At 58.7% G+C, this 57192-nt stretch carries 50 protein-coding genes and 1 pseudogene (1 of these 51 only partly in view); 19 read left to right on the top strand and 32 right to left on the bottom strand.

Annotated features, from left to right (window positions below):
* Nucleotides 1–161 precede the first annotated feature (161 nt).
* On the bottom strand, nucleotides 162–1154 hold the full coding sequence (locus tag H7698_RS14385; protein WP_162437045.1) for a D-cysteine desulfhydrase: 993 nt from the start codon (nucleotides 1152–1154) through the stop codon (nucleotides 162–164).
* 190 nt (nucleotides 1155–1344) lie between these two features.
* Between H7698_RS14385 and epsC the strand changes: the two genes are divergently transcribed.
* Together epsC and betT are read left to right on the top strand one after the other, a co-directional pair.
* Nucleotides 1345–2271: a serine O-acetyltransferase EpsC gene (gene epsC, locus H7698_RS14380; RefSeq protein ID WP_162437044.1), complete on the top strand. Its 927-nt coding sequence runs from the start codon at nucleotides 1345–1347 to the stop codon at nucleotides 2269–2271.
* A gap of 426 nt (nucleotides 2272–2697) precedes the next feature.
* Nucleotides 2698–4653, top strand: a complete 1956-nt coding sequence (gene betT, locus H7698_RS14375; protein WP_178114286.1) for a choline transporter BetT — start codon at nucleotides 2698–2700, stop codon at nucleotides 4651–4653.
* Between the two features lie 15 nt (nucleotides 4654–4668).
* On the opposite strand, the gene H7698_RS14370 is transcribed toward betT, so the two are convergent.
* The gene (locus H7698_RS14370; RefSeq protein WP_162437042.1) at nucleotides 4669–4926 is read right to left on the bottom strand and encodes a hypothetical protein; all 258 of its coding nucleotides are present in this window, start codon (nucleotides 4924–4926) and stop codon (nucleotides 4669–4671) included.
* 157 nt (nucleotides 4927–5083) lie between these two features.
* Between H7698_RS14370 and mgrA the strand changes: the two genes are divergently transcribed.
* Nucleotides 5084–6121 (top strand): L-glyceraldehyde 3-phosphate reductase, encoded by a 1038-nt coding sequence (mgrA, locus tag H7698_RS14365; protein ID WP_162437041.1) that lies wholly within the window; start codon nucleotides 5084–5086, stop codon nucleotides 6119–6121.
* 163 nt (nucleotides 6122–6284) lie between these two features.
* Here mgrA and tauD read toward each other — a convergent pair whose 3' ends face one another.
* From tauD to H7698_RS14330, 7 genes are all read right to left on the bottom strand, one after another.
* A complete protein-coding gene (tauD, locus tag H7698_RS14360; protein ID WP_194691799.1) occupies nucleotides 6285–7127 on the bottom strand; it encodes a taurine dioxygenase in 843 nt (280 codons plus the stop codon).
* 45 nt (nucleotides 7128–7172) lie between these two features.
* Nucleotides 7173–8006: a taurine ABC transporter permease TauC gene (tauC, locus tag H7698_RS14355; RefSeq protein WP_194691798.1), complete on the bottom strand. Its 834-nt coding sequence runs from the start codon at nucleotides 8004–8006 to the stop codon at nucleotides 7173–7175.
* The gene (tauB, locus tag H7698_RS14350) at nucleotides 8003–8797 is read right to left on the bottom strand and encodes a taurine ABC transporter ATP-binding subunit (RefSeq protein WP_194691797.1); all 795 of its coding nucleotides are present in this window, start codon (nucleotides 8795–8797) and stop codon (nucleotides 8003–8005) included. Before tauB ends, tauC begins: the two co-directional genes overlap by 4 nt.
* Before the next feature lie 16 nt (nucleotides 8798–8813).
* The gene (tauA, locus tag H7698_RS14345) at nucleotides 8814–9791 is read right to left on the bottom strand and encodes a taurine ABC transporter substrate-binding protein (RefSeq protein WP_194691796.1); all 978 of its coding nucleotides are present in this window, start codon (nucleotides 9789–9791) and stop codon (nucleotides 8814–8816) included.
* Nucleotides 9792–10137: 346 nt separating this feature from the next.
* Nucleotides 10138–11721 (bottom strand): glutamate--cysteine ligase, encoded by a 1584-nt coding sequence (gene gshA, locus H7698_RS14340; RefSeq protein WP_194691795.1) that lies wholly within the window; start codon nucleotides 11719–11721, stop codon nucleotides 10138–10140.
* Nucleotides 11722–11991: 270 nt separating this feature from the next.
* A complete protein-coding gene (locus H7698_RS14335) occupies nucleotides 11992–12375 on the bottom strand; it encodes a PaaI family thioesterase (RefSeq protein ID WP_194691794.1) in 384 nt (127 codons plus the stop codon).
* On the bottom strand, nucleotides 12375–14699 hold the full coding sequence (locus H7698_RS14330; protein WP_162437034.1) for a Tex family protein: 2325 nt from the start codon (nucleotides 14697–14699) through the stop codon (nucleotides 12375–12377). The genes H7698_RS14335 and H7698_RS14330 overlap by 1 nt, the downstream gene beginning before the upstream one ends.
* A 361-nt stretch (nucleotides 14700–15060) precedes the next feature.
* Here H7698_RS14330 and ompR point away from each other — a divergent pair, with 361 nt between their 5' ends.
* Complete coding sequence (ompR, locus tag H7698_RS14325; RefSeq protein WP_027922237.1) at nucleotides 15061–15801, top strand: osmolarity response regulator transcription factor OmpR; 741 nt, start codon at nucleotides 15061–15063, stop codon at nucleotides 15799–15801.
* A 102-nt stretch (nucleotides 15802–15903) separates the two neighbouring features.
* A complete protein-coding gene (locus H7698_RS14320; RefSeq protein ID WP_162437033.1) occupies nucleotides 15904–17217 on the top strand; it encodes an ATP-binding protein in 1314 nt (437 codons plus the stop codon).
* A 93-nt stretch (nucleotides 17218–17310) separates the two neighbouring features.
* Here the strand turns inward: H7698_RS14320 and rimK are convergent, their stop codons facing one another.
* The 3 genes from rimK to rimA are packed head-to-tail and all read right to left on the bottom strand — an operon-like array spanning nucleotide 17311 to nucleotide 19489.
* Nucleotides 17311–18216 carry a 30S ribosomal protein S6--L-glutamate ligase gene (gene rimK / locus H7698_RS14315; protein ID WP_007972871.1) on the bottom strand — a complete coding sequence of 302 codons (906 nt, stop codon included), beginning with the start codon at nucleotides 18214–18216 and terminating at the stop codon, nucleotides 17311–17313.
* Nucleotides 18213–18692: a retropepsin-like aspartic endopeptidase RimB gene (gene rimB / locus H7698_RS14310; RefSeq protein ID WP_162437032.1), complete on the bottom strand. Its 480-nt coding sequence runs from the start codon at nucleotides 18690–18692 to the stop codon at nucleotides 18213–18215. Before rimB ends, rimK begins: the two co-directional genes overlap by 4 nt.
* Nucleotides 18693–18709: 17 nt before the next feature.
* Nucleotides 18710–19489, bottom strand: coding sequence for a S6 modification regulatory phosphodiesterase RimA (rimA, locus tag H7698_RS14305; RefSeq protein ID WP_162437031.1), 780 nt, complete (start codon nucleotides 19487–19489; stop codon nucleotides 18710–18712).
* Between the two features lie 116 nt (nucleotides 19490–19605).
* On the opposite strand from rimA, the gene H7698_RS14300 reads away from it, so the two are divergent.
* On the top strand, nucleotides 19606–20013 hold the full coding sequence (locus H7698_RS14300; RefSeq protein ID WP_162437030.1) for an RNA-binding S4 domain-containing protein: 408 nt from the start codon (nucleotides 19606–19608) through the stop codon (nucleotides 20011–20013).
* Nucleotides 20014–20171: 158 nt separating this feature from the next.
* On the opposite strand, the gene H7698_RS14295 is transcribed toward H7698_RS14300, so the two are convergent.
* Entirely contained in the window at nucleotides 20172–20975 is an 804-nt protein-coding gene (locus H7698_RS14295) for a phosphatase PAP2 family protein (protein WP_194691793.1), read from the bottom strand.
* Between the two features lie 103 nt (nucleotides 20976–21078).
* On the opposite strand from H7698_RS14295, the gene hslO reads away from it, so the two are divergent.
* Together hslO and H7698_RS14285 are read left to right on the top strand one after the other, a co-directional pair.
* Nucleotides 21079–21981, top strand: coding sequence for an Hsp33 family molecular chaperone HslO (gene hslO / locus H7698_RS14290; RefSeq protein ID WP_162437028.1), 903 nt, complete (start codon nucleotides 21079–21081; stop codon nucleotides 21979–21981).
* 182 nt (nucleotides 21982–22163) lie between these two features.
* Nucleotides 22164–23705 carry a phosphoenolpyruvate carboxykinase gene (locus tag H7698_RS14285; RefSeq protein WP_122840747.1) on the top strand — a complete coding sequence of 514 codons (1542 nt, stop codon included), beginning with the start codon at nucleotides 22164–22166 and terminating at the stop codon, nucleotides 23703–23705.
* A gap of 63 nt (nucleotides 23706–23768) precedes the next feature.
* Here H7698_RS14285 and H7698_RS14280 read toward each other — a convergent pair whose 3' ends face one another.
* From H7698_RS14280 to H7698_RS14260, 5 genes and pseudogenes are all read right to left on the bottom strand, one after another.
* A complete protein-coding gene (locus H7698_RS14280) occupies nucleotides 23769–24623 on the bottom strand; it encodes a DMT family transporter (RefSeq protein WP_194691792.1) in 855 nt (284 codons plus the stop codon).
* 42 nt (nucleotides 24624–24665) lie between these two features.
* Nucleotides 24666–25019 (bottom strand): DUF1493 family protein, encoded by a 354-nt coding sequence (locus H7698_RS14275; RefSeq protein WP_194691791.1) that lies wholly within the window; start codon nucleotides 25017–25019, stop codon nucleotides 24666–24668.
* Nucleotides 25020–25058: 39 nt separating this feature from the next.
* Nucleotides 25059–25666: pseudogene (locus H7698_RS14270) on the bottom strand (putative adenosine monophosphate-protein transferase Fic).
* Nucleotides 25656–25835 (bottom strand): YhfG family protein, encoded by a 180-nt coding sequence (locus H7698_RS14265; protein WP_194691790.1) that lies wholly within the window; start codon nucleotides 25833–25835, stop codon nucleotides 25656–25658. Before H7698_RS14265 ends, H7698_RS14270 begins: the two are co-directional and overlap by 11 nt.
* Nucleotides 25836–25989: 154 nt before the next feature.
* Complete coding sequence (locus H7698_RS14260; protein ID WP_194691789.1) at nucleotides 25990–26283, bottom strand: hypothetical protein; 294 nt, start codon at nucleotides 26281–26283, stop codon at nucleotides 25990–25992.
* Between the two features lie 346 nt (nucleotides 26284–26629).
* On the opposite strand from H7698_RS14260, the gene H7698_RS14255 reads away from it, so the two are divergent.
* The 3 genes from H7698_RS14255 to H7698_RS14245 all read left to right on the top strand — a co-directional run bounded on the left by H7698_RS14255 (nucleotide 26630) and on the right by H7698_RS14245 (nucleotide 30486).
* A complete protein-coding gene (locus H7698_RS14255) occupies nucleotides 26630–28558 on the top strand; it encodes a RecQ family ATP-dependent DNA helicase (RefSeq protein ID WP_194691788.1) in 1929 nt (642 codons plus the stop codon).
* Nucleotides 28559–28669: 111 nt separating this feature from the next.
* Nucleotides 28670–29896, top strand: a complete 1227-nt coding sequence (locus tag H7698_RS14250; protein WP_194691787.1) for a 3-hydroxyacyl-CoA dehydrogenase — start codon at nucleotides 28670–28672, stop codon at nucleotides 29894–29896.
* A 170-nt stretch (nucleotides 29897–30066) separates the two neighbouring features.
* Complete coding sequence (locus H7698_RS14245) at nucleotides 30067–30486, top strand: acyl-CoA thioesterase (protein WP_194691786.1); 420 nt, start codon at nucleotides 30067–30069, stop codon at nucleotides 30484–30486.
* Between the two features lie 89 nt (nucleotides 30487–30575).
* On the opposite strand, the gene H7698_RS14240 is transcribed toward H7698_RS14245, so the two are convergent.
* From H7698_RS14240 to H7698_RS14225, 4 genes are all read right to left on the bottom strand, one after another.
* Nucleotides 30576–31061 carry a glycine zipper domain-containing protein gene (locus H7698_RS14240; protein WP_162437021.1) on the bottom strand — a complete coding sequence of 162 codons (486 nt, stop codon included), beginning with the start codon at nucleotides 31059–31061 and terminating at the stop codon, nucleotides 30576–30578.
* 267 nt (nucleotides 31062–31328) lie between these two features.
* Nucleotides 31329–33677 (bottom strand): FdhF/YdeP family oxidoreductase, encoded by a 2349-nt coding sequence (locus H7698_RS14235; protein WP_194691785.1) that lies wholly within the window; start codon nucleotides 33675–33677, stop codon nucleotides 31329–31331.
* The gene (gene fdhD, locus H7698_RS14230) at nucleotides 33674–34513 is read right to left on the bottom strand and encodes a formate dehydrogenase accessory sulfurtransferase FdhD (protein WP_162437019.1); all 840 of its coding nucleotides are present in this window, start codon (nucleotides 34511–34513) and stop codon (nucleotides 33674–33676) included. Before fdhD ends, H7698_RS14235 begins: the two co-directional genes overlap by 4 nt.
* Nucleotides 34514–34604: 91 nt before the next feature.
* Nucleotides 34605–35492, bottom strand: a complete 888-nt coding sequence (locus H7698_RS14225; RefSeq protein WP_162437018.1) for a LysR family transcriptional regulator — start codon at nucleotides 35490–35492, stop codon at nucleotides 34605–34607.
* A gap of 137 nt (nucleotides 35493–35629) precedes the next feature.
* Here H7698_RS14225 and lysM point away from each other — a divergent pair, with 137 nt between their 5' ends.
* On the top strand, nucleotides 35630–36079 hold the full coding sequence (gene lysM / locus H7698_RS14220; RefSeq protein WP_162437017.1) for a peptidoglycan-binding protein LysM: 450 nt from the start codon (nucleotides 35630–35632) through the stop codon (nucleotides 36077–36079).
* Between the two features lie 96 nt (nucleotides 36080–36175).
* Here lysM and yrfG read toward each other — a convergent pair whose 3' ends face one another.
* Entirely contained in the window at nucleotides 36176–36838 is a 663-nt protein-coding gene (gene yrfG, locus H7698_RS14215; RefSeq protein WP_162437016.1) for a GMP/IMP nucleotidase, read from the bottom strand.
* A 90-nt stretch (nucleotides 36839–36928) separates the two neighbouring features.
* Between yrfG and nudE the strand changes: the two genes are divergently transcribed.
* Entirely contained in the window at nucleotides 36929–37495 is a 567-nt protein-coding gene (gene nudE / locus H7698_RS14210) for an ADP compounds hydrolase NudE (protein WP_194691784.1), read from the top strand.
* On the top strand, nucleotides 37492–38319 hold the full coding sequence (gene cysQ, locus H7698_RS14205; protein WP_194691783.1) for a 3'(2'),5'-bisphosphate nucleotidase CysQ: 828 nt from the start codon (nucleotides 37492–37494) through the stop codon (nucleotides 38317–38319). The genes nudE and cysQ overlap by 4 nt, the downstream gene beginning before the upstream one ends.
* Before the next feature lie 12 nt (nucleotides 38320–38331).
* On the opposite strand, the gene H7698_RS14200 is transcribed toward cysQ, so the two are convergent.
* From H7698_RS14200 to H7698_RS14185, 4 genes are all read right to left on the bottom strand, one after another.
* Nucleotides 38332–38787, bottom strand: coding sequence for a thioesterase domain-containing protein (locus H7698_RS14200; protein ID WP_194691782.1), 456 nt, complete (start codon nucleotides 38785–38787; stop codon nucleotides 38332–38334).
* Nucleotides 38788–38827: 40 nt separating this feature from the next.
* The gene (locus H7698_RS14195; protein WP_194691781.1) at nucleotides 38828–40222 is read right to left on the bottom strand and encodes a sigma-54-dependent transcriptional regulator; all 1395 of its coding nucleotides are present in this window, start codon (nucleotides 40220–40222) and stop codon (nucleotides 38828–38830) included.
* The gene (locus H7698_RS14190) at nucleotides 40219–42027 is read right to left on the bottom strand and encodes a sensor histidine kinase (protein ID WP_162437011.1); all 1809 of its coding nucleotides are present in this window, start codon (nucleotides 42025–42027) and stop codon (nucleotides 40219–40221) included. The genes H7698_RS14195 and H7698_RS14190 overlap by 4 nt, the downstream gene beginning before the upstream one ends.
* A gap of 156 nt (nucleotides 42028–42183) precedes the next feature.
* Nucleotides 42184–42708: a DUF3916 domain-containing protein gene (locus H7698_RS14185; RefSeq protein WP_194691780.1), complete on the bottom strand. Its 525-nt coding sequence runs from the start codon at nucleotides 42706–42708 to the stop codon at nucleotides 42184–42186.
* 216 nt (nucleotides 42709–42924) lie between these two features.
* Here H7698_RS14185 and H7698_RS14180 point away from each other — a divergent pair, with 216 nt between their 5' ends.
* The 4 genes from H7698_RS14180 to H7698_RS14165 all read left to right on the top strand — a co-directional run bounded on the left by H7698_RS14180 (nucleotide 42925) and on the right by H7698_RS14165 (nucleotide 48563).
* A complete protein-coding gene (locus H7698_RS14180; protein ID WP_194691779.1) occupies nucleotides 42925–45837 on the top strand; it encodes an aminotransferase in 2913 nt (970 codons plus the stop codon).
* 276 nt (nucleotides 45838–46113) lie between these two features.
* The gene (aguB, locus tag H7698_RS14175) at nucleotides 46114–46992 is read left to right on the top strand and encodes an N-carbamoylputrescine amidase (protein WP_194691778.1); all 879 of its coding nucleotides are present in this window, start codon (nucleotides 46114–46116) and stop codon (nucleotides 46990–46992) included.
* A gap of 5 nt (nucleotides 46993–46997) precedes the next feature.
* A complete protein-coding gene (gene aguA, locus H7698_RS14170; RefSeq protein WP_162437007.1) occupies nucleotides 46998–48104 on the top strand; it encodes an agmatine deiminase in 1107 nt (368 codons plus the stop codon).
* Between the two features lie 246 nt (nucleotides 48105–48350).
* Nucleotides 48351–48563, top strand: coding sequence for a hypothetical protein (locus tag H7698_RS14165; RefSeq protein WP_162437006.1), 213 nt, complete (start codon nucleotides 48351–48353; stop codon nucleotides 48561–48563).
* 216 nt (nucleotides 48564–48779) lie between these two features.
* Here the strand turns inward: H7698_RS14165 and H7698_RS14160 are convergent, their stop codons facing one another.
* Nucleotides 48780–50873, bottom strand: coding sequence for a TonB-dependent receptor (locus tag H7698_RS14160; RefSeq protein ID WP_194691777.1), 2094 nt, complete (start codon nucleotides 50871–50873; stop codon nucleotides 48780–48782).
* Between the two features lie 385 nt (nucleotides 50874–51258).
* Here H7698_RS14160 and H7698_RS14155 point away from each other — a divergent pair, with 385 nt between their 5' ends.
* Entirely contained in the window at nucleotides 51259–52545 is a 1287-nt protein-coding gene (locus H7698_RS14155; RefSeq protein WP_162437004.1) for an OprD family porin, read from the top strand.
* A gap of 204 nt (nucleotides 52546–52749) precedes the next feature.
* On the opposite strand, the gene H7698_RS14150 is transcribed toward H7698_RS14155, so the two are convergent.
* The 4 genes in view from H7698_RS14150 to H7698_RS14135 are tightly spaced (at most 53 nt apart) and all read right to left on the bottom strand, a layout consistent with a single transcriptional unit that may run on beyond the window.
* A complete protein-coding gene (locus tag H7698_RS14150; RefSeq protein WP_194691776.1) occupies nucleotides 52750–53655 on the bottom strand; it encodes a hypothetical protein in 906 nt (301 codons plus the stop codon).
* Nucleotides 53656–53708: 53 nt separating this feature from the next.
* Nucleotides 53709–54542 (bottom strand): hypothetical protein, encoded by an 834-nt coding sequence (locus H7698_RS14145; protein ID WP_235992842.1) that lies wholly within the window; start codon nucleotides 54540–54542, stop codon nucleotides 53709–53711.
* Nucleotides 54542–56350 (bottom strand): hypothetical protein, encoded by a 1809-nt coding sequence (locus H7698_RS14140; RefSeq protein WP_194691775.1) that lies wholly within the window; start codon nucleotides 56348–56350, stop codon nucleotides 54542–54544. The genes H7698_RS14145 and H7698_RS14140 overlap by 1 nt, the downstream gene beginning before the upstream one ends.
* A gap of 17 nt (nucleotides 56351–56367) precedes the next feature.
* Nucleotides 56368–57192, bottom strand: partial view of an OmpA family protein gene (locus H7698_RS14135; protein ID WP_194691774.1) — the 3' portion only. Its footprint extends 639 nt past the window's final position; 825 of the gene's 1464 nt are visible here — the last part of the coding sequence; its start codon lies beyond the right edge, outside the window; it ends in the stop codon at nucleotides 56368–56370.

The raw sequence follows: 57192 nt of genomic DNA, 5'->3' as shown, positions 1-57192 counted from the left end.
AGATTGGAAAATAATAAATATTAAGATTGTTATGCTTTAAATGAATATCAAACATAGGATCGTTTCCAGTGTCCTGCTTGGGTACGCAACCGGAACGCTCCGTGTCACTGGACGCAGAGCGTCCCTTGAGGCGTTCCCACGCTGAGCGTGGGAATGATCGCTCAGAGAAAATCTTTATAAGCAAACAACGCCGGTGCTCCACCGGTGTGCAGGAAAATAATCGGCCCCTCATTGAAGCGCTGACGCCCGATGCCATCCAGCAGACCCGCCATGGCCTTACCGGTGTACACCGGGTCGAGCAACAACCCTTCCTGACTGGCCACCAGCTTCACCGCTGAGAGCGTGCCGGCGTTCGGTTCGCCGTAACGCGGGCCGAAATATTCGTCCCACAATTCGACTTTGAAACTCGCTGGCAGAGTCACGCCCAGCAGCTCCGCTGTGCGCTCGGCCAGGCCCTGAACCTTGGGGCGTTGATCTTCATCACTGCGCGATACCGTGACGCCGATCACTGGCAATTCCGGCAGTGCTTCATTCAATGCCAGCGCCAGGCCGCTATGGGTTCCTGCACTGCCTGAGGCCAATACCACGGCAGCAAAAGTCAGACCGGTGTCCTTGATCTGTTCGGCCAGTTCCAGCCCGGCGCGCACATAACCGAGCGCGCCCAAAGCGTTGGAGCCGCCAATCGGCACGATGTAGGGTTTTTTGCCGTTGTTGCGCAGTCGGTCAGCCAGGGCCTGCAATTGTTCGTCGGCGTTGTCGAGGTTTTCCACCAGTTCGACCTTGGCATCGAACAGGTCGAGCAGCAGCCGATTGCCATTGGCGACGTAGTTGCTGTCGTCAGTGCCCAGCGGATTTTCCAGCAGGGCGATGCAACCCAGGCCCAGTTTGGCGGCCAGGGCAGCGGTCTGGCGAACGTGGTTGGACTGCAGCGCGCCTGCGGTGATGAACGTGTCGGCGCCTTGGGCCAGCGCATCTGCCGCCAGGTATTCGAGCTTGCGCAGCTTGTTGCCGCCCATCGCCAGTGGCGTCAGGTCATCGCGTTTGACGTATACATCGCGGCCCAGCCAGGTCGACAGGCGCTCGAGTTTTTCCAGCGGCGTCGGGTGGCTGAGCAATTCGAGGCGGTCAAAACGGGCGAGCTGTTGTTTGATCATGGTTACGCACTGGCAGGGAAAGATGTCCGGACTATAGGCACGCCAAAATCCAGGGGCAACCGCCAATCGCTTATAGCCAAAAGTATTGAGTTCAGCACTATTGGTTCTTAATTCGGCTTGAAGACCTTGCCGTAAAGTAATCGCCGTCAAGGTAGCCAGACCGTCCGGCTGCCGGTGAGGAGTTTCTACAGTGAGCGAGCGATCCAGCCATTGGCAATTGCAGACCATCGTCAGCCAACTGCGTACCGCGCGTGATCAATGGCGTGCCCAAAACGGTCGCGCCAGTGGCGAGCAGGGCGGTCGCGAGTTGCCTTCTCGAGCGGCGATGGCCGATATTCTTGAAGCGCTCTGTGGCGCGCTGTTTCCGATGCGTCTGGGGCCGGTCGACCTGCGTGAGGAGAGTGAAGATTTCTACGTCGGCCACACGCTGGACGTGGCGCTGAACGCATTGCTGGCTCAAGCGCGACTCGAACTGCGTTACGCCGCGCGCCATAGCGCCCAGGCCGACACCGAAGTCGAGGCCAGGACCATTCAGATCATCCAGGATTTCGCCCTCGCGTTGCCGGGGCTGCGCAGTTTGCTGGACACCGATGTGCTGGCGGCCTACCACGGTGATCCAGCGGCGCGCAGTGTTGATGAGGTGCTGCTGTGCTACCCCGGGATTCTGGCGGTGATTCACCATCGCCTGGCGCACCATCTCTATCGCGCCGGGTTGCCGCTGCTGGCGCGGATCAGCGCGGAAATCGCGCACTCGGCCACGGGCATCGATATTCACCCTGGGGCGCAGATCGGTCGCAGCTTCTTTATCGATCATGGGACGGGTGTGGTGATTGGCGAGACCGCCATCATCGGCGAGCGTGTGCGGATCTATCAGGCCGTGACCCTGGGTGCCAAGCGTTTTCCGGCGGATGAAGACGGGCAATTGCAGAAGGGCCATCCGCGGCATCCGATTGTCGAGGATGACGTGGTGATTTACGCCGGTGCGACGATTCTGGGGCGGATTACTATCGGCAAGGGCTCGACCATCGGCGGTAATGTCTGGCTGACCCGCAGCGTGCCGGCAGGGTGCAACCTGACCCAGGCGAATCTGCAGCATGATGATGGGACGCAGAAGTAAGGGCTGAAATCTTCAGTGATCTTGCTAACGCCTTCGCGGGCAAGCCCCGCTCCCACAGGATCGATGTCGTTCGCACAGTTACTGTACGACACGATACCTGTGGGAGCGTGGCTTGCCCGCGAATGATTTCAATCCGAACCGAGATAATGGCATTCAGCCAATTATCCAGTGAACCAAACCACCAAATCCCACCTCATACCCTTCCTTGAGCTAGCGTACACACAGTACCGCCGAGCCCTGCGATTAGTCCTTAGCGCCCTATCCATGTTTAACTTGAACGCTCATTCAAGTTAAAACGCCGGTTCGCTGCCCGCTCACAACAGGAGGCTTGCCTTTGCTGAGTCTGATTTTCACAGCCACATTGCCTACCTTAGAGGTGCATGTTTCATGAGTGCATCTTCTCTCCCACCAAGCGGCCAGGTCCGCATGAATCCGCCGGTGTTCTACTTCTCGGCGAGTTTCATTCTGTTGTTCGGCATCGTGGTTATCGCGATGCCCGAGCAAGCCGGGGCCTGGTTGCTGGCGGCACAAAACTGGGCGGCCAATACGGTCGGCTGGTACTACATGCTCGCGATGACCCTGTACCTGGTCTTCGTGGTGGTCACCGCCTTATCCGGCTACGGCAAGATCAAGCTCGGTGCCGACCACGACGAACCCGAGTTCAGTTACCTGTCCTGGGCCGGCATGCTGTTCGCCGCCGGGATCAGCATCACGCTGTTTTTCTTTTGTGTATCCGAGCCGCTGACCCACCTCGCGCAACCGCCCCAGGGCGATGCCGGCACGGCGGATGCGGCGCGACAGGCGATGCAGATTCTGTTCCTGCACTGGGGCCTGCATGGCTGGGGCGTGTTCGCCTTTGTCGGCATGGCGCTGGCCTACTTCGCCTACCGCCATAACCTGCCACTGGCGTTACGCTCGGCGCTTTACCCGCTGATCGGTAAGCGCATCAACGGTCCGATCGGTTATGCGGTGGACGGCTTCGGCATCATCGCCACGGTGTTTGGCCTCGGTGCCGACATGGGCTTTGGCGTGTTGCACCTCAACTCCGGCCTCGACTATCTGTTCGGTGTTGCACACACCCAGTGGGTTCAGGTGGGCCTGATCACGCTGATGATGGGCGCGGCAATCATCGTCGCGGTATCCGGCGTCGACAAAGGCGTGCGGGTGATGTCCGACATCAACATGCTGCTGGCGTGTGCGCTGCTGTTGTTCGTGTTGTTCGCCGGCCCTACGCAGCATCTGCTCAACACCCTGATCCAGAACATCGGCGACTATCTCGGCGCCTTGCCGATGAAGAGTTTTGACCTGTACGCCTATGACAAACCCAGCGACTGGTTGGGCGGCTGGACAGTGTTCTACTGGGCCTGGTGGATTGCATGGTCGCCGTTCGTTGGCCTGTTCATCGCACGGATTTCCCGTGGTCGGACCATCCGCGAATTCGTTTTTGGCGTATTGCTGATCCCGCTTGGTTTCACCCTGGCGTGGATGTCGATCTTCGGCAACAGCGCCATCGATCAAGTCCTCAACCACGGCATGAGCGCGCTGGGAATGTCGGCCATCGACAACCCCTCGATGACGCTTTACCTGTTGCTGGAAACCTACCCGTGGAGCAAAACCGTTATCGCGGTCACGGTGTTCATCAGCTTCGTGTTCTTCGTCACCTCGGCCGACTCCGGTACCGTGGTGCTGTCGACGCTGTCTGCCAAGGGCGGCAATCCGGATGAAGACGGGCCGAAATGGCTGCGGGTGTTCTGGGGCGCGATGACTGCATTGGTGACCAGTGCGCTGCTGTTCTCCGGCAGCATCGATGCGCTGAAGTCAGCCGTGGTGCTGACCTCGCTGCCGTTCTCGATGATTTTGCTGTTGATGATGTGGGGGCTGCACAAGGCGTTCTACCTGGAGTCGCAGAAGCAGATCGCGCAACTGCATTCCCTGGCACCGGTGTCCGGTTCGCGGCGTGGTGGCTGGCGTCAGCGGCTGAGTCAGGCCGTGCACTTCCCCTCGCGGGATGAGGTCTATCGCTTCCTCGACACGACGGTGCGCCCTGCGATTGAAGAGGTGACCGCCGTATTCGTCGAGAAGGGTTTGAACGTGGTCACTCAGCCTGACCCGGCCAATGACAGTGTCAGCCTGGAAATCGGTCATGGCGAACAGCATCCGTTCATCTATCAGGTGCAGATGCGTGGCTACTTCACACCGTCTTTCGCCCGTGGCGGCATGGGTTCCAAGGAGCTCAACAATCGCCGTTACTATCGGGCTGAAGTGCATTTGGCCGAGGGCAGTCAGGACTACGATCTGGTGGGCTACACCAAGGAGCAGATCATCAACGACATCCTCGACCAGTACGAGCGGCACATGCAGTTCCTGCATTTGGTGCGTTGATCAATGGGTGATGGCTCAGGCTTGAGTCATCACCATGAACAACACCAGTGCGGCCACCGGGACGCTGAACACCAGGCTGCCGACCACCATTTCCGAACTCACGGACTGGCCGGCAGTGACCACACCGATGGCACCGTTGATGACGGTCAGCGCCAGCCACAAGGCGACGAAGCTGTAGGTCAGGGTCTGGCGGCTGAAGCCGATTTTCTCACCGATGAACAGCATCAGCGCCAGGAGGATCAGGCCGAAGGTGATGATGATGGTGGTGTGCATGGTGAGTACATTCCTCGGGTGTGGGTTGGCTTGGAGGGCTTCATCGTCGGAACGCCGCCCGGACCAAGCTTTGCTCTCACAGGTAATGGTCTGATGCCATGTTTGGATATTAATGTACTCATCTCAATGAATGTTTACCCAGACAAGAGAGGATTCGATGACTTACACCGCTGCCGAAAACCGCTATGACGCCATCCCGTACCGCCGTGTAGGCCGCAGCGGGCTGGTGTTGCCGGCGCTGTCGTTGGGCCTGTGGCACAACTTTGGCGACAGCACGCCAATCGAAACCCAGCGCTCGTTGTTGCGCACGGCGTTCGATCTGGGGATCAACCACTTCGACCTCGCCAACAACTATGGCCCGCCGTATGGCAGCGCCGAGATCAATTTCGGCCGTTTGCTGCGTGAAGACTTCAAGCAGTACCGCGACGAACTGATCATCTCGAGCAAGGCGGGCTGGGACATGTGGCCCGGCCCTTACGGCCAGGGCGGAGGTTCGCGCAAATACGTGCTCGCCAGCCTCGACCAGAGCTTGCAGCGCCTGGGCCTGGACTACGTCGACATCTTCTATTCTCACCGCTTCGACCCGGACACGCCGCTGGAAGAAACCGCCAGCGCACTGGCCACCGCCGTGCAGCAGGGCAAGGCTTTGTACATTGGCATCTCGTCTTATTCCGGGGTGAAAACCCGTGAAATGGCCGCGCTGCTGAAGGAGTGGAAAGTGCCGCTGTTGATTCATCAGCCGGCCTACAACCTGCTCAATCGTTGGGTAGAAAAAGACCTGCTGGATGTCACCGATGAGCTCGGCACCGGGGTGATTGCATTTACACCACTGGCCCAGGGACTCCTGACTGACAAGTACCTCAACGGCGTGCCGGCGGATGCGCGGGTGAATCGTCCGGGGGGTGGCTCGTTGCAGGCTTCGCATTTGTCCGAGGCCAACATCGCTCACGTTCGCGCGCTGAACGAGATCGCCAAGCGTCGTGGTCAGAGCCTGGCGCAGTTGGCGCTGGCCTGGACGCTGCGAGATCCACGCGTGACCTCGGCGCTGATCGGTGCGAGTCGTCCGGAGCAGATAATCGAGAACGTCGGGGCGTTGAAGAATTTGAGCTTCAGTGCGCAAGAGCTGGCGGAGATTGATGGGTTTGCCCAGGAGGGTGGGATCAATCTTTGGGAGAAGCCATCCTCGGCTGAGTAAGCTTTCGGCGCTGGTTTTTCCGGCGCCTGCAATACCGCTATCGCGGGCAAGCCCGCTCCCCCAGGGTTATGTGTTGAACCAACATTCTGCGGCCAACTGATATACCTGTGGGAGCGGGCTTGCCCGCGATAGCGGTATTTGAGGCAATGACGAAAGTCAGGTCTCACCGAAAAAACGGTACATCCCCCAACACCGTCGCGCGCTGCATCACCCGCCGTGCAGGGCGGTAGTCGTCTACTGCGTAATGCTGCGTCACGCGGTTGTCCCAGAACGCCACGTCGTCTTTCTGCCAACGCCAGCGGATGGTGAACTCCGGGCGCGTCGCATGGGCGAACAGCAGCTTCAGAATGGCCTCGCTTTCCGTTTCCGACAGCTCGTTGATCTTCGATGTGAACCCTTCATTGACGAACAATGACCGGCGCCCACTCACGGGGTGTGTGCGGATCACAGGGTGCGACAACGGTGGGTTTTTGCGGCGGGCTTCTTCCCATTGAACCAGCGCTTCTGGCGTGTTGCCGTAGCGTTCCAATGGAAACGAGCGAGTGAAATCGTGGGTGGCGGTCAGGCCTTCGAGCAGGTTTTTCATCGGCGCAGACAGCGCTTCATACGCAGCAATGCCGCTGGCCCACAGCGTGTCGCCGCCAAACTCCGGCAACAGCTTGGCACTGAGCACGGCGCCCATCGCCGGTGTCGGCAGGAAGGTCACGTCGGTGTGCCAGATCGCGTTGTCGCGCACGTCGGTGACGGCGGTATCAAGGATCAGCACCTGCGGTTGTTCGGGGACGTTGGGGTAGATCGGGTGGATGTGCAGGTCGCCAAAATAGGAGGCGAACCGCGCCTGCTGCTGAGGCGTGATCGGCTGGTCGCGGAAGAACAACACTTGGTGCTTGAGCAACGCCTGCTCGATAGCATCGAGTTGTTCCAGGTTCAGCGGCTGGCTCACGTCGACGCCGCTGATCTGCGCGCCGAGGGCCGAGCTTAGGGGGACGATGGTCAGGTTACTCATGGTGGTTCTCTTCAATTCGGGGGGCGGCAACCGAGGCAGCCATATTCAGTGAGCCTGGCCGTGCCACGGCACCAGCTTGCGTTGCAGGGCACGCAGGCCCATTTCCATGGCGAAGGCAATCAGCGCGATGACCAGAATCCCCAGTACCACCACATCGGTGACCAGGAACTGCGCGGCCGATTGCACCATGAAGCCCAAACCGCTGGTGGCGGCGATCAATTCGGCGGCGACCAGGGTCGACCAACCCACACCGAGACCAATGCGCACGCCGGTCAAAATGTCCGGCAAGGCGCTTGGCAGAATGACATGGCGTATCAGCTGCGCCCGTGTTGCGCCCAGCGACTGTGCTGCACGCAGCTTGGCGGGGTCGACGGTGCGCACACCCGTGGCCGTGGCGATGGCGATGGGCGCAAAAATCGCGAGGTAGATCAGCAGAACTTTGGACAGCTCACCGATGCCGCACCAGATCACGATCAGCGGCAGGTAGGCCAACGGTGGAATAGGGCGGTAGAACTCGATCAGCGGATCGAGGATGCCGCGAGCAATGCGGTTGTGGCCGATGGCGATGCCGACCGGTACCGCCGTCAATACCGCGAAGCCCAGGCCCAGCCCGATGCGACTCAAACTGGCGCCCAAGTGCTGCCACAAGGTGGAGTCCATGTAGCCGGTGGTCACCAGCAACCAGCCCTTTTGCAGGACGGCGGACGGAGGCGGCAGGAACAGCGGTTCGATCATGCCGGTAGCCGTCACCGCCCACCACAGCGCCACCAACGCGACCAGTGTCAGGACACTGATCCAGCGTGTGCTCAAGCTGCGCCGTACAGGTATCACCGTCGAAGGGGTTTTTACCGTGACGGCCGGAATCTCATAGCTGCTCATGCGCGCTCCTGCCGCTGGGCGGCGCTGCGTTGGGAGAACACCTTGGCGAGGACGTGTTCGCGGGTTTCGATAAAGCGTGGGTCGGATTTGATCGCCCGTGCCGATTCGCCAGCGGCATAGCGCTGACCGAAATCAAGACTCAAGCGCTCGACGATTTGCCCAGGATCAGGCGCCAGAAGAATCAGGTCAGTAGCGAGAAATACGGCTTCTTCGATGTCGTGGGTAATCAGAAAAACCGGTTTGGCGGTGCGCTGCCAGACTTGCAGCAAGAGCTCTTGCATCTGTTCGCGGGTGAACGCGTCGAGGGCACCGAAAGGTTCGTCCATCAGCAATACACGAGGGTCGGCAGCCAGTGCGCGGGCCAGGCCGACGCGCTGTTTCTGTCCGCCCGAGAGTTGCCAGATCCGGCGGTTTTCGAAACCGGAAAGGTCCACCAGCGCGAGCATTTCTTTGGCGCGGCTTTCACGTATTTCACGAGATACGCCCGCCAGCTCCAGACCGAAGCCGACGTTGGCCAGCACATCCTGCCAAGGCAGCAGGGCATCGTCCTGGAACACCACACCACGTTCGGCGCTTGGCCCTTTGACCGGTACGCCGTCCAGCGTGATACGCCCGGCGCTGGGCTCGACGAAACCGGCAATCAGGTTCAACAGCGAGGTCTTGCCACTGCCGGACGGGCCGAGAGCCACCAGCAATTGCTGAGGCCCGAGGCTCAAGGAAATATCCGCCAGCACCGGTTCCGGGCTACCGGGGTACTGTGCGCTGATGCGCTCCAGCTGTAGCAAAGCCATCGCAATGAACTCCCGATCAGTGAGTGATGAACTTGGCGCTGACGTAAGGCGCGTAGTCCGGCAGTACAGCGTCGACCTTGCCCTGTTCCTTGAGGAAGGTGGCGGTGTCAGTGATCGCTTTGGTGGTCGGTGCGCCAAGGGTGATCACCTGATCAGCCGCCAGCGGGTAGACGTTGCCTTGCAGCAGCAACGGAATGTCGCTGGCCTTGGCGCCGGAGAGTTTCACCAGCTTGTCGACGTTGGATTGATTAGCGAGCCAGGCTTGAGGGTCTTTGCGATATTCGGCGTAGGCGTCGAGGGTGACTTTGGCGAACGCGGTGACGATTTCCGGGTGTTTTTCGGCGAAGTCTTTGCGCACGATCCAGGCATCGAACGTCGGTGCGCCGAACTTGGCCAATTCACCCGAGGTGATCAGTACTTTGCCGTTTTCCTTGGCGACGCCCAGGGCCGGGTCCCACACGTAAGTGGCGTCGATATCACCGCGTTTCCATGCAGCAATGATCGCGGGCGGGGCGAGGTTGAGGACGGTGACTTTCGACGGGTCGATGTTCCAGTGCTTCAACGCCGCCAGCAGGCTGTAGTGGCCGGTGGAGACAAAAGGTACGGCGATTTTTTTGCCGATCAAGTCTTGTGGGGTCTTGATGCCGGAACCATCGCGAGCTACCAGGGCTTCGGCGGCGCCGATCTGAGTGGCAATGAGGAAGGTTTCTACCGGGACTTTGCGGGTGATCGCGGCGGTCAGGGGGCTGGAACCCAGGTAGCCGATCTGGACATCGCCGGAGGCAATGGCGGCGATGATGTCGGCGCCGTTGTCGAATTTGCGCCAGTCAATCTTGGCGTTGGTGGCTTTTTCGTAGGCGCCGTCGGCCTGGGCGACTTTCGCCGGGTCAACGGTGGTCTGGTAGGCGACGGTCACGTCGGCTGCCTGAACAAAGAAACTCGCCGCAGCCAGCGAAACGCCCGCCAGGAGGCGAAGGGGGAGATGCAGTTTCATGGAGAAGCTCCTCAACAGGCGGCCGAGAGTTGGCGTGTGAGGAGACTAAATGATCTAAGAATCCGTAAATAAATAACTTTTTCGAATTAGCTTATGAGTGGAAAAGTTGGGAATGCATGAGGTGAGGGGCTTTGTGGCGAGAGGATTTGCTGTGGCGAGAAAATTTACTGTGGCGAGGGGATCTACTGTGGCGAGGGGATTTATCCCCGTTGGGCTGCGAAGCAGCCCCCATTAAAAGGATCTTGCGACTGCTTCGCAGTCGAACGGGGATAAATCCCCTCGCCACAGTGAGTTGCTATGTCTGATCCACAGGAGCTGCTTGCTTGCGATAAAGGGCCGTAGTGACTCAGTTACTGATCGCCAGAATACTCGCCTGATACGACCCGACGAACACGTCGAAATCACCGACCTCGTTCTGCTCCAGCTCCACCTGTTCGGCCAGCGAAGTGCGCGCACGGTTTTCAAACGTCGCCTGGGCTTCGGCTGACAGCGGCTCGCTACGGAAATACTCCGCATGTGCGCGGCTCTGGCGCAGGGAGAACTGGGCGAAGCTTTCCTTATGCTCGGCCATCGACGCCAAGACCATGGCTGACGGCGTCCGGGACGGGTCCTTGATCTTCTCCATCTGCACGTCCAGCGCCTTGCTGTGAGCATCGCCGCCATGGCTTTGATCAAGCAGTGCGGCCAGCGGTGCAATCTTCTCCAGCAGCTCGGCAGCCCATTCCTTCATGTCCACCGGTTGACCGTCGCGCTGCAGTTGCAAGCCTGGGCGGCGACCTTCCTTGACCACGCTGAGGAAGTTCGAGGTCGCATTGCCACAGCTGCTGTTGGTCAGCAGAGGGCTTTCGTTGAGCGCGCAGTACAGCAGGAAGGCGTCGAAGAAGCGCGACTCGGTAAGATCGATGCCCATCGGCAGGAACGGGTTGATGTCCAGGCAGCGCACTTCAACGTACTGAATGCCACGGGCCACCAGCGCCTGGATCGGTCGCTCGCCGGTGTAGGTCACGCGCTTGGGACGGATGTTGGAGTAGTACTCGTTTTCGATCTGCAGGATGTTGGTGTTGAGCTGAACCCACTCACCATCCTGATGCGTGCCGATTTCGACATACGGCGCATAAGGTGTCGCCACCGCTTTGCGCAAGCTGTCGGTGTAGCTCGCCAGGTCGTTGTAGCACGGCGTCAAGCCGGCCTGGGCGTTGCTCTGGTAACCCAGGTCGCTCATGCGCAGGCTGGTGGCGTAGGGCAGGTACAAGGTGTCCGGGTCCAACTGCTCGAGCTGGTGCGAACGCCCGCGCAGGAAACCGGCGTCGAGCGCTGGCGAGGCACCGAACAGGTACATCAGCAGCCAGCTGTAGCGACGGAAGTTACGGATCAGCGCGATGTAGGCCGACGACTGATAATCGCGGTCGGTGCCGACAAAACCTTCAGCCTCTTTGAGTAGGGGCCAGAGTTTTTCCGGCAGGGAAAAATTGTAGTGAATCCCGGCGATGCACTGCATGGTCTTGCCGTAACGCAGGGCCAGGCCCTTGCGGTACACATACTTGAGCTGCCCGATGTTGGACGTGCCGTAGTAGGCAATCGGGATATCTTCCTCGGCCGGCAAAGGGCACGGCATCGACGGACTCCACAGAAACTCGTTGCCGAGCTTGCTGTAGGCAAAGCGGTGAATGCTGTCCAGGCTCGCCAGCGTGTCGGCCGGGTCGGGCAGGGCTGGCGTGATGAACTCCAGCAGCGACTCGGAATAGTCAGTGGTGATTTGTTCGTTGGTCAGCGCGGAACCCAATTCTTCCGGGTGCGGCGTTTGCGCCAGGCGACCTTCGCTGGTCACGCGCAGGCATTCACGTTCGATGCCGTGAAGGCACTGTTCGAGCAGAGAGAGGTTAGCGCGCTCGCCGAGCAGAGCCAGGCGGCGGTTGAGAAGTTCGCTCAAGTTGGATTCCTTCACGCGTCAGTCGCCCCAATATGGGGGTGGGCAAGACGGTCTACAAGGGTGAAGTAGAAACTGGCGTTTTCGCCTGGTTTTTGCAACCGCGCAAGCCATGCCGGTTAGTAAAGAACTGCACAATCCCTGTAGGCGTGAGCCTGCTCGCGATAGCGATGTGTCAGACGACGCTTATGTTGCCTGACATACCGCTATCGCGAGCAGGCTCACTCCTACAGATTCGTTGCGCTGAAATTAACTCAAAATGATGGCATTCATCTACAGGACAGCGAACGTGCCTTGTGCTTTTGCGACTAATTTTTCGCCTTGCATCACGTCAGCTTCGACCACCAGCGTGCGACGGCCCGGGTGAATCACCCGTGCCGTGCACATCACTTCACCGTCGGACACGGCGCGAATGTAGTTGATCTTGCATTCGATGGTCGCGCTCTGCTGGTCAAAGCCGTGGGTGCTGGAACAGGCCAGCCCCATGGCGATGTCCACCAGACTGAACAATGCCCCGCCGTGCAGCTTGTTCGCCCGATTGCGCAGCTCTGGCTCGAGCAACAGGGCGACCTGCGCCACCCCGGTTTCCAGGCTATGCAAACGGCACCCCAGCAGCTTGAAAAATGCGCTTTCGGTGTACCCGGCAGGGACGTCCATCAGCGTTTCTTCAACTGCTTGGCGTTAGCGAACAGTGAAGCCATGGCGTTGTTGGCCGGCGCCGCTGCCGTGGTTTCCTTGCGTGGAGCGGTGTTCTGGGACTGGCGCGGAGCGGAACCCGGACGTGCACCACGGGCGCCGTCGATTTTCTCACCCGGTGTGTCGCTCATGCGCATCGACAGGCCAACGCGTTTACGCGGAATGTCGATTTCCATGACCTTCACTTTCACCACGTCACCGGCCTTCACCGCTTCGCGAGGATCCTTGATGAACTTCTCCGAAAGCGCAGAGATGTGCACCAAACCGTCCTGATGCACGCCGATGTCGACGAACGCGCCAAAGTTCGTCACGTTGGTGACGACACCTTCGAGGATCATGCCCAGTTGCAGGTCCTTGAGATCCTCGACGCCTTCCTGGAACTCGGCGGTCTTAAACTCGGGACGTGGGTCGCGACCAGGCTTTTCAAGCTCTTGCAGAATGTCGGTGACCGTCGGCAAACCGAAGGTTTCGTCGGTGTACTTCTTCGGATCAAGACGCTTGAGGAAGCTGGCATCGCCGATCAGCGAGCGGATATCGCGGTCAGTCTCGGCGGCGATACGCTGCACCAACGGATAGGCTTCCGGGTGAACCGCGGACGAATCCAGCGGGTTGTCGCCATTCATGACCCGCAGGAAGCCGGCAGCCTGTTCGAAGGTTTTTTCGCCCAGGCGTGCCACTTTCTTCAGTGCGGCGCGGGTTTTGAAGGCGCCGTGCTCGTCGCGATGGCTGACGATGTTCTGTGCCAGCGTCGCGTTGAGGCCGGAGATACGGGCCAGCAGCGCCACAGAGGCCGTGTTGACGTCGACGCCGACGGCGTTCACGCAGTCCTCGACCACAGCGTCCAGGCCGCGCGCCAGTTTCAGCTGCGACACATCGTGCTGGTACTGGCCGACACCGATGGATTTCGGATCGATCTTCACCAGTTCTGCCAGCGGATCCTGCAGACGACGGGCAATGGACACCGCGCCACGGATCGACACGTCGAGGTCCGGAAATTCCTTGGAAGCCAGTTCCGAAGCCGAGTAAACCGATGCACCGGCCTCGGAGACCATTACTTTGGTCATTTTCATGGCTGGATACTTTTTGATCAGTTCAGCGGCGAGCTTGTCGGTTTCCCGGCTGGCGGTGCCGTTGCCGATGGCGATCAGGTCCACCGAGTGCTTGGCGCACAGGGCGGCGAGCACGGCGAGGGTCTGGTCCCACTTGTTGTGCGGTACGTGCGGGTACACCGTGGCGTGGTCCAGCAGCTTGCCGGTGGAGTCGACTACGGCGACCTTGCAGCCGGTGCGCAGGCCAGGGTCGAGGCCCAGGGTGGCACGTGGGCCGGCGGGTGCCGACAGCAGCAAGTCGTGCAGGTTGTGTGCGAACACGTTGATCGCTTCGGTTTCAGCACCGTCGCGCAGTTCGCCGAGCAAGTCGGTTTCGAGGTGGGTGTAGAGCTTGACCTTCCAGGTCCAGCGCACCACTTCGCCCAGCCATTTGTCGGCGGCGCGGTTCTGGTTCTGGATGCCGAACTGCTGGCCGATCATGCCTTCGCACGGATGCATGGTGCCCGGGAGTTCGTCGCCGACCTTCAGCGCGGAGCTGAGAATGCCTTCGTTGCGACCACGGAAAATCGCCAGGGCACGGTGCGATGGCATGCTTTTCAGGGGTTCGTCGTGTTCGAAGTAGTCGCGGAACTTGGCGCCTTCCTCTTCCTTCCCGGCGATGACACGGGCACTCAGGGTGGCTTCCTGCTTCAGGTAGCTGCGCAGTTTGTCGAGCAGACCGGCGTCTTCGGCGAAACGCTCCATGAGGATGTACTTGGCGCCTTCGAGGGCGGCCTTCACGTCGGCCACGCCTTTTTCGGCGTCGATGAAGCGCGCAGCTTCGGCGTCCGGCGCCAGGGTAGGGTCGTTGAACAGGCCGTCAGCCAGCTCGCCGAGGCCGGCTTCCAGGGCGATCTGGCCCTTGGTGCGGCGTTTCTGCTTGTACGGCAGGTACAAATCTTCGAGACGGGTCTTGGTGTCGGCGAGCTTGATATCGCGTTCCAGCTGCGGGGTCAGCTTTCCCTGTTCCTGGATGCTGGCCAGGATGCTGATGCGCCGTTCGTCGAGTTCTCGCAGGTAGCGCAGACGTTCTTCAAGGTGGCGCAGCTGGATGTCATCGAGGCTGCCGGTCACTTCTTTCCGGTAGCGGGCGATGAAGGGAACGGTTGAGCCCTCATCGAGTAGCGCGACGGCCGCTTCGACCTGTTGTGGGCGTACGCCGAGTTCCTCGGCGATGCGGCTGTTGATGCTGTCCATAAAACCACCTGACAAATTGTGAAAGCAGGCTCGCAGGCGCAGAGATAAGGGCTCGGCGAGTCTGGTTGAGCGGCCTGGCCTGCGCCGCTACCTGGATCAACAGGCATTCCGTTGACCCGTGAAATCGAACAATTACTGCCGGCGCCATGAAAATAAAAAGCGGTCGCCGGGGTAAACGATCAGACGTTGCCTGACACAAAACGCCGCGCATTATACCCAGCGTTCGATCATTCGGGGGCATCACCGACCTTGGGGATAACGCCCGGCGTGCTGGCGGTGAAGGAAAAATCTGCTAACAATGCACACGGTGCGTATAACGGCAGCTACGCCATAATGCGCGCCGAGCTAAAAGGAGCATCTAATGAGCAGCACTGCAAACATTGCTGAAGGCGAAAAAATTCTTATTGTTGACGACGATCCAGGGCTCAGCAGCCTGCTGGAACGCTTTTTCGTCAGCAAAGGCTATCGAGCCCGTGCCGTACCGAACACTGAACAAATGGACCGCCTGCTGGCGCGCGAAGTGTTCAACCTGGTTGTTCTCGACCTGATGCTGCCTGGCGAAGACGGCTTGACTGCTTGCCGCCGCCTGCGCACCGCTAACAATCAGATCCCGATCATCATGCTCACCGCCAAGGGCGACGAGCTGAGCCGTATCAAAGGCCTCGAACTGGGCGCCGACGACTACCTGGCCAAGCCGTTCAACCCGGATGAGCTGATGGCTCGCGTCAAAGCCGTGTTGCGTCGTCAGTCCACTCCTGTGCCGGGCGCACCGGGCAGCGAAGACGAAAGCGTGACCTTCGGTGACTACGAGCTGTCGCTGGCCACCCGTGAGCTGAAGCGCGGTGATGAAGTGCACATGCTCACTACCGGTGAGTTTGCGGTGCTGAAAGCCCTGGTCATGAACGCGCGTCAGCCTCTGACCCGCGACAAACTGATGAACCTGGCTCGCGGCCGTGAGTGGGATGCTCTGGAGCGCTCCATCGACGTACAGATTTCCCGTCTGCGCCGAATGATTGAACCCGATCCATCCAAACCGCGTTATATCCAGACTGTCTGGGGCGTGGGTTACGTGTTCGTTCCGGATGGCGCCGCCACCAAGTGATCGGCGTTTTGTAGGAGCGGGTCTTGCGGACGATGTTGTCCGCAGACTCGCGATCCGCAATATGCGAGCATCCTCGCTCCTGCAAGCGTGTAACGGCTATTCATGAAAACCCCGATCTGGTTTCCCCAAAGCTTCTTCTCCCGCACCCTTTGGTTGGTGCTGATTGTCGTTCTGTTCTCCAAGGCACTGACCCTGGTTTATCTATTGATGAACGAGGATGTGCTGGTGGACCGGCAATACAGCCACGGCGTCGCCCTGACACTTCGCGCCTATTGGGCGGCGGATGAAAATAACCGCGACAAAATTGCCGAAGCCGCGACGTTGATTCGTGTGGTGGGCACCGGTGTGCCAGAAGGCGAACAGCATTGGCCATACAGCGAGATCTATCAGCGCCAGATGCAGGCTGAGCTGGGGGCCGACACCGAAGTCCGATTACGCATGCATTCGCCGCCGGCGTTATGGGTCCGGGCACCAAGTCTGGGTGACGGCTGGCTGAAAGTGCCGCTTTACCCGCACCCATTGCGCGGTCAAAAAATCTGGAACGTACTCGGCTGGTTCCTGGCCATCGGCTTGCTGTCGACTGCTTCAGCCTGGATCTTTGTCAGCCAACTCAACCAGCCCTTGAAACGTCTGGTCTTTGCCGCAAGGCAACTCGGCCAGGGTCGCAGCGTGCGCCTGCCGATCAGTGATACGCCGAGCGAGATGACCGAGGTGTACCGCGCGTTCAACCAGATGGCTGAAGACGTCGAACAGGCCGGTCGCGAGCGCGAGCTGATGTTGGCCGGCGTCTCCCACGACTTGCGGACTCCGCTGACCCGCTTGCGTTTGTCTCTGGAATTGATGGGCGACCGCAGCGACCTCACCGATGACATGGTGCGCGACATCGAAGACATGGATGCGATTCTCGACCAGTTCCTGGCGTTTATCCGCGATGGTCGCGACGAGTCGGTGGAAGAGGTCGACTTGATCGATCTGGTGCGCGAAGTCGCCGCTCCTTACAACCAGAATGAAGAAAAAGTAAGACTGCGCCTGGAGCCGATCCAGCCATTCCCGTTGCGTCGGGTGTCGATGAAACGACTGCTGAACAACCTGATCGGCAATGCGCTGCATCACGCTGGCAGCGGTGTCGAGGTCGCGGCTTACGTGTCTGGAGATACCAGCGCCCCGTATGTGGTACTGAGTGTGATGGACCGAGGGGCGGGGATTGATCCTTCGGAATTGGAAGCGATCTTCAATCCGTTTACCCGCGGTGATCGTGCTCGTGGCGGTAAAGGGACTGGTTTGGGGCTGGCGATCGTGAAGCGGATCGCGTCGATGCATGGCGGTAATGTTGAGCTGCGCAACAGAGACGGTGGCGGGCTGGAAGCGCGGGTGCGGTTGCCGCTGGGGTTGATGCTGCCGCGAGATGCGGTTTAACCACTGAAAAGATCGCAGCCTGCGGCAGCTCCTACAGGGAACGCATTCCCATGCAGGAGCTGCCGCTGGCTGCGATCTTTTGATCTTTGGGCTTTACCCTTTGCCTTTGGTCCGGGTCATGTTCGGTCCGCCATTCTTCTCCAGATGCTCGATGATGATCCCTGCCACATTCTTCCCGGTGGTGGTTTCAATCCCTTCCAGGCCCGGCGACGAATTGACCTCCATCACCAGCGGCCCGTGATTGGAGCGCAGGATGTCCACACCCGCTACCGCAAGGCCCATCACCTTCGCCGCACGTAACGCAGTCATGCGCTCTTCCGGCGTGATCTTGATCAGGCTTGCACTCCCTCCGCGATGCAGGTTGGAACGAAACTCCCCGGGTTTGGCCTGCCGCTTCATCGCCGCGATCACTTTGTCGCCGACCACAAAGCATCGAATGTCCGCGCCACCGGCTTCCTTGATGTACTCCTGAACCATGATGTTTTGCTTGAGGCCCATAAATGCCTCGATCACCGACTCCGCCGCCGTTGCGGTTTCGCAAAGCACCACGCCAATGCCTTGAGTGCCTTCCAGTACCTTGATGACCAGTGGTGCACCGTTGACCATTTCAATCAAATCGGGAATGTCATCCGGCGAGTGAGCAAACCCGGTGACTGGCAAACCGATACCGCGACGCGAGAGCAGTTGCAGCGAGCGCAGCTTGTCTCGCGAACGCGCGATGGCCACCGACTCGTTAAGCGGAAAAACCCCCATCATTTCGAACTGACGCAACACGGCGCAGCCATAAAACGTCACCGACGCGCCGATCCGCGGAATGACTGCGTCGAAGCCCTCCAGCGGCTTGCCGCGATAGTGAATCTGCGGTTTGTGGCTGGCGATGTTCATGTAGGCGCGCAGGGTGTCGACCACCACCATTTCATGGCCACGCTCGGTTCCGGCTTCGACCAGACGACGAGTGGAATACAGACGCGGGTTACGCGACAGCACAGCGATCTTCATGCAACACCTGTGGAGGAGGTAGATACCGGGAACACCGGCTTGTCTTGTACGTATTTAATGCCCGGATTGACCACCAATTGGCCATCGATCAGGGCTTTGGAGCCGAGTAGCAGGCGATAGCGCATGGATTTGCGGCAGGCGAGGGTGAACTCGACCCGCCAGACCCGATCACCAAGGGCCAGGGTAGTGCTGACCACGTATCGCATTTGCGCGTGACCATTGGAGCTTTTAATGGTTTTCATCGTCACCAGCGGTGCTTCGCAGCGCCTGTGACGCAGTTGCACCACCGTCCCGAGGTGCGCGGTAAAGCGCACCCACTGCTCACCATCGCGTTCGAACGGTTCGATGTCGGTGGCATGCAGGCTGGAGGTGCTGGCACCGGTGTCAATTTTTGCGCGAAGTCCGGCGACTCCCAGATCCGGGAGCGCTATCCACTCGCGCAGACCGACAACGGTCAAATGGTCAAATGTCTTCAATAGGGATAAACCAGCGATTAACGCGTCCAGGCCCCAGGTGTTACCTGGGCCAACGCTTTGAATGCAGGTTTGGCGAACCAGTAACCCTGCATCAGAAAAATTCCACAGTCCGCCAGAAAATCCCTTTCCCCGGCGCTTTCGATGCCTTCGGCAATGACTGTAACGTTCAACTCCGCACAGATTGTGACAATCCCTCGAACGATAGCCTGACGAACGCGATCGCGGTCGACATCGCGGATGAGCGCCATGTCGAGCTTGATCAGGTCCGGTTGGAAATCGGCGAGCAGATTGAGCCCCGAGTAGCCCGCCCCGAAATCGTCGATGGCGGTCTTGAAGCCGAATTCGCGGTATTCACGCAGAATATTGGTCAAATGGCGATAGTTATCTACGTGCTCGCTTTCCAGTGTTTCAAAAATCAGCTGATTGATCGGGAAGTTGTACTTTTGTGCAGCTTCCAGCGTGCTTCGAATACACAGCTCGGGGCGGTAAACGGCGTTTGGCATGAAGTTGATCGACAGGTTCGTTTGCATCCCCAAATGCGCCGCACCTTCAATGGCTCGGGTCCGGCAGAGCTGGTCGAAACGATAGCGGTTTTGATCGGTAACCTGATCAAGCACGGACATCGCGCCTTGACCGTCCACTCCTCGCACCAAGGCTTCATGAGCGAAAATGGAGTGATCTCGCAGGTCGACGATGGGTTGGTAAGCAAAGGCAAAATCGAACCCCAAGGGCTCGCTTTGCTGACATCCCTGACACCCGACCTTGGGCGCAGTCAATGAAGACGGAAATATAGTCACTCGATCACTCCACGGCGTTGAGCCGGCCAAGATCTCATTCTATCTGGAGGGCCGGGTTCTTGCGCCCGACAGAAACGGTAGTACAGTTCCGACTATTGTCTGAAAGAGGAATTCCAGTGGCACAAAAACAGGAAGAGGACGACAAGGTCCGTCTCGATAAGTGGTTGTGGGCTGCACGCTTTTATAAAACGCGTGCCCTGGCCAAAGCGGCCATTGAAAGCGGCAAGGTGCATTGTCGTGGCGAGCGCTGCAAACCGGGAAAGGAGCCCCGGGTCGGTGACGAATTTCAGATTCGCGCCGGTTTCGATGAGCGCACGGTGGTGGTCAAGGCGCTGTCGAGCGTGCGCGGTGGCGCGCCGCAAGCACAGACACTGTACGCCGAAACCGAAGCCAGTATCGCTAAACGCGAAGCTGCTGCAGCCATGCGAAAAGCGGGCTCGTTGGGCGTGAGCACGGACGGCAAGCCGAGCAAGAAGCAGCGGCGGGATTTGTTCAAGTTTCGTGGCAGCAGCAACGACCAGTAAGTCATTGTTTTGTGGCGAGTGGGCTTGCTCCCGTTGGAGGCCGAAGGACTCCAGATCCTGACAACTGCATTCTTCCAGCAAGAACACGGTCGTCTGGCTTTGCGGCTGCTGCGCAACCGAGCGGGAGCAAGCTCCCTCGCCACATAGGCATCAAGGCATTAACTTGTAGCTCGCACCACACTCATCCGCGAAACCACTGGCAATCTGCTCAGCAGTTCAAACACCGGCGCCGTTACCTTCAGGAAAAACTCTGAAACATAATAGGCAAGCGGCGTGTAGTAACCCCAACCCAGCGCCCACACCGCCAGCATCACACCGCCAATGTAATCGTCCTGACCCCAGTGGGCGCCCGCCACCAGGCGCGGCATCATGAACAGCAGCGCAAGACTCCAGATCACCGCTGTCTGCCAGGTGGAGCGACTGAACACCGTCATGAACAGCGCCCAGATCAGTAGTACTGACGCATGGTCTCCCGGAAAACTCTGACTCGATCGGTCCTTCAGTTCCCAGGCTTTTTCAAGACCCGGAAAGTAGTCGCTCATGCGGACGGCGCTGTCGATCATCATCGACGGACTGCTGTGCTGCCAGTCCATATGCACGGCCAGTTTTGAAAACAGCATCCGGATCAACAGCAGCAACAGCAGTGTCGAGACAAACCCGAAAAACGCCTGGCGCACTTCATTGGCTTTGAATACCCAATCGCCTTTGATCAGCAGGGTCAAAAGAATCACGCCGACCACCGCGTCGAAGGGGCGCAGACTTGCAATCGCCCAGATGTGCAGCCATATCGGGTTAGTCGCCAGTGGCGAATTGAGGCGGTAAAAAAGCCACTCGTCGAAAATCACACACACCATCTGCCCTGTAGGCCATAACCAGAAGGCCAGCAGCGCCAGCGGTACCAAGTTGCACAGAGCCAACCGGCGCAGGTTCCACCTTGCTTGGAACAAACCCGGATTGTTCATAAAATGCCTCCCATGGCTGAACATTTCGCACCAAAACGGTGCCGAATAAGCAAGATTCTCACTTTTTGAAATCACTTTGTCATTAATTCAGATACCCAGACCTATGACCGATCTAACGGATACCGACTACACCCAACGCTTCATCTTCGATGACAGCGATACCCGCGGCGAACTGGTTTCGTTGGAACTCAGCTACGCCGAAGTCTTGGCAAAACACGCCTACCCGGAGCCAGTCGCGCAGTTGCTGGGCGAGTTGATGGCGGCCGCGTCGCTGCTGGTGGGCACTTTGAAATTTGATGGTCTGCTGATCCTCCAGGCCCGGTCCGACGGCCCGATCCCGCTGTTGATGATCGAGTGTTCCAGCGAGCGTGAAATCCGTGGCCTGGCACGTTATGAAGCTGACCGGATTGCCCCCGATGCGACTCTCGCCGACCTTATGCCCAATGGCGTATTGGCGCTGACGGTCGACCCGAAACAGGGTCAGCGTTACCAGGGTATCGTCGACCTGGACGGCGAAACGTTATCCGAGTGCTTCACCAACTATTTCGTCATGTCCCAGCAAGTGGGCACGCGTTTCTGGCTGTACGCGGATGGCCGTCGTGCTCGCGGCTTGCTGTTGCAGCAATTGCCCGCCGACCGTCTCAAGGACGAAGAAGAACGCGCCGACAGCTGGCAGCACATCACCGCGCTGGGCAGCACGCTGACCGCCGATGAATTGCTGAGCCTGGACAATGAAACCGTGCTCCATCGTCTTTACCACGAAGAACAGGTTCGACTCTTCGATGTGCAAAAACTGCGCTTCCGTTGCAGTTGCTCCCGCGAACGTTCGGCCAATGCTCTGGTGAGTCTGGGTCTGGAGGATGCGCAGGAACTGGTCATCGAACACGGTGGCAACATCGAAATCGATTGCCAGTTCTGCAACCAGCGCTACCTCTTTGATGCCGCAGATATCACTCAATTGTTCGCTGGAGCGGGCGTAGATACTCCGTCAGATACCCGGCACTAAAACGGTTCAGCGCAGGTAAATTCACTGCTTTGCGCCGGAATAACGCCGTTACGACGGGAGGGCCCTACTATTTTTGGGCGTTTCTGGCATAATCCGGCCCACTTTTTGTCGCGGTAGTAGTGCACGACTTTCTACTACAAAACGTTTGGAGCACACTCGGCCACTGGCCGACGGGGAATCTCATGACGCAAGCCAATAACGCCGTGTACACCGATCTGAGTGTTGATGATCTGGTTAAAGAAGCTCTGAATCGCGGTGAAGGCGAGCTTGCCGATACCGGCGCGCTGGTGGTTCGCACCGGTCATCGCACCGGCCGCTCGCCAGTTGACCGTTTCATTGTTGAAGAGCCAACCACTCAGGCAGCCATTGCCTGGGGCCCAATCAACCGCAAGTTCCCGGCCGACAAGTTCGACGCCCTGTGGGACCGCGTTGAGGCTTTCAACAACGCGCAAGAGCACTTCGTTTCCCATGTGCATGTAGGTGCGTCGGAAGATCACTACCTGGCCGTGAAGATGACCACTCAGACTGCCTGGCAGAATCTGTTCGGTCGCTGCCTGTTCATCAACCCGGCCCAGTACAACCCTGCTGGTCGTGAAGAGTGGCAGGTTCTGAACGTTGCCAACTTCGAATGCGTTCCAGAGCGTGACGGCACCAACTCCGACGGTTGCGTGATCCTCAACTTCGCGCAGAAAAAAGTGCTGATCGCCGGCATGCGTTACGCCGGTGAGATGAAGAAAGCCATGTTCTCGGTGCAGAACTTCCTGCTGCCGGCCGCCGACGTACTGCCAATGCACTGCGCTGCCAACATTGGCGAAGCAGGCGATGTGACCCTGTTTTTCGGTCTGTCCGGCACCGGTAAAACCACCCTGTCCGCTGATGAAAGCCGTTACCTGATCGGTGACGACGAGCACGGCTGGGGCGAAGGCGTTGTGTTCAACATTGAAGGCGGCTGCTACGCCAAGTGCATCGACTTGTCCGAGAAGAACGAGCCGGTCATCTGGAAAGCCATCAAGCACGGTGCAGTACTGGAAAACGTCGTCATCGATGATGCCAAGCACGCCGACTACGCCGATGTCAGCCTGACCCAGAACAGCCGTGCCGCCTACCCGCTGGAGCACGTTGCCAAGCGTTCCGAGAAGAACCTCGGTGGCGAGCCGAATGCTGTGATCTTCCTGACTTGCGACCTGACCGGCGTACTGCCGCCAGTGTCGATCCTCAGCGAAGAGCAAGCGGCCTACCACTTCCTGTCCGGCTACACCGCTCTGGTGGGGTCGACCGAAATGGGTTCCGGCAGCGGCATCAAGTCGACCTTCTCCACCTGCTTCGGCGCACCGTTCTTCCCGCGCCCAGCTGGCGAATACGCAGAGTTGCTGATCAAGCGCATCCGCGGCTTCGGCTCCAAGGTATACCTGGTCAACACCGGCTGGACCGGCGGTGGCTACGGCGTCGGCAAGCGCTTCAACATTCCGACCACTCGCGGCGTCATCGCAGCGATTCAGAGCGGCGCGTTGATCGGTGCTGAAACCGAACACCTCGACACCATTAACCTCGACGTGCCACTGGCCGTGCCGGGCGTTGAAACTGGCCTGTTGAACCCACGTAACACCTGGGCTGACAAAGCCGCTTACGATGAATCGGCTAAAGCACTGGCTGGTCTGTTCGTTGAGAACTTCAAGAAGTTCGACGTGAGCGATGCCATCAAGGCTGCTGGTCCGAAGTTGTAAGTGTTGGTTTGAAGCCATGAAAAAGCCGCCTTTAGGGGCGGCTTTTTTATGGGCGCTGTTTTTTCAGGTTTTGAGGTGCAGGACAAATGCGCCGAGTAAAACCAGGACAACCCCAAGAATTTGTATCTTCGCCAGTCTCTCTTTGAAAAATACATACCCCAAAATCGCCGCGATTCCTCCGGAAAGCGTGCTGATCACCGTCACCACCGAGACCGATCCTGCCACCGCGCCCCAGGCGAACGACGAAAACCCGCCGAGGTTCATCAGGCTGGCGCCAGTGAGTGTCATACAGTTTTTCAGAGGTGGGATTTTCAGGCCGTCCTCAATTCTCAGGACGATGACTATCAGCACCATAAGTCCGACCAGGTACGCCAGCCAGAGCATCGTCACTGGCCCGAGTACTGGCAACACGTAGTGGCCTTGCAGCCAGAAACTGGTGCCATAAAAAACAGCTGCAAGCAGTGCGTAGGCAATCGAGCTGCCGGCTTGAGTCGTGTGTGGAATCTTCGAGTCGGAATGAATGCTCGAGAGGATGACCCCGAGCACACACAGGGCAATGCAAAACAGCTGGATCAGACTGATCTGCTCACCTGCGGCCCATGACAACAACGTCGTCACCACGCCATAGGAAGTCACCAACGGCGCGACGATAGACGCTTTGCCAAGGGCGAACGCTTTTGACAGCGCGAGTGCGCCGGAAACGGTCAGCACGGCGGCACCCATGCCGATCAGCCACACTTGGAGCGATGCCGACATCGACTTGAGGATAAAGGCGGGGAAAGCGATCAGCAGCAGGCTCATGATGCAGAAACCCAACGCCTGACCGAAATAAACGGCGCGTTTAACACCCACTGCGCGGGCATTCAAACCCACCAGGAAATCCGTACCGCCCCACATCACGGCGGCTAGCAATCCCATCAGTACGTCCACTCTATGTCCTTATAGATTGCGCTGCGGACGTCAGAGGCTTTCCAGCGCCTGAGTATCCCAGCAGAGGGCCTTGATAGCCCGGTAGAGCATGCCAACGGTCAGCGGAACCTTGTCGCCACGTCCTTTGGCCCTGCGTTTAAGGAACACATCGTAGCCTTCGGGGTGGAAGTAGCGATAGGCGTCATAATCGACGAAGTCGATGTCGAACTGTTCTTCCAGCACCTCCATCAGAATTCGCGCATCAGCGCCGTCGCAACCGAGGTCGACGTTGATCGAGGTGGCGAGGCTGACGGTTTTACGTTCGGGCAGGCCAAGTTCTTCGTGCAGCAACTGCATCAGCAGCTGCATGTCGTGATCGTCGGGCAAGTCGGAGGCGAGATTCATTGCGGGGTTATCCGGTAGAAAGGACACAAACGGTCAATCTTATTGATCTGACATATTCAACTGGTCGCCGATACAACGCTCGAATATGGATTCAAGGGCTCGGTAATCGCACGTTACCGCATCAATATTCGCGGGTATCCATGCAGTGTCTTTGACCAGCCACCAATCAACCGCGAACCCTGCATTGATGATGATCTGTTCAAACAGGATCCGCTGAGCTCGACCGTTGCCCTCTCGAAAAGGGTGAACGACGTTAGATCGCCGTAGGTCTCTGCAACCTTAGCTACAAGCTCCGCTTTAAGGGTGCCAGCGAACCATGCTGCACTTTCCATGACGCGAAAAATTTTCTCGGCTTCGGGGGCTATTCGTTCTGCTGTACAAAAAAGAGTATCGCCTTTCTGGATGTTCACTGACCTCAATTGCCCAGCCCACTCGTACACGTCGCAAAATAGAGACTTATGAATGTGTTGGAAAAGGCAGAGGTTGCAGGGCGGGGGGAGTAGGCGGAGTTTACTGACGGCGATTTCTGAGAGTTCTCGTTCCGCTTTTTGTAGTTGCTCTTCATTACGAATGTTGAGCAAATTGCGCAGAACGACGCTGCCAGGGTAGCAATAGGGGTCTTGGCCGACCCCGTATTTATCCACCATTAACTGGAGTCTGACGATATTTGTTGAGTACCGACTCCCGCGTTGGGAGCGGCTTTTCAGCATCGGCACGTGAGGTGTCGAAGCCTTCAAGACGCAAGCTCGCCAGGTAATTCGAACGACGTACTTTGTCGTAATAATCTTGTTTTTGCTGAAAAGTCAGTTCGCTCATGACACCTGTCTCTTTGTGCAATACCCACGTGTAGCTCAAACGATCTGATCGATAGACCGGTATTTTTATGCTGCACAAATTATCGGATACATCGTTTTTTGTCAGTTTTACTGCGTTGTCACCTAATGCGGGCAGGTCCGGCAGCGGGGGGACATCATGTGATGGAAAATTTCGGTATCCGTTGTCGAGCGACTTCAAGCAACTCGTGACCGTCCTGTGTCAGCAGGTATAGCGCGCTGATGATTTTGGGGATGTCACTGGCTTCGGCTTGTTCAAAACATTGACAGTAAAGCGTTTCAAGCAGGTCACTGGCAGCGCGGATGCGTTGTCGGGCGGCGTCGAGTATTTCGTGCGGATCGGCTTCCGAGTCGATGACTAGCACGGGCGTTTCGCTGTAGCTGGTCTTCAGCGGTCGGTAGCGTTCTGTAGGCGGATTGATCTGATTCATTGAAGCCTGTCCTTGATGAATTCGGAGGTCGCTCCGGCTGGCCGACAAGTATTTTCAGCCGCGGCGAAAACTATGACGATGCCGACCTGTGTGTGCAATACAGCCTCAATCGACAGGGTGTGTAGGGGCTTTACTGCCCTTTCGGATTGGCCCTACACGTTTTGTGAAAGACACCGATAAAGAAGAAATTTCCCACGGTTTCGTCAGACGCGATAACGACAAACCGTCCTGATCATTCCGCCATCCGCTGTATCATCCCGTATCGTTTTACCCCCGACCTTTTCTCGACTCGCTGCAATCGCCAGCTAGGCTTTGGGCTTCGCAGCGGTCAACGGAGTGACAGCTTATGCACAACACCCTGGAACAGGTTTTCGGTTTCTCACAGTTTCGTCCCGGCCAGGAAGCAGCGATCAGCGCCGTGTTGGCCGGTCGTTCAGCCGCAGCGATTTTCCCTACGGGATCGGGCAAGTCCATCTGCTACCAATTGTCTGCCTTGTTGCTGCCGCACCTGACACTGGTGGTGTCACCGCTGCTCGCGCTGATGCAGGATCAACTCGTATTCCTGCAGCGCCATGGCATCTCGGCAGGCAGTATCGATTCGGCCCAAAGTCGTGATGAGGCCAGTGATGTGATGGCTCGCGCCAAGTCTGGCGAGCTGAAGATTTTGATGATTTCGGTAGAGCGCCTGAAAAACGAACGCTTTCGCAATTTTTTGCAGCAGGTACCGATTTCCTTGCTGGTGGTGGACGAGGCGCATTGTATTTCCGAATGGGGTCATAACTTCCGACCCGATTACCTCAAGCTTCCGGACTACCAGCATCAGTTCAACATCCCGCAGGTGCTGCTACTGACCGCTACGGCGACCCCCAAGGTGATCGCGGACATGCAGGCCAAGTTCGCCATTGCGCCTGAAGACGTGGTAACCACGGGGTTCTACCGCCCCAACCTCAACCTGCTGGTGGAACCGGTACGGGGTCAGGACAAGCGCCGACGACTCGTCGAGTGGATGAGCCAGCGGCCGGGCCAGCCCAGCATCGTTTATGTCACCTTGCAGAAAACCGCTGAACACATTGCCGAGCACCTGGAGCGCAACGGTATCCAGGCCGAGGCGTATCACGCAGGTTTGCCCCACGAGCAGCGGGAAGCCATCCAGAAACGCTTCATGGGCGGTCAGTCCAACTGCATCGTTGCCACCATCGCGTTCGGCATGGGCATCGACAAGAGTGACATCCGCAATGTGGTGCACTTTGACCTGCCTAAATCGATCGAGAACTACAGCCAGGAAATCGGTCGCGCCGGACGTGACGGGCAGCCGTCGGACTGCCTGGTCCTGGCCAACCGTGACAGCCTCAACGTGCTGGAGAACTTGGTTTACGGCGACACCCCTGAGTTGGACGGTATCCGGCATGTGCTCGACGAATTGCGAGCGGCAGCGCCGGAAGGACAATGGGAGTTTTTGCTGGGCCCGTTGGCAGATCAGAGCAACATTCGGCAGCTCCCGCTCAAGACGTTGTTGGTACAGCTGGAACTGCGCAGGATCATCGCCCCGCGTTATGCCTATTACGCCGAATACCGCTTCAAGTATGTGCAGGAGCCCGAGGTTTTACTTGCCCGTTTCGAGGGCGAGCGGAAGGATTTCGTCGCCGCGATTATCCAGACTTCCAAGCGTGCGCGCGCCTGGGCGACGGTGAGTTTCGACGCGCTTTACGACCAATATCAAGCCGAGCGCGGTCGGGTAGTGAAGGCGCTGGATTACTTCCAGGAAAAGGGTTGGATCGAGCTGGAGAGCAAGCTCATGACCGAGGTCTACAGCGTATTGCAGACGGATTTTGACAGTCAGGCACTGGGCGCAGAACTGCATGCTTACTTCACACAGCATGAACGCACCGAGATCGCCCGGATTCACGCCATGCTGGACCTTTTTGCCACTGAACAATGCCTCGGTTATCGACTGGCCGAGTACTTCGGCGATGAAAATGCGCCGCAGCGGTGCGGGCATTGTTCGGTGTGCCATGGGGACATAGCACGGTTGCCGTCGCCGCCAGAGCTCCCCGCACTTGTGGATAAGTCTTTCGAAGCGCTGTGTAGTGACTTTATCCACAAGCACGAAGCGCAGACCGGCAGCGCTCCCTCGGCTGAACGCGTCACTCGGTTTCTATGCGGGATCAGTGTGCCGTTGTTCACCAAGTTAAAAGCGCGTGCCATGTCGGGGTATGCGGTGCTGGAGGATTATCCCTATGGCGACGTGCGGGCTTGGGTTGAAACGCGCCTCTGACACAGGCTCATCCATCCGCTGAATGTTGCTCATCACAGGAATAAATTTCAAAAATACGCGGTGGCTGACTATGGTGAGGGCTGTCTTTGGATCGCCAACAAGAGAACAACCATGAGCCAGACACCGTTCAATATTCAGCGCGCAGCCGTTATCGGCGCGGGCACCATGGGCCGGGGCATTGTGATGTGCCTGGCCAACGCCGGAGTGCCGGTGCAATGGGTCGACAACAATCCGCAGATGCTTGAACAGGCGCTGGACGCAGTCGCGCAGACTTGTGCGCACAACGTGCGCCAGGGGCGTATCGACCAGGCCGAAGCGGACGCACGCATTGCTCGAGTTACAACGGCTCCTGACTACGCAGCGATTCGCGACGTCGATCTGGTCATTGAGGCGGTTTACGAGAACCTCGAGCTCAAGCAAAAAATCTTCCGCGAACTGGATGGTCTGCTCAAGCCTGAAGCCATTCTGGCCAGCAACACCTCGGCGCTGGATATCGACGCCATTGCCGCGGCAACCCGACGGCCAGAGCAAGTCCTGGGCCTGCATTTCTTCAGCCCGGCGCACATCATGAAACTGCTGGAAATCGTCCGTGGCGCCAGGACTGCGCCAGCGGTTCTGGATGCCGCGCTGGCGCTAGGCAAGCGCATGGGCAAGGTCAGTGTTGTCTCCGGCAATTGCGATGGTTTTATCGGCAACCGCATGCTCAATACCTACGTGCTCGAAGCCCGCAAGATGCTGCTGGAAGGTGCCTATCCTTATCAGGTGGATGCGGCGCTGCAAGGTTTCGGTTTCGCGATGGGACCGTTCCGCATGTTCGACGTGGTCGGGATCGACCTGCAGTGGCGCGCTCGGGAGTTGGCGGGCACGGGACAGGATGCACCAGAAGTTCAAGTGGACAACCGTTTGTGTGAGCTGGGGCGCTTCGGGCAAAAAAGTGGCAACGGTTACTACCACTACGAACCGGGCAGTCGTCAGGCTGAGCACGATGTGGAGGTCGATGCGCTGGTTCTGCAGGTCAGCGAAGGGTTGGGCTTCCAGCGCCGGGAGATCGGGCCTGAGGAGATCCTCGAGCGCTGCTTGCTGGCACTGGTCAACGAAGGGGCGAAGATTCTTCAGGAAGGCATCGCCGGCTCCGCGCACGACATCGATCTGGTTTATCTCAACGGTTATGGCTTCCCGGCGGACAAGGGCGGTCCAATGGCCTGGGCGGATCAGCAAGGGTTGGCGGATATCCATCAACGCTTGTTGGCGCTTGAGACCCGGCAGGGCGATCACTGGCAGCCGGCTCGTTTGATAGGGGAGCTGGCGGCGACAGGCCAGGGATTTGCTGAACGATAATTGGGTGACAGCACCAGCCTCATCACCAGCAGGCTGGCTCCTACTTTGGATCTGCGTCGGGCACACAGTTTGTGCACGTTGAAGGCCCTCTGTGGGAGCTAGCCTGCTGGCGATGAATACGACACGGTTTTCGCATTAGACTGCCCCTCACATTCAAGGAACCGATGCCGATGCCTCAACGCACCGAATACCCGCACTTCCAGCCCATCACCATGCGCTGGCATGACAACGACGCCTACGGTCACGTCAACAACGTCACCTACTACAGCTTCTTCGACACGGCGGTGAATACCTACCTGATCGAAGTCGGCGGACTCGATATTCATGAAGGTGACGTGGTGGGCTTCGTGGTGAGTTCAGCCTGCGACTATTTTGCGTCCATTGCCTTCCCTGATCGGATCGAGATCGGATTGCGCGTGGGCAAGCTGGGCAACAGTTCGGTGCAGTATGAATTGGCAGTGTTCAAAGCCGGCGAAGATGAAGCCTGCGCGGCGGGGCGTTTTGTTCACGTGTTCGTGGACCGTGCGTCCAATGAGCCGGTGACGATCCCTGGCCCGTTACGCACGGCATTGGAGCGGTTGGTGATCTGAAACGAAAAATCGCAGCCTCCGACAGCTCTGCAGGTTCACTAACCGATGCAGGTGCTGCTGGAAGCTGCGATCTTTTTATCGTCTAGCAATCAACGATGACGATTGTGTTTGTGATGCTTGCGATGGCCATAGGCGTGACCGCGTCCAGGGTGACCATCACGGTAGTAACGGCGATCGTCACGGCCGCGACTGGAATGACGATCATCATCGTCGTCACTCTTGTTACCCATGTAGTTGCCCAGTGCACCACCTGCGCCGCCGCCTGCTGCAGAGCCGATCAGGCTGCCAGTGGTGCCGCCCACGCTGCGACCTACCACGTTACCGCCTGCCGCACCCAACGCGCCGCCAATGGCTGCTTCGCCACGGCTGCGTTTGTCTGCGCCGACTGCGCTACCACCCGCGCCACCCAGGGCTGCGCCAATGGTTGAACCTGTGTTGCCGCCTAACGACTGTCCGACGACCGAGCCAAGAACCCCGCCCAATGCGCCGCCCACACCTGCTTCGGTGGTGCCTCCGGCAGAAGCGAAGCCACTGACCAGGCCAAGGGACAACAAGAGAATCGAGGAGAACTTCATAGAGGAACCTCAAGGGGATGACGGCGCGATCCTGAGGCTGTGTCGTGGTGGTTACAATCGAAATCCGACGAGTAACACGACTTGTACACAATTCTATAAGTTACTGTTTTATCGACGGAACTTAAGTGTTTTTCGCCGGTCTTTAGTTACTTCGGATAGGCCGTTTTTGTGAAAAAACGGCCTTTTTTGTGGGCGATTGGAAAGTGAATTGCCGCTGAAAAGTTAAGATCGTTCCGACGCAGAGCATGGGACGATCCACGATCCATGTCAGGCCGACCTGGCCATGATCAATCCAGTTTCACTCGCCGCTTCCAACCGTATCGCCACAAATTTCGACGTCGGCGTATGGCTGCCATCCCCAGTGCTTTCCAGCGGCACCAGTGGGTTCACTTCCGGATAGTAAGCCGCTGCCTGACCTGCCGGAATATCAAATGCCAGCAGTGTAAACCCCTTCACCCGACGCTCACGGCCATCATCCCAAATCGAAACGATGTCCGCTTTCTGACCCGGTTTGAAGCCCAGGCGAATGATGTCGGCCTCGTTCACGAACAGCACATCACGCTGGCCTTTCACCCCACGGTAACGGTCATCAAGCCCATAGATCGTGGTGTTGTACTGATCGTGGGAACGCAACGACTGCATGATCAAATCCGGCAGCACGCCGGTCGCGCGTGTGCGCTCATGCACAAGGTCTTTGGGCAGAACGTTTGGTCGAAAATTGGCGCGGCCCGATGCCGTGTTCCACTTGCGCGCACCCGCGCTGTTGCCGAGGTAGAAGCCACCTGGGTGCTTGACCTTCACGTTGAAGTCGCGAAAGCCTGGAATCGTGTCGGCGATCAGGTCGCGAATGCGATCGTAGTCGGCCACCAGCCAATTCCAGTCCACCGGCTTGCTCCCCAGAGTCGCGGCAGCGATGCCGGCGATGATCGCCGGCTCGGAACGCATCTGCTTCGACAGCGCCTGCAGTTGACCGTTTGACGCGTGGACCATGCTGAACGAATCTTCAACGGTCACCGCCTGCGGGCCTTCGGTCTGGATGTCAATGTCGGTGCGCCCCAGGCACGGCAGGATCAGGGCGACTTTGCCATGGGCCAAATGGCTACGGTTGAGCTTCGTACTGATTTGCACCGTCAGGTCGCAATTGCTCAACGCCTGGAACGTGCGTGGGCTGTCGGGCGTCGCTTGAGCGAAGTTTCCGCCCAGGCCGATGAAGACTTTCGCGCGACCCTCGGCCATGGCGTGAATCGCCTCGACCACGTTATGGCCGTTTTCGCGCGGCACCTTGAACTGGAAACGACGCTCCAGCGAATCAAGGAACGCCACCGGCGGACGCTCGTTGATGCCCATGGTCCGGTCGCCCTGCACGTTGCTGTGACCACGCACCGGGCAGAGCCCTGCACCTGGCCGCCCGATGTTGCCGCGCAGCAGCATCAGGTTCGCGATTTCCTGGATGGTCGCCACCGAATGGCGATGCTGGGTGATGCCCATCGCCCAGCACATGATTACGTTCTTGCCTTTGGCGTACATCCGCGCGGCTTGCTCGATCTCCACCAGGGGCAGGCCGGATTGCTCGACGATCTGCTCCCATGAGGTGTCGTCGACGGTGCCCAGATACTCCAGCACGTTGACGCTGTGTTCATTCAGGAAGTCGTGGTCGAACACGGCAGGCTCGCCTGCCTTCTGCGCATCACGCTCCCATTGCAGCAGGAACTTGGCCATGCCGCGCATGATCGCCATGTCGCCGCCCAGTGCCGGACGGAAGTACGCGGTGTTGGTTGGCTTGTCACCGTTGGTGAGCATTTCGATCGGGTGCTGCGGGTGCTGGAAGCGCTCAAGGCCGCGCTCTTTCAGCGGATTGATACACACCACCTGCGCACCCCGTTTCACCGCTTCGCGCAGCGGTTCGAGCATTCGTGGGTGGTTGGTCCCGGGGTTCTGGCCCCAGACGAAAATCGCATCGGCATGTTCGAAGTCGTCGAACGTCACGGTGCCTTTGCCGACGCCGACACTTTGCGACAACGCCACGCCGCTTGCCTCGTGGCACATGTTCGAGCAGTCGGGGAAGTTGTTGGTGCCGTAGGCGCGCACGAACAACTGATAGAGGAACGCGGCTTCGTTGCTGGCGCGGCCCGAGGTATAGAACTCGGCCTGGTTCGGGCTCGACAGCCCTTGCAGGTGTTTGCCGATCAAGGCGAAGGCGTCTTCCCAGCTGATCGGCTTGTAGCGATCGGTTTGTGCGTCGTAGCTCATTGGCTCGGTCAGTCGGCCCTGGTACTCGAGCCAGTAATCACTTTGCTCCAGCAACGAACTCACACTGTGCTTGGCGAAGAACGCGCCATCGACACGCCGCTTGGTCGCTTCCCAGTTCACGGCTTTGGCGCCGTTCTCGCAGAACGCCACCATGCCGGCTTCGTTGGAATCGCCCCAGGCGCAACCGGGGCAGTCGAATCCGCCGTTCTTGTTGGTTTTAAGCATCATGCGCAGATTTTTCAGCGCGTTGTCACTGGTCAACCAGGCACGGGCAACGCTGGCCAACGCGCCCCAGCCACCGGCCGGGCCTTTGTAAGGCTTGTAGCGCGGAACGGGTTTCTGGTCGGCTTGATTGTGTTGACTCACGCTTGATTCTCCAACGCAGGGCTGTAGACCCGCGGCGCACTTTTTTGCGGCAGGTGGATGAGATTGAGGTTGTGGCGACGGGCCCATTGCACGGCAAGGCCGGTGGGCGACGACAGGCTGACGAGGGTCTGGATGCCTGCCCGCAGCACTTTCTGGATCAATTCGAGGCTGCATCGGCTGGTGACGATCGCCAGTCCGCCGGTCATCGGGATGCGTTGGCGAATCAGCCCGCCGATCAGCTTGTCGAGGGCGTTATGCCGTCCGATGTCTTCGCGGCCCATCAGCAACTCGCCCTGGTCGTTCATGAACACCGCCGCATGCACCGCGCCGCAATGTTGGCCCAAGGGCTGAAATGCGCCGATGCGCTGGCGCAGGCCGTCGAGCCATTCGGCCGGAGGCAGTGGGGCGCCAGGCAAAACCTTGAGGTCGGGCAGTGCCTGTTCGACCGCTTCCACGCCGCACAGACCGCAACCGCTGGTGCCGGCCATTTGCCGACGTTGCTGCTTGAGGTTCCAGAAGGCGCGATTGGCGATGGTCACTTGGGCGTATTGTGCGGAGCCCGAACCGGTGAGTTGCAGGTCATAGATGTCGGTGGCGTCCTCGATGATGCCGCTGCCCAGGCTGAAACCAACGATAAAGTCTTCCAGATCGGTCGGCGTCACCAGCATCACGGCCTGGCTGATGCCGTTATATGCAATCGCCAACGCGACTTCCTCGGCCAGCGCAGTGCTGTCCGACTCGGTGTTTTCAAGGTTGCTGTAGCTGTAGGTCTGACTCGCAGCGGGCGCGGGCGTTTCGAGGGCAGGCGCCGCGCTGGATGGGCGCTTGGCGTTCATGGCATCACCACGGATTGATCAGCTTTAAGCCTAGGCGCGTCAAAGGGTCGCGTCTAATCGCTAATACTGATGCGCTGATAGATGGCGTCGATCAAGCACCCGTCGGCGATTTCTGATAAATCGCAAAACAGGCCTCTGCCAGCGCCGAGCGCGGGGCGCTGCGACGCATGATGAGCCCTAGCCGGGCAAGGGTCTGGGCGTTTTCGATGGGCTGCAGGCGCAAGTGATCAGTGAGATTTTCCAAGCCACCGTCCAGCGGCATAACGGCGCAGCACAGGCCGCCGTGCACAGCTTGTAACAGTTGATGCACGGCGTCGGTTTGCAACAGCGGCTGAGGTGTGAGGCCACGGCTGTGGAAGTTATGGTCGATCGACTGACGAAAGTGCATGCCGCTGGTGAGCATGCCCAGCGGCAATTCGATCAGCGACTCCCAACTCAGCGGCGTCTCACCGAAATTGAAGAAGCGTTGATCGTAGAGCAAGCCCATGCGGGTTTCGCTGAACGCCAGGGAATCGAAGCGCTCGCCATCCAGGCGTTCGAGGTAGGAAACGCCGAGGTCCAGTCGATTGTTCGCCAGCTGTTCGAGGATCTGTTCGGAACTGAGGGCTGAGAGTTCGAAGCGCAGGTTCGGGTGTTCGGCATGCAAGCGCTGCATCAGCGGCAGCGGGTCGAAGCTCGACAGCGGCACCACACCCAGCCGTAGCGTACCGACCAGGTTACCGCGACAGGCCGCCGCTTCGGCTTGCAGACCGTCATAGGCCGCCAGCACCGTGCGCGCCCACGCCAGAACCCGTTCACCCGGAGCGGTAAAGCCTTCGAAGCGTTGACCGCGGTTGACCAGCGGCAACTCCAGCTCTTCTTCGAGGCTGCGCAGGCGCATCGAGAGGGTGGGCTGGGTGATGTGACACCGGGCGGCCGCCTGACCGAAATGGCGGGTTTCGTCGAGGGCGATGAGGAATTTCAGCTGCTTGATGTCCATCTTCGCTCCAGGGCGCGGGAAGGTTGGGATTCTAGCGCCTGGGGGAATCGGCGTCATTGGTCGGGTTGGATCCGCACTTGGCAAGCTTGGTCTAGGCTTTTGCGTCTGGACCCATTTATTCCTATGGAGAGCACACGATGAGCCTTTTCAGTTTTCTCAAAGAAGCCGGTGAAAAAATCCTCGGTGCGCTGACACCGGATAAGGCCGAAGCCAATAGCGAAGCGCTGACCAAGCACGTGAAGGATGCCCTGACAGGTATCGACACTTCCAAGATTCAGGTCAAGGTTGAGGGTGACAAGGTCATCGCCAGTGGCGAGGCCGCGACCCAGGAGGAGAAAGAAAAAATCCTGCTGTCGCTGGGCAACGTCGCAGGTGTCAGTGGCGTAGAAGACCAGATCACCGTCACCGGCCCCGTTGTCGTCGCCGCGAAGTTCGTCGTGGTCGAGAAAGGCGACACCCTCAGCGCGATTTCCCTGCGCGTGTACGGCGATGCCAACAAGTATCAAAAAATCTTTGAGGCCAATAAGCCAATGCTCAAGGATGTGAACAAGATCTATCCGGGGCAGTCGCTGCGGATTCCTGAGTAAGGCGTAAAACGGTGTGATGGCCATCGCTGGCAAAAGCCAGGCTCCCACAAGGGTTATGTGGGAGCCTGGCTTGCCAGCGATGCAGGCGACGCGGTTTCAAAGCCCGGCAATCAATTCCCGATAGTCCCCAACTGCCGCAAACTCCGCCGTGTCCTTCGGCCCTTTGCGGCTGTCCGGCTCGCGCACCGCCAGCAAATGCGCCACGCCAAAATCCCTCGCACTGCGCAGGATCGGCAAGGTGTCGTCGATAAACAGGCTGCGCGCCGGGTCGAAACTGATGTCCGCCTGCAAGGCGTCCCAGAATTGCGGGTTTTCCTTGGGGAAACCGTAATCGTGAGAGCTGATCAGACGCTCGAAGTAAGGCGCCAGCTCTATTCGCTCCAGCTTCAATGACAGCGAATCACGGTGCGCATTGGTGATCAGCACCACGCGTTTGCCTGCTCGCTTGATCGCCGCCAGGAAGGTATCCGCATCAGGGCGCAGGGCGATCAGGTGCGCGGTTTCCAGTTTCAGTTCACGCACCGGCAGCTTGAGTTCCGCGCTCCAGAAGTCCAGGCAGTACCACTGCAACTGGCCGGCGTTACGCTCAAACAGCGGCTGCAATTCCATTTCGGCCATGGCCCGGCTCACCCCGTGCAACTCGGCGTAGCGCTGGGGCAAGTGCTCCAGCCAGAAATGGTTGTCGAAGTGCAGGTCCAGCAGCGTGCCGTCCATGTCCAACAGAACGGTGTCGATGTCGTGCCAGGGCAGCAGGGACATAAAAAACTTCTCCAGCGGTGAAAAGGATATCCGGGATCAACAATGAGGATAGGCCGGGTATAGTAACCCGCTATCGCCAAGGAGCCGCTCATGCGCCAGAAACCCACCATCCTCGCCCGCGAGATCGTCGCCACCAGTCGCTTGTTCTGCGTCGAAGAGCTCAAGTTGCGCTTTTCCAACGGCGTGGAGCGCACCTATGAGCGATTGGTCGGCAAGGGCGCCGGCTATGGCGCGGTGATGATTGTGGCGATGCTCGATTCGGACCATGCGGTGCTGGTCGAAGAGTATTGCGGCGGCACTGATGAATACGAAATGTCGCTGCCCAAAGGTTTGATCGAACCGGGCGAAGATGTACTGGCCGCGGCCGAGCGCGAGCTCAAGGAAGAGGCGGGGTATGGCGCACGGCAACTGGAGCATCTGACCGAGTTGTCGTTGTCGCCAGGTTACATGAGCCAGAAGATCCAGGTGGTGCTTGCTACCGATCTGTACGAGGAAAGCCTGGAGGGTGATGAGCCCGAGCCGATGGGCGTGAGCAAGGTCAACCTGCGCGAGCTGTCGGCGCTGGCGCAAAACCCGCAGTTCACCGAGGGTCGTGCCTTGGCGGCGCTGTATCTGGCCCGTGACCTGCTGACTCAGCGCGGGGTGTTTCTGCCATGAATTTTCCACACCCATTGATGGCACCCGTCGTCGCGTTGGCGTTGCAAGCGGGTGACGCGATCCTGCCGTTCTGGCGCACGGGCACGGCTGTGACTGCCAAGGCCGACGATTCTCCAGTGACTGCCGCTGACCTGGCGGCGCACCATTTGATCCTGGATGGCCTGACGGCGCTCGATCCGAACATTCCGGTGCTGTCCGAAGAGGACGCCAACATTCCCCAATCCGTGCGTGCCGGATGGCAGCGTTGGTGGCTGGTCGATCCGTTGGACGGGACCAAGGAGTTTATCTCGGGGAGTGAAGAGTTCACCGTCAACATCGCGTTGATCGAGCAGGGTCAGGTTGTTTTTGGTGTGGTTTCGATGCCGACCAGCGGATGTTTTTATGTCGGTGGCGCAGGGTTGGGGGCCTGGCGTGGTGATAAAGATACTCCGCCATCGCCGATCCAGGTTCGCACGGTGCCGCCTGCAGGGCAGGCTTTTACTGTCGTCGCGAGCCGGCGGCATTCGAGCCCCGAGCAGGAGTGCTTGCTGGCGGGTTTGAGTGCCAGTCTGGGTGAACTGAAACTGGCCAATATCGGCAGCTCGTTGAAGTTTTGCTTGTTGGCGGAAGGTTCGGCGGATTGTTATCCACGCCTGGCGCCGACATCGCAGTGGGATACGGCGGCCGCCCAAGGCGTGCTGGAAGGGGCGGGCGGTGAGGTGCTGGAGTTGAGCGGAGCGTCGTTCAGTTATCCGGCGCGGGAATCGTTGTTGAACGGTTTCTTTCTGGCACTGCCGGCGAAAGCGGCCTGGCGGGAAAAATTGCTGGAATTGGCTCGGGTGTGAAGATCTTTTACTTCACCGATGCAACACATACTGCCCGGTAAACGTCACCGCATCGTCATCACTGTCAGCATTCACAATCTGCGAATGCAGTGTAATCCGGGCCCGACCGTATCGCTGATACATCGCCAGAAACTTCTTCCAGACCGCGGCACTCGGTGCCTGACAAATCGACACCGCATCCATCGTCACGGGTAACGGATAGCTGATTTGCCCTTCCTGAATCACGATGTGCCCGTCTTCAATCCCTTCTTCACGCAAACGCAAATGCAGCCAGCCCCAGCCCGCCAACACGGCGGCGCAATACAGGCTGCCGCCAAACATGGTGCTCTTGTGGTTGACGTTGGCTTCCAGCGGCAAGTGCAGGCGCAACTGATGGTCGTGCCAGTCGAGCACCTTGAGGCCCATGTCCCGCGTCAGGGGGATGTCGTGATGGAGGATGGATTCCAGATAGCGACTGTTGCGGCTCATGAATGCTCTCTTGCTTTCAGGTGGATGATTGGACGGTGGCTCAATCGAGCTCGTCGGTGGAGGTGTTGGCGCTGCTGTCAGCGAAATTCAACCCATGCTTGCGAAGTTTGTCGTGCAGGGTTTTACGCGGGACGCCGAGTGCTTCAGCCAGGCTGCGAACCGAGCTGTGGGAGCGTGCGAGTTCAGCCGCGATCAGGCTCTTTTCGAAATGCTCCACTTGCTCGCTCAAACCTCCGCTGAAGGCATCGACGGTGGTTCCGGACACACCATCGGGTGTGCTGTTGTCCAGCGCCAGCTCCAGTCCCAACGCAAAGCGCTCCGCCGCATTTTGCAGCTCCCGCACATTGCCCGGCCAGGTGTGACGCAGCAACAGGGCGCGTTGCCCCGGTTGCAATTCGTGGGGCGGTAAACCGTGACGGGCACTGGCCTCATCGGCGAAATGCTGAAACAACACCAGCGCATCTTCACCGCGCTCGCGCAGAGGTGGAATGCGCAACGGCGCGACGTTCAGGCGGTAATACAAGTCGGCGCGAAAGCGTCCCTGATCAGCAGACTGGCGCAGGTCTTCCTTGGTCGCGGCGATGATGCGGATGTCCAGCGGGATCTGCTGATTACCCCCCAGACGCTCCACCACGCGCTCTTGCAGCAAGCGCAGCAACTTCACCTGCACATCCAGGCTCATGCTTTCGATTTCATCGAGAAACAGCGTGCCGCCGTTAGCAAACTCGAACTTGCCGATGCGACGTTTCTGCGCGCCGGTGAACGCCCCCGGCTCGTGACCGAACAGTTCGCTTTCCACCACCGATTCGGCCAGCGCTCCGGCGTTGATCGCCACGAACGGACCGTTTCGCCGATTTGATAAATCGTGCAGGGCGCGGGCGACGACTTCTTTACCGGCCCCGGTTTCACCGAGGATCAGCACATCGGCCTTGGTGGCGGCCAACGCGCCGATCTGCTCGCGCAGGCGCAACATCGGCGCCGACTGGCCGACCAGCCGGGCGCTCAATTCATTGCGGTCGCTCAGGGCCAGACGCAGGCTGCGGTTGTCCAGCACCAGTCGGCGCAGAGCCAATGCGCGACGCACGCTGTCGAGCAACGCATCGCTGGCGAAGGGCTTTTCGAGAAAATCATAGGCCCCGGCGCGCATCGCCTGCACCGCCAGCGGTACATCGCCGTGACCCGTGATCAACAGCACCGGCAGCTCCGGATCTTGAGCATGCAATTCGGTCAGCAGTTCGAGGCCGTCCATGCCTGGCATGCGGATGTCGCTGACCACCACGCCTGGCCAGTCGCGTTCCAACTGTGCGGCGAGGCCTTTGGCTTCCGCCAGCGACAAGATCTTCAGGCCGGCAAGGTCCAGCGTCTGGCTCAACGCCTGGCGAAGATGGGGATCGTCGTCGATCAGCACGACCTGGATGCGGTTGTCGATGGTCATGCACTTCGGTCCTCGGACGGTTGCAGGCTCACGCCCGGTGCGCCTGGGCGCAGCTTCAGGGTAATCAGGGCGCCGCCTTCCTTGTGGTTGGAGAACAACAGTTCACCGCCGAAGGCACGCATCAGGGTTTCGCAAATGGCCAGCCCCAGTCCAAGCCCTTGGGTGCGGGTCTTGGTGGTGTAGAAGGGCTCGCTGGCGCGTCCGAGGGCTTCCATGCAGAAGCCCGGGCCATTATCGCGAATGTACAAGGTGACGCCATCAGCGGTGGATTGGGCACTCAGCCAGAGTTTACGCGGCGGACCTTTTTCCGTGAGGGCGTCCAGGGCATTCGCCAGCAGGTTGCCGAGCACTTGGCGCAAACGGGTTTCCCCCGCTTCGACCCACAAAGTGGCGGCGGGCAAATCGCGAATCAGCTCGACTTCCATGCTGCGCCGACGCTTGGCGAGCAGGGCCAGCGCGTCATCCAGCGCCGGTTGCAGGGCAACGCTTTCAGGGGCGTGTCGATCGCGCCGGGCGAAGGCGCGCAGGTGAGCAATGATCGAGGCCATCCGCGCGGTCAACTCGCTGATCAACTTGAGGTTGCCACGCGCATCGTCGGTGCGCTGGTGATCGAGCAGTATTTCGGCGTTTTCCGCGTAGCTGCGGATTGCTGCCAGCGGCTGGTTCAGTTCGTGGCTGATGCTGGCCGACATCGTCCCCAGCGCCGAGAGTTTGCCAGCCTGCACCAGATCATCCTGGGCGCGCACCAGTTCCTGCTGGGCCTGTTCGCGCTCCAGCACTTCTTCCTTGAGGCGTCGGTTGAGACCTTCCAGATCACTGGTTCGCTCGGCGACACGCCCTTCCAGTTCACGGCGCGCCTTGGCTTCGAAAGCGATGCGTTCGAGGTAATGGCGCCGACGCTGCATCATCAGCCCGAGCAACAGCATCAATACCAGCAAAGTGGCGCCGCCGATGGCGACCACGGTGCGAACGGGGCGGTCGATCAGGGTGCGCGGCGCGAGAATGTTGACGGTCCAGCCGGTTTCTTCAATTTGTCGGGATTGCGTCAGCCACGCATTCGGATTGAGTTTCAGCGGTTTGGGATCGCGGGTTGGATAGGGCTGAATCGCAGTAATGGCCTTGTTCTCTTCTTCGCTCAACGCTCGGGTCGAGCGGAAGCGCCATTCTGGTCGCGACGTCAGAATAACCACGCCATTGTGGTCGGTCGCCAGCAATTGCTCTGGGGTCTTGCCCCACAAGCTTTCGGTGTGGTCCAGATCGACCTTCACCACCAGCACGCCGATGATTTTCTCGCCGTGCCGCACGGCCGCAGCAAAAAAGTAGCCACGCTTGGCGGACGTCGTACCCAAGCCAAAAAAGCGCCCGAGCCGTCCGGCCATGGCTTCGCTGAAATACGGCCTGAAGGAAAAATTGCGCCCGACAAAGCTGTCGTTTTTATCCCAGTTGGACGCCGCCAGCGTCTTGCCCGTGGTGTCCATCAGGTACATCACCTCGGCACCGGTCTGGGCGCTGATGTTCTTCAGCAACCGGTTGGCGTTGCCTTGCGTGACGCTATCGTCCGGCGCGCCCAGCACCGCGCGCAGGGCCGGAAGATCACCGAGGATCTGCGGTAACACCTCGTACCGGTGCAGCGTGCCCAGCAGGTTGGCCACATACAGATCGAGGGTCTGGCGATTCTGCCCAGCCAGTTCGCTGCGGTAATAACGCTCGGCCAGATGCTCCAGCGGCCACAGCAAAGGTGCCAGGCACAGCGCAAGCAGTGCGAGGCTGCGCCAGCGGGGTCTGCGGGGAAGGGTCGGAGTCATGAGCATCGAGCGCCTGAAAGTACAGGCGCATTATGCCCACGCTCGGGAAAAGACGTCAGCGTCGTTGGATCAGATGGCAACGAGAGGCTTGGCCGAAAGCTGCGGCTCTGATCTAAATACGTAATGCGACATGGTTTCGACAGATAGCTTTATCCATCAATCGACTTCGCCGAAATTCCACCGTTCAAGCACAAATATCTCGCCATCGTCGTCTTCTACTGAAAAGGATATCCCTCTTTCCTTCATGCCTTTGGGCAGGACGAGTCCCCATTCTGCCGCAAGGCTTTTGTCGATGATGCAGCTCTCATCATGGGCAGGCGGAATGTGGCAGCGATGGTAATCCAGTTGGGTGTAGATGCAGATCTCACTGGAAAACATGTCAGGAATGCAGATGTTCGCGACGATGCGGCTGTCAACTGCCTCTGCCGTTCTGGCTTGAAGCAGGTGACTGGCCGCGATGATCATCTGTTGAGCACATTCTTTGCGTATGGCATCGGTCGCCTGTTTTCCTTCGACCAGTGTTGTGAGAACAGGAATTTTCCAGTTGCAGTACTTGTCTTCCAGCGTGAGGTCGTCGGGGAAATACCCCTCGAAAGTAGATGCCCATCTCGCCAGGGATTTCAGGCGACGTGGAATGTTTCGAATTTTTTTGTTTGAAAGTGCAAGTCGGCGCTTGGACATGGTCAGGGTTTTTCCTCGGAGACGGGGACTCGTCGGGTCGGAGGCTGCCGGTCAGGCAAGTGCAAGGCAACCTGAGATTAGTGTGGGAAGTTTCGCTGGCGCAGGACTTATCAAGGTCGCGTTGAGCAGGAGCGGATAGTCTTCTGGTGGAGGGGGTTGCGTATCGCCCCAACCAGTGGCGATATAAGCGCCTGAATACTTTCTCAGGGGTCTTGTATGCCGCTCGCCACGTTGATTCATCGCGCCAGTTTGCCCAGCCCGCAGGTGTCTGCGGAGCAAGCGTCAGCGCTGCTCGAAAAGCATTACGGGTTGAGTGGCAGGTTGCAGGCGCTTGGCAGTCAGCAGGATCTTAATTATCGCGTCGACAGTGACCAAGGGCGTTTCGTCCTGAAAATCTGTCGCGGTGACTATGCGGTGCAGGAGCTGCAAGCCCAGCACGCGGGGCTCAAACACCTTGCCGATCACCCCGATGTGCAGGTGCCTCGGGTGATACTCGCCAAGAACGGCGCTGATCTGCTGTCGCTGGAAGTGGATGGGCAGATGGTGCATGTGCGATTGCTCGATTACATCGAAGGCCAGCCGCTGACTCACCTGGGTCATCTGCCCGGTTCTGTGGTGGCGGGTTTCGGACGCCTTTGTGGCGAAATGGATCTGGCCCTGGCTGACTTCGATCACCCAGGGCTGGCGCGTACGTTGCAATGGGACGCCCGTCACGCCAACGCGTTGATCGCGCATTTGCTGCCGGTTATCAAGGATGACCAGCAGCGCCAGCAGATCGCCGAAGTGGCCGAACGTGCCGAGCGCCATTTGCTGCCGTTGGTGGATCAGCTGCCTGTGCAGGCGATTCATATGGACATCACCGATGACAACGTAGTCTGGCAGCGTGATGCGCAACGCGTATGGCAACTGCAGGGCGTGATCGATTTCGGCGACCTGATTAGTACCTGGCGCATCACTGATCTTTCGGTGACCTGCGCGGCGTTGCTGCACCACGCCGAGGGCGATCCCTTTTGTATCTTGCCGGCGGTCCAGGCGTACCACGCGGTCAATCCGTTACAGCCAGCGGAGCTGCTGGCGCTGTGGCCGTTGATCGTTGCGCGTTCAGCGGTGCTGGTGCTCAGTGGTGAACAGCAGGTCAGCGTCGATCCGGGCAATGACTACAGTCGCGATAACCTCACCCATGAGTGGGAGATCTTCCGCGTTGCGACGTCGGTGCCGTTGGCGTTGATGGAAGCGGCGATCCTGAGTTCTGTGGGCCAGAGCCTGACGAGCATTGGCAGTGAGGGTTTTGCGCCGCTGCTGCCAAGCCTGGTCGGGCGAGAGTTTGCCTTGATCGACCTGGGGGTGCTCAGTCCGCATTTCGAGGCCGGTAACTGGGAGCAAGAGGGGATCGATCAGCGTCTGCTGGACGAAGCGTCAGCGGCGCATGGTCTGGCGGCCAGTCGTTACGGGCAGTATCGCCTGTCCCGCACTCAGCCGGACATTCCGTCCGAACCCGAGACCTGTCCCTTGCACGTGGAGTTGCGGGTACCCCACGGCACGGCGGTCGAATCGCCATTTGCCGGCATGGTCCATCAACGGTCGGCGGGCGTTCTGCAACTCGACGGCCCGCAACTGAGCCTGCGGCTGTGGGGCGTGACGCCATCGCTGCACACGGGTGCGGCACTGGTGAAAGGCCAGGTGCTGGGTGCGGTCAGCGGCCCGTTAGTGGTGCAGCTGTGCCGAGGTGCTTCGCTGGATGCGCCGCTGTTTTGCACGCCGTCCCGAGCGGCCGCCTGGCAAGCGTTGTGCCCATCCCCGGCAACGTTGTTGGGGCTGGCCTGCGATGCGGAGCAGGAGCTGGATTCGCAAGCATTGCTGGCGCGTCGCGAGGCCAGTTTCGCCCGTACCCAAAAACACTATTACGTCGACCCGCCGCGCATCGAACGTGGCTGGCGCAATCACCTGATCGACATGCAGGGTCGTTCCTATCTCGACATGCTCAACAACGTCGCGGTGCTGGGCCACGGACATCCGCGCATGGCAGCGGTTGCCAGTCGCCAGTGGTCGCTGCTCAACACCAACTCACGCTTCAACTACGCCGCGGTTGCCGAGTTTTCCGAGCGGCTGCTGAAGCTGTCGCCGGACTCCATGGACCGCGTGTTTCTGGTCAACAGCGGCAGCGAGGCCAACGACCTGGCGATTCGTCTGGCGTGGGCTTATAGCGGCGGGCGCGACATGGTCAGCGTGCTGGAGGCCTATCACGGCTGGACGGTGGGCGCCGATGCGGTGTCGACCTCGATTGCCGACAATCCCCAGGCCTTGAGCAGCCGTCCCGATTGGGTGCACCCGGTGACCGCGCCGAACATCTATCGCGGCGAGTTTCGTGGCCAGGACAGTGGGCCGGATTACGTGCGTAGCGTCGAACACAACCTGGCGAAAATCGCCGAGCAGAAACGCCAGCTCGCCGGGTTTATTTGCGAACCGGTGTACGGCAATGCGGGCGGGATCTCGTTGCCGCCGGGCTATCTGAAGCAGGTCTACGCACTGGTTCGCGCCCAGGGCGGGGTGTGCATCGCCGATGAAGTGCAGGTCGGCTATGGCCGCATGGGCCGTTTCTTTTGGGGATTTGAGGAGCAGGGCGTGGTGCCGGACATCATCACCATGGCCAAGGGCATGGGCAATGGTCAGCCACTGGGTGCGGTCATCACTCGCCGGGAAATCGCCGAAGCGCTCGAGGCCGAGGGTTATTTCTTCTCGTCGGCTGGCGGCAGTCCGGTAAGTTGCCAGATCGGCATGGCAGTACTCGATGTGATGGAAGAGGAAAAACTCTGGGAGAACGCTCAGGTCGTGGGCGGGTATTTCAAACAGCGGCTTGAAGCGTTGATCGATATTCATCCGCTTGTGGGCGCGGTGCATGGCTCCGGTTTCTATTTGGGCGTGGAGCTGATCCGCAACCGCGAGACCCTGGAGCCAGCGACGCAGGAGACCACCGCCTTGTGTGATCGCCTGCGTGAACTGGGCATTTTCATGCAGCCGACGGGCGATGACCTGAACATCCTCAAAATCAAACCGCCGATGGTGACGTCGCGTCGGAGTGTGGATTTCTTTGTGGAGATGCTCTCCAAAGTCCTCAGCGAAGGCCTGTAAACGGCACAGCCAGACCCTTGTAGGAGCTGCCAAGTGAAACGAGGCTGCGATCTTTTGATGTTGTTTTTAAAAATCAAAAGATCGCAGCCTCGTTTCACTTGGCAGCTCCTACAGAGGCACTCTAATACCGATTGTTATCTGGTTTTAATGCTGAAATTTGTCTTATTGTGTGAATAATTGCTTTTATAGCCGATATTTATCGGCTATAAAGTCGCCACTGCCTCGGCGTGGTCGACTTCGCCTGGGCTTTTTCCTTTCTGTCCCAGGAGATGATTCATGAGTCGTATCGTTACCGTCGCCGCTACCCAGATGGCTTGTTCCTGGGACCTTGAAGCCAACATCGAGACCGCCGAGAAGCTGGTCCGTGAGGCTGCGGCCAAAGGCGCGCAAATCATCCTGATTCAGGAACTGTTCGAAGCCCCGTACTTCTGCCAGAAACCCAACCCGGACTACCTGCAACTGGCTACGACGGTCGAAGACAACGTCGCCATCAAGCACTTCCAGAAAGTCGCCAAAGAGCTGCAAGTGGTGTTGCCCATCAGCTTCTACGAATTGGGCGGCCGCGCGCGTTTCAACAGCATCGCGATCATCGATGCCGACGGCAGCAACCTCGGGATTTATCGTAAAAGCCACATCCCGGACGGCCCTGGCTATCACGAGAAGTACTACTTCAACCCGGGCGATACCGGTTTCAAAGTCTGGAATACCCGCTACGCAAAAATCGGCGTGGGCATCTGCTGGGATCAGTGGTTCCCCGAATGCGCCCGCAGCATGGCGTTGCAAGGCGCAGAGATTCTGTTCTACCCGACCGCCATCGGCAGCGAACCACACGACAAGAGCATCTCGTCCCGCGATCACTGGCAACGTGTGCAGCAAGGCCATGCCGGCGCCAACCTGATGCCGCTGATCGCCAGCAACCGCATCGGCAACGAAGAGCAGGACGGCTACGACATCACGTTTTATGGCTCGTCGTTCATTGCCAACCAGTTCGGCGAGAAGGTTCAGGAACTCAACGAAACCGAAGAGGGTGTACTGGTGCAACGTTTCGATCTCGATCAGCTGGAACACATTCGCAGTGCCTGGGGCTCCTTCCGTGACCGCCGCCCGAACCTGTATGGTGCTATCAAAACCCTCGACGGTTCTCTGGAGTCCTGATCGTCATGACCACTTTAAACAGCACGCCCCGCGCCGATGGCTTCCACATGCCAGCCGAATGGGCGCCACAAACCCAAACCTGGATGATCTGGCCGGAGCGTCCTGATAACTGGCGCCTGGGCGGCAAACCGGCGCAAGCCGCGCACGTCGCAGTGGCCAAAGCCATCGCCCGTTTCGAACCAGTGACCGTAGCGGTGTCCGCCGGCCAATACGAAAACGCCCGTGCCCGCCTCGACGTGCCCAATATTCGCGTCGTCGAGATGTCCAGCGACGATGCCTGGGTGCGGGACACCGGCCCGACGTTTGTCATCAATAACAACGGCGAAGTCCGCGGCGTGAACTGGGATTTCAACGCGTGGGGCGGTTTCGACGGCGGGCTGTATTCGCCGTGGAACCGCGACTCTCAGGTCGGCGGCAAGATCCTCGAGATCGAGCGCAGCCCGCGCTATCGCACCGAGGGCTTTGTGCTCGAAGGCGGTTCGATCCACGTGGATGGCGAAGGCACGCTGATCACCACTGAAGAATGCCTGCTCAACCGCAATCGCAATCCTCACCTGGACCGCGCAGCCATCGAAGAGGTGTTAAGCGCCAATCTGGCTGTGGATAAAATCATCTGGTTGCCGGACGGTTTGTTCAACGACGAAACCGATGGGCATGTGGATAACTTCTGCTGCTACGTGCGTCCGGGTGAAGTGCTGTTGGCCTGGACCGATGATCCGCAAGACCCGAATTACCCGCGCTGCCAGGCGGCGATGAAAGTGCTGGAAAGCAGCACCGATGCCAAAGGTCGCCCGTTCACAGTGCACAAAATGCCGATCCCGGGTCCGTTGTATGCGACCGAGGAAGAATGCGCGGGTGTGGATCCGGTGGACGGTACACAGGAGCGAAATCCTACGGTTCGCCTGGCCGGTTCCTACGTGAATTTCCTGATCGTCAATGGCGGCATCATCGCGCCGAGCTTCGACGATCCATTGGATGGTCCGGCCAAGGAAATCTTGCAGAACCTGTTCCCGCAACATGAAGTGGTCATGGTGCCGGGTCGTGAACTGTTACTGGGCGGCGGCAACATTCACTGCCTTACCCAACAACAGCCGGCGCCGCACAAAGAGTGAGTGCAGTTGTAACAGGTTGAGTTGGTTCAGAAAAAATTCTGACCCACGGTTTTCCCCTCGTACTTTACGAGAAGCCCGCGATCCATCAGGACCGCGGGCTTTTTTGTATCCGCATATCGACAACCCGGACAGATTGGCACAGCTCTTGTATCGGTCATGGCGTTAAACAGGGAGGGGAGAACTGTGCTGTTCTGTCATAAACCTTGGATAAGTTAGCCGCTCACACACCCAGGAGAGAGCGAGGAAATGAACGCCGAAGTGAATGTAGTGAGCGAGCAGGCGTTGCATCCCCTGGCAGTCAATAACGAATCGCTCCAGATCCTGGCGCACTGGTTGAAATCCAATGGAACGCGTCAGATCAGGGAACCTGATCCGCGCCGGATGATGATCGAGCGCTACCCCGCTGGTTTGTTCAGCGAAGCGGAACTGGAAGCGTTGTGGGATGTGATGGAAGGATAAGAAGTAAAACAACGGATTGATAAAGCGCTGCCGGGATGGCGGCGCTTTTTTTTCGCCCGCATTTTAATGAAGAGACCCCAACCCTGTAGCAGCTGCCGAAGGCTGCGTTCGACTGCGAAGCAGTCGCGAAATCAGGCAGCTCGGTGTGTGTGAATTTACGACTGCTTCGCAGTCGAACGCAGCCTTCGGCAGCTGCTACAAGTTTGTGTGTGTTGTTTAGAAGCTGTACGTCCCGGTCACTACCAGGCTGCGCGGTGCTCCCGGTTGAATCTGGAACTGGCTGGTGGCCGATTCGTAATAGCCTTTGTCCGTGATGTTGTTCAGCGCTGCACGCAAATCCCAGTCCTTCTGGCGGAACCCGGCCAACGCATCCCAGCGGCCATAACCTGGCAATACCACGGTGTTGAGGTTGTCGGCGTAACGATCGCCCACCAACGTCAGGCCCGTTTCCGCATACCAGCCCATCTCCGGTTTCCAGGTCAGGAACAGACTGCCGTTGTGCTTGGCCACATCACTGATGCGCTTGCCCTCAAAGCCGTTGTTGTCTTCCTCGACCGTTGCATCCTGTAGACCCACGCCCCCGCGCACATACCAGTTACCCACGATCTTGCCGGTACCGGTCAACTCGATCCCGCGGGAGCGTTGCTTGCCGGTCAGCAGGGTGATGGTCGGGTCCAGTGGATCGCTGGTGCGCCGGTTGTAGAGTTCCAGTTCGTAGATCGTCAAGGTGGTGCTCAGGCGGTCGTCGAGCCAATCGCTTTTCACGCCGATTTCTTTCTGCCTGGTCAGCTCCGGGCTCAGGTCGTTGCTGTTCCCGGCGGCCCCAGGCGTGATCCCGATCAAGCCACCGCCGACAGGCGAAAAGGTCTTGGTCCAGGAGGCGTAGAAGGAGTGATTCTGCAACGGTGTCCAGACCACGCCGACACGGGGGCTGGTGCTGTGGCTGTCACGGTCTTCGGAAATATTGCGTATCTGGTTGGTCGACTCGATGTCGAAGGTGTCGTAGCGCAGACCGGCCAGGACTTGCCATTGATCGTTCAGGCGCAGTTGATCCTGAACATAGACCGCGCGGCTTTCCACTTCCGTGTGGTTGTTGCTCGACACCTGCATGCGTCCGGTGTGGCGCAAATCCCGATTGGGGTTGTACAAATCCACAGACGGCACCGGTGAGCTGCCTGGACCCGAAGTGGCGGCGTTATACAGCGTCGGGTCGCGGCGCTGGCTGCCGATTTCGATACCGGTCAGCAGGCGATGCTCCAGGCCGAAGGTGTCGAAACCACCTTCCATCTCGACGTTGTTGAAGACGTTGCGAGTGGTCAGGTCCTGCTGCCAGTGCTGGCGCAGAACCTGGTTGGTCGTCGGGTTGAATCCGGTCTGGTAGGTGTTATCGAAATCACTGTTGAGCTTGAACACGCCCAAGGTGTGGCGCAGTTGCCAGTTATCGCTGAGTTCATAGCTGAGTTTCGAACGCAGTGATTGCGACTTGTCGTCGATGAAATCGTGATCGTTGCCGTAGGTCGTGTCACGCCCCACATCCGTCGGGCGCCCGTTCACACCGGGAATACCGCGATCCGGGGTGCGGTTGTAGCGGCTGTATTCGTACTGCACCAGCCAGTTCAGGTCCGGCGAGAGCTGCCAGCTCATCGACGGCGCGAACAACTGTCGGTTGCCGCTGACACCATCGCGGAAGCTGTTTTCATCCATGTTGCCCATGTTCAGGCGCAGGCTGATGTTCTCGCTCGGGTCGGTGCTCAAGTCGGCATACAGGCTGCGCAAATCTTCGCTACCGCCCTGGGCTTCAATGGTTGAGCGACGACCAGATTCCGGTAGCTTGCTGACGCGGTTGACGATCCCGCCCTGGCTGCCACGGCCATACAAAACGGCTGCGGGGCCCTTGAGGACTTCAATTCGCTCGATGTTGTGCAAGTCGCGCACGTACTGACTGTCGTCACGAATACCGTCGAGATAAAAGTCGTTGCTGGCGTCAAACCCACGGATTCGCAGGCTATCGAAGCGTGTGTCGGCGCCACTGCTGACGTTCGGCATACCGCTGAGTGCCGTGCCCAAATCGTTGGTGCCGTAATCCATTACGTTCGAGGTTTTGACCGAATCAATGGCCTGCGGCACATAGCGAACTGGCGTCGCTGTGCGAGTGGCGGTACTGGTTTCTTTCACGCGCGGATCGTCGGCATCCGCTTCGGCGCTGATCGACGTTGCCGGCAATGTGGTGGGCGCAGCATAGGAAAAACCGGCAGAAAGCACAGCAGAGAGCCCAAAACTGAAGGGCACAAGACGAAATGGGGCAGGCATTTGAAGGGGCGCGTCCGTAGGATTTGTAGGATGTTTCTTGTGAGGGGGTGCGAATGATAATGCTTGCTATTTACTTCCGTTAATTATTCCTGAAAAGTACCTCGCTTTGATTGTTTCTAATCATGTCAAAAACGATACACAGATGATTCCTTAGATTTTTTTCGCCTATTTACAGATGATTCTTGAAATTGACACATTGTTAAGCGCGCGGATAGGATTCGCCCCAACGCCTGTGGCCAACCGCCATGACTCACAAAATAATAAAAGGCCCGCCTCGATTTCTCGTGGGCGGGCCTTTTTATTTTGCGGTGAAAAAAGAGCGCAATAGCGCCATTTCAGCCGTCCGGCACAGCGCGTATCAACCGGTAATAAGGAAAAGAACAAAATGTTGAATAAGCGAATCAGCCTGATCGCTCTGGGGATGTTGAGTGCTACACAGGCCATGGCTAACGACCAGGCCGAATCCAAGGGTTTTGTTGAAGACAGCAGCCTCAAAGTGCTGTTGCGCAACGCCTACATCAATCGTGATTACAAAGACGGCAACCCGGACAAAGCCGAGTGGGGCCAAGCGGCCATCGGTACGTTCTCGTCCGGCTTCACCCAAGGCACCGTCGGTGTGGGTGTGGACGCCTTTGGCCTGTACGCACTGCGTCTGGATGGCGGCAAAGGCCGCAGTGGCGCCGGTGGTATCGATTTCTTCAAGCAAGGTGACAGCGGCAACGCGGCTGATGACCTGTCGAAGGGCGGCGCAGCGGTCAAATTCCGTCTGTCCAGCACTACGCTGACCTACGGCGACCAGATGCCGGCCCTGCCGGTTCTGAACTACGACAACTCCCGCCTGCTGCCAGAAAGCTACACCGGCACCCTGATCACCTCCAAGGAGATCAAAGGCCTGGAGCTGAACGCCGGTCGCTTCACCGCTGAATCGCGCAAAAGCGCTGAAGGCCGTGACAGTGGTGGCTTGAAGTCGATCAATGTATTGGGCGGTAGCTACCAGTTCACCGAACAATTCAAAGCGGCCGTTTACGCGTCCGACGTTGAAGACGTGTTGAAGAAACAGTACCTCAACGCCAACTACGTGTTCCCGATCGATAAAGATCAGTCCCTGACCCTGGACTTCAACGGCTACCGCACCAAGCTGGACGATTCCTACGTCCGCGAAAGCGGCGCCACCGGCGACGACAACAAGATCTGGAGCCTGGCAGCTACCTTCGCCACCGGCCCGCACTCGTTCACCCTCGCTCACCAGCGCAGCACCGGCGACAGCAACCTGGGTTATGCCTACGGCGGCTATCAGAAGGATCAAGGTCGCGTCGGCGATGGCGGCAACACCATCTACCTGGCGAACTCCTACTGGTCCGACTTCAACGCTGAAGACGAACGCAGCTGGCAGCTGGGCTACGGCCTCGATTTCGGCAGCTTCGGCGTGCCTGGCCTGAGCTACAACTTCGCCTACGTGCGTGGCGACAACATCACCACTTCCACCAGCGAAGGCGGTACCGAGCGCGAAATCTTCAACCAGTTCAAATACGTCGTACAAAGCGGCCCGGCCAAAGACCTCAGCGTGAAACTGCGCAGCTCGATCCTGCGTGTTTCGCAGAAATCGAGTGAGTACAACGTCAGCGGTAACGAAGTGCGTGTGTTCGTGGATTACCCGATCAACATCTTCTGATGCTGATTTGAGTTTTTCAGCTTGAAGAAAACCCCGACTGGTTCGGGGTTTTTTGTTTCAGGGCGCTCCATTGTCGTTTGAATATGTCATGTCGCCGAAATCGCATTTCGAGAACATGTGTTGTGAACATGTCGTCCGCAACGACACGTCGATGGAACGCACGCCTGATGTCGAGGGCTTTGTTATAAAAACGCATCTTGAAAACTATTCCTGGCGCTCTTGCGCCTGGATCATCATGACGGGCTTTTCATACCGGGCAATGTAGCCCTTTAGTTGTTCCAGCCGCTGATCAAGCGCAAGCAGCAGTCGGCTACGTGTCGTCAACACCTCGTTCTTGTTGAAGAACCCGGGCTCAACCGTATAAAGGTTGAACATCTGGTTGATCTGCGCCGGGGAAAAGATGATGTGGTACTGGTCGGCGTTGTGGTTGTAGAGCGAGACCATTTGCCCGGTATCGTTATCAGCCGGCCGCATGAAGAGCATTGAAATCATCTGGCCTTCGCGGATGCGAACGTTCTTGTCGGCGAACTGAAAGCAGGACTCTTTACCGTCTTGCAGCCTGACCCAGAACTCGTGTTCTTCGACATTACGGCTACTGACGTAAGACGACGATGAACCGCCGCCCACATAACCGCTGCCATTGCTGATGTACCCGCCACCAGAACTATGAGAGTGACCGGCATGCAAGTGCACCTGGTTACGCTTCTGGCTGTCCAGTACTTCACCAGTGATGATGAAAAAGTTGAATTGACGCCCGTAATGGTTGAAGGGTTCATCGATGAACAGTTCATCCTCGGGAGACAGGCTGATGTCATACATCGTGCGGATCATTTCATCACGTGCGGCTTTATCGTTCTTTGCTTGCACCTGAAGTTCGGCCCGACGGATCTTTGCGTCTTCGATCGCCTTCAGGGCTTGAGCCTTAACGATCGGCGTTTTTTCCTGAGCGTAGGCAGCGGCTTTCTCGCCAGCCTCTTTCAACACCGGCGCGGCCTTCTGACCGGCTTCAATCGCCAGGTCCTTGGCTTTGTTCAGGGCCTGTGCGGCCTTGGAGGCCAGTTCAGGGTTGGCATCTATGGCTTTTTGCTTAAGGTCGCCCCAGAGACTCATGTTCGCTCCTTATTACTCACCCATGAAAAGGCCGCCCTCGGGCGGCCCATCAATCACTCGACTGCGATGGTCAACTCAGGGTTGCCGAACCCCTTGAGTTGCGCGTTCGACTTCTCAAAATAGAGACGCCAGAAACCTTCCAGGTTCTGGATCATCTTGCCGCTGCGGTAGCCGTTCTTGATTTGGGTCGGCACGAATGCCGCCCCGTGAACGTAGACCCGAGCGCCGGAGAAATCGGCCAGCAGGTTCTGCTTTTCGACCTTGGCCAGTTCGACGCCAGGGTTGATTTCACGTATGCCGTTGTTGGTGTAGAAGCTGCCGAAATCGCTGTATTCCAGCATGTCGGACATCAGCAAAATGACCTGCTCGTTGACACCTTCAGCGGTCTTGATGTCATCACCGATCGACTTCAGGCTGAACAGGATTTCACTGCGGGGAATGTCCGAACTCGATTTACCCATCGCACTTGAAAAGGCTTTTCCGAACCGCTGAAACAGTGCCGCGGACTGGCCTCTCAAGCACCCGTCGAACTTACGGCTGGCCATCATCGGCACATCGCCCAGGACCGCAGGGTCGATGGGTTTCTCAAGTTCGCCAGCGAATTGCAGGCGCGTGTAGTGGCCTTCCAGATAAGCGCTGAAAGAGTACAGGCGCAGCTTGTCACCCGGTTGCATGAAGCGCTTGATGTGGCCCCAGGCGGTCTTTTGCAGGTCGGGGGTCAAGGGTGTTGTCTGGTCCACGACGACGGTCAGCATGCGGCCGGAGGGCGCGCTGCGAAACGCTTCGATCTTGGCTTGGGCGTAGCAGCTCGGCACGTCGTTGCGCTCCGCTGCCATGAGGGCAGCGGGGGCAAATGCCAGAGCCAGGATCAGGCTCTTGAACTTCATCAGGCCTCCGACTTATCGAGCAGCTGGAGTTTGCGGGCACGGCGGATGATCGCAGCGTCCACGCCTTTTTTGCCGGCAACGTAGTCGATGTCGTCCTCTTCGTATCCGGTCAGATCACCGAAGGCGTTGTGATCGAAGGCGGCCGCCTGGGTCGGGGCGACGATTGGTGCTGGTGCTGGAGCTGGAGCTGGAGCTGGCGCCGGCACTGGAGCCGGAGCTGGCTCAACGGCAACGGCCACTTCGATGACGGATGCTTCGACCCGTGTCACGACGGGTGTTGGTGCTGGTGCAGCCGTCGGTTTGGTGTGGAAGATGCTCAGGCTGGCGAACTGCGTTTTGAAATCGGCCAGCGTAGGGTCGTTGGTGTCGATTTGATTAAAGCGCGGGGTGGCGACCGAGATCAGTTCGTTGATCTTGGCGTTGTCGCCCGCTTCAATGGCGGCAGACAGGTCGGCCATGAGTTTCTTGAAGTAAGTCTCGATGACGTCGCGGCTCTTTTTGCCCCTGGCCTTGTTGTCTTCCTGAGCGATGTACGATTCGAAGGTTCGGTTCAGCAAATCCGAACGCAACGCATCCAGATCATTGCCGCCAACCCGGAATACTTTCATCTGCAAACCTTGAAGCATGCCCAAGGACGCTTGTGCATCGTTGGCCACATCGCGCGCCTTGCTGGCGTGGTAGCGCATGAAGTCGTCGGCGCTGGAGAACTTGTGTGTCCGTTCCCAGGCTTTGCGTGAATGTGTGCCGGCAAAACCGAAGATGAACGCCAGGTAGGTCGAGCTCGCCTGGATGAAGATAAACAGGCCGCTCAATACAGCGAAGGTCACGAGGGATGCGCGGTGCAACGCATCGATCTGATCCTGGGCCGATTTGCCGGCAGCACTGTCGGACAGGGCTTGCATGTCATCGGGAATCGGTACGCCGTCCGCTGCCGGGAAGTCGTCAGCCGACTGGACCTGCGCAGGCGGGTTGGCGATCAGATCAGACTCTTGGGCGTTGAGTGTTTCGGTCCGGACCCAGAACGCAGCGACTGCCAAACCAACGATGAAAATGCCATAGCCAATCAGCATGGTGTAACGCTTGGCCGGCATGTCGCCGTTTTTATTCACTTTCATGCGGTTCAGCAACTGCTGATAAGGCGCATCACCGTCATCGTCATTGGTGTTGTCGATGGTGATGATGTGAGTGCTGATCATGTCGCCGCCCGAACCATTACGGCGCAGGTTTTCGTACGACATGATGTTATCGACCATGTGGTTCTTGTAGAGCGCGCGCCCGGCGAATTCGGACAGGAACAAACCAATAATCGAGATCACCAGACCGATCGCGAAAGCACCCGCCAATGCGGTGTTCGGAGTGGCCAGCGTCAGGGCGAACGGTGCCAGTGCGAAACCGAACGCCGTGGCCTCGATCAGCATCAACACAATAATCAGTGCCCAAAGGCCCAGGCCTTTTTCCCGGCGATCCGCTTCCTGGACCTTGCCGAGGTAATTCTGACAGCGCCGGAAGTTGGCTTCCGAAGGCTGGTGGTCCCGGTAGTACTTGTCGTAGAACGAGCACAACTCACGTTCGGACGAAAGAAAACCGATAGGCCGGGTGTTGTTTTCGCTTGGCTTTTCTTTCTCGCCAGGATGCTTGACCCAGTGTCTGATTCGGCCAAACACCGGCAGTCGAATACGGACCTTCATCAACCAGTATTTAAAGGACGACCAGTAAACAATCACCGGGATTGAAAGCAGGACGGTAAAGACCACCGGGATGATCACGTACCAGTACGCCGTGAAAAACGAGCGGAAAATTTCGAGCATTGTGTGTACCTCTAGGCTTAACGGCGCTTGGGTGTGAACTGAGCGACGTAAGCGTCACCCTGTTTCGGGTAATAAATTTCGCCTGCGACGGCGCTACCAGCGCGCTTGTCGAAAACGATGTCCATGCACGTCACCGGCGACTTGTTCTGGTCGACAGCAAACACGCGGTACAGGATCTGGGTCTCACCTTCGTAAGTGTTAGCGACAGAGGCGAAGGCCTGGCTTTGCTTCTTCTGCGGTGTGGCGTAGTCGGTGATGAACTGCATTTTTGGCGCTTGAGCGACTTTGGCGTCATCACGCAACACAGCGATCGGGCCGACGGTGACGGAGTGCCCGTTAACCGCAGTGGCCCACGGCTTGCCGGTCAGGCCTGGAAAGAACTCGTTGGTGGCGAACTCGTTCAGCGGCTTGTCATCGGCCAGGCTCTTCACTTGGCCCTCGATGCGGGGCAGATCAGCAACACACGAGCTCAACGGCGCAGCAGCGTTAGCCGTACCGATCAGCGCGAACGGTGAGCTTTTCGGAGTAATCCCCATCGCCAGAACCGAGCGCGTGGTGGTCACAGCACTGCCGCCGAAGTCGACACCACCTTTGCCGTCCAGTGGAACAGCGGGCGATGTAATGGACGCAGGTGTTTTTGTTTCAGGGGCCTGAGCAACCGGTTCCTGTGCGTCTACCGCAGGTTTCTTGCTGGCGACGATCACAGGCTTCTTGGTCGCTGGCGCTTTAGCCACCGCAGGTTTGACTGAGGTCACCGGGGCTGTGCCGTGAGCCAGGTACTTGGCGTTGCTGCGCTCACTGCGGACGCGCTCGACCAGCAGTTTTTCGTTGTCGACTTCGAC

This window comes from Pseudomonas sp. p50(2008), assembly GCF_015351605.1.
Taxonomy (GTDB): Bacteria; Pseudomonadota; Gammaproteobacteria; order Pseudomonadales; family Pseudomonadaceae; genus Aquipseudomonas.
Note: the sequence above shows the minus strand (reverse complement) of the source record. Positions and strands in the feature narration are given on the sequence as shown.

Bases quoted from the DNA above. Each gene is read 5' to 3' on its own strand.
- H7698_RS14185 (WP_194691780.1), bottom strand. From the start codon at position 42,708: ATGTCCAAGCGCCGACTTGCACTTTCAAACAAAAAAATTCGAAACATT.
- H7698_RS14165 (WP_162437006.1), top strand. From the start codon at position 48,351: ATGAACGCCGAAGTGAATGTAGTGAGCGAGCAGGCGTTGCATCCCCTG.
- aguA (WP_162437007.1), top strand. From the start codon at position 46,998: ATGACCACTTTAAACAGCACGCCCCGCGCCGATGGCTTCCACATGCCA.
- H7698_RS14225 (WP_162437018.1), bottom strand. From the start codon at position 35,492: ATGGACATCAAGCAGCTGAAATTCCTCATCGCCCTCGACGAAACCCGC.
- mgrA (WP_162437041.1), top strand. From the start codon at position 5,084: ATGACTTACACCGCTGCCGAAAACCGCTATGACGCCATCCCGTACCGC.
- H7698_RS14285 (WP_122840747.1), top strand. From the start codon at position 22,164: ATGACGCAAGCCAATAACGCCGTGTACACCGATCTGAGTGTTGATGAT.
- H7698_RS14250 (WP_194691787.1), top strand. From the start codon at position 28,670: ATGAGCCAGACACCGTTCAATATTCAGCGCGCAGCCGTTATCGGCGCG.
- fdhD (WP_162437019.1), bottom strand. From the start codon at position 34,513: ATGAACGCCAAGCGCCCATCCAGCGCGGCGCCTGCCCTCGAAACGCCC.
- tauB (WP_194691797.1), bottom strand. From the start codon at position 8,797: ATGGCTTTGCTACAGCTGGAGCGCATCAGCGCACAGTACCCCGGTAGC.
- yrfG (WP_162437016.1), bottom strand. From the start codon at position 36,838: ATGTCCCTGCTGCCCTGGCACGACATCGACACCGTTCTGTTGGACATG.
- H7698_RS14180 (WP_194691779.1), top strand. From the start codon at position 42,925: ATGCCGCTCGCCACGTTGATTCATCGCGCCAGTTTGCCCAGCCCGCAG.
- H7698_RS14330 (WP_162437034.1), bottom strand. From the start codon at position 14,699: ATGGACAGCATCAACAGCCGCATCGCCGAGGAACTCGGCGTACGCCCA.
- H7698_RS14160 (WP_194691777.1), bottom strand. From the start codon at position 50,873: ATGCCTGCCCCATTTCGTCTTGTGCCCTTCAGTTTTGGGCTCTCTGCT.
- H7698_RS14280 (WP_194691792.1), bottom strand. From the start codon at position 24,623: ATGGGATTGCTAGCCGCCGTGATGTGGGGCGGTACGGATTTCCTGGTG.
- ompR (WP_027922237.1), top strand. From the start codon at position 15,061: ATGAGCAGCACTGCAAACATTGCTGAAGGCGAAAAAATTCTTATTGTT.
- H7698_RS14260 (WP_194691789.1), bottom strand. From the start codon at position 26,283: ATGAATCAGATCAATCCGCCTACAGAACGCTACCGACCGCTGAAGACC.
- H7698_RS14265 (WP_194691790.1), bottom strand. From the start codon at position 25,835: ATGAGCGAACTGACTTTTCAGCAAAAACAAGATTATTACGACAAAGTA.
- H7698_RS14190 (WP_162437011.1), bottom strand. From the start codon at position 42,027: ATGACTCCGACCCTTCCCCGCAGACCCCGCTGGCGCAGCCTCGCACTG.
- H7698_RS14145 (WP_235992842.1), bottom strand. From the start codon at position 54,542: ATGAAGTTCAAGAGCCTGATCCTGGCTCTGGCATTTGCCCCCGCTGCC.
- betT (WP_178114286.1), top strand. From the start codon at position 2,698: ATGAATCCGCCGGTGTTCTACTTCTCGGCGAGTTTCATTCTGTTGTTC.
- cysQ (WP_194691783.1), top strand. From the start codon at position 37,492: ATGAATTTTCCACACCCATTGATGGCACCCGTCGTCGCGTTGGCGTTG.
- H7698_RS14195 (WP_194691781.1), bottom strand. From the start codon at position 40,222: ATGACCATCGACAACCGCATCCAGGTCGTGCTGATCGACGACGATCCC.
- H7698_RS14150 (WP_194691776.1), bottom strand. From the start codon at position 53,655: ATGAGTCTCTGGGGCGACCTTAAGCAAAAAGCCATAGATGCCAACCCT.
- H7698_RS14275 (WP_194691791.1), bottom strand. From the start codon at position 25,019: ATGAATCTCGCCTCCGACTTGCCCGACGATCACGACATGCAGCTGCTG.
- aguB (WP_194691778.1), top strand. From the start codon at position 46,114: ATGAGTCGTATCGTTACCGTCGCCGCTACCCAGATGGCTTGTTCCTGG.
- H7698_RS14245 (WP_194691786.1), top strand. From the start codon at position 30,067: ATGCCTCAACGCACCGAATACCCGCACTTCCAGCCCATCACCATGCGC.
- nudE (WP_194691784.1), top strand. From the start codon at position 36,929: ATGCGCCAGAAACCCACCATCCTCGCCCGCGAGATCGTCGCCACCAGT.
- tauD (WP_194691799.1), bottom strand. From the start codon at position 7,127: ATGAGTAACCTGACCATCGTCCCCCTAAGCTCGGCCCTCGGCGCGCAG.
- H7698_RS14335 (WP_194691794.1), bottom strand. From the start codon at position 12,375: ATGGACGTCCCTGCCGGGTACACCGAAAGCGCATTTTTCAAGCTGCTG.
- H7698_RS14370 (WP_162437042.1), bottom strand. From the start codon at position 4,926: ATGCACACCACCATCATCATCACCTTCGGCCTGATCCTCCTGGCGCTG.
- rimK (WP_007972871.1), bottom strand. From the start codon at position 18,216: ATGAAGATCGCTGTGCTGTCGCGTAACCCGCGTCTGTATTCCACTCGT.
- tauC (WP_194691798.1), bottom strand. From the start codon at position 8,006: ATGAGCAGCTATGAGATTCCGGCCGTCACGGTAAAAACCCCTTCGACG.
- lysM (WP_162437017.1), top strand. From the start codon at position 35,630: ATGAGCCTTTTCAGTTTTCTCAAAGAAGCCGGTGAAAAAATCCTCGGT.
- H7698_RS14140 (WP_194691775.1), bottom strand. From the start codon at position 56,350: ATGCTCGAAATTTTCCGCTCGTTTTTCACGGCGTACTGGTACGTGATC.
- tauA (WP_194691796.1), bottom strand. From the start codon at position 9,791: ATGAAACTGCATCTCCCCCTTCGCCTCCTGGCGGGCGTTTCGCTGGCT.
- hslO (WP_162437028.1), top strand. From the start codon at position 21,079: ATGACCGATCTAACGGATACCGACTACACCCAACGCTTCATCTTCGAT.
- H7698_RS14320 (WP_162437033.1), top strand. From the start codon at position 15,904: ATGAAAACCCCGATCTGGTTTCCCCAAAGCTTCTTCTCCCGCACCCTT.
- H7698_RS14295 (WP_194691793.1), bottom strand. From the start codon at position 20,975: ATGAACAATCCGGGTTTGTTCCAAGCAAGGTGGAACCTGCGCCGGTTG.
- H7698_RS14155 (WP_162437004.1), top strand. From the start codon at position 51,259: ATGTTGAATAAGCGAATCAGCCTGATCGCTCTGGGGATGTTGAGTGCT.
- H7698_RS14200 (WP_194691782.1), bottom strand. From the start codon at position 38,787: ATGAGCCGCAACAGTCGCTATCTGGAATCCATCCTCCATCACGACATC.
- H7698_RS14240 (WP_162437021.1), bottom strand. From the start codon at position 31,061: ATGAAGTTCTCCTCGATTCTCTTGTTGTCCCTTGGCCTGGTCAGTGGC.
- H7698_RS14255 (WP_194691788.1), top strand. From the start codon at position 26,630: ATGCACAACACCCTGGAACAGGTTTTCGGTTTCTCACAGTTTCGTCCC.
- H7698_RS14385 (WP_162437045.1), bottom strand. From the start codon at position 1,154: ATGATCAAACAACAGCTCGCCCGTTTTGACCGCCTCGAATTGCTCAGC.